Source organism: Pseudocitrobacter sp. CD920760, from assembly GCF_057782505.1.
In genome coordinates, this window is the sequence record NZ_CM173490.1 from 4701010 (window position 1) to 4754676 (window position 53667).

General features: G+C 52.2%; 69 protein-coding genes, 3 tRNA genes and 4 rRNA genes (2 of these 76 cut by a window edge). 16 read left to right on the forward strand and 60 right to left on the reverse strand.

Annotated features, from left to right (window positions below):
• A protein-coding gene (gene envR, locus AC1MKH_RS22085; RefSeq protein WP_276221099.1) for an acrEF/envCD operon transcriptional regulator crosses the window boundary here: on the reverse strand, positions 1–468 show its 5' portion. It extends 189 nt beyond the left edge of the window; the window shows 468 of its 657 coding nt (coding positions 1–468); the start codon lies at positions 466–468; its stop codon lies off the left edge, out of view.
• Positions 469–844: 376 nt separating this feature from the next.
• On the opposite strand from envR, the gene AC1MKH_RS22090 reads away from it, so the two are divergent.
• The 7 genes from AC1MKH_RS22090 to AC1MKH_RS22120 all read left to right on the forward strand — a co-directional run bounded on the left by AC1MKH_RS22090 (position 845) and on the right by AC1MKH_RS22120 (position 10325).
• Entirely contained in the window at positions 845–2002 is a 1158-nt protein-coding gene (locus AC1MKH_RS22090) for an efflux RND transporter periplasmic adaptor subunit (RefSeq protein WP_327621856.1), read from the forward strand.
• A 14-nt stretch (positions 2003–2016) separates the two neighbouring features.
• Positions 2017–5130, forward strand: coding sequence for an efflux RND transporter permease subunit (locus AC1MKH_RS22095; RefSeq protein WP_276221103.1), 3114 nt, complete (start codon positions 2017–2019; stop codon positions 5128–5130).
• 252 nt (positions 5131–5382) lie between these two features.
• Positions 5383–5604, forward strand: coding sequence for a lipoprotein (locus tag AC1MKH_RS22100; protein ID WP_015962767.1), 222 nt, complete (start codon positions 5383–5385; stop codon positions 5602–5604).
• Positions 5605–6175: 571 nt separating this feature from the next.
• Positions 6176–7201 (forward strand): amino acid ABC transporter substrate-binding protein, encoded by a 1026-nt coding sequence (locus AC1MKH_RS22105; RefSeq protein ID WP_276221105.1) that lies wholly within the window; start codon positions 6176–6178, stop codon positions 7199–7201.
• Positions 7202–7264: 63 nt separating this feature from the next.
• Positions 7265–8446 (forward strand): amino acid ABC transporter permease, encoded by a 1182-nt coding sequence (locus AC1MKH_RS22110; protein WP_231826072.1) that lies wholly within the window; start codon positions 7265–7267, stop codon positions 8444–8446.
• Between the two features lie 9 nt (positions 8447–8455).
• Positions 8456–9559: an amino acid ABC transporter permease gene (locus tag AC1MKH_RS22115; protein ID WP_276221124.1), complete on the forward strand. Its 1104-nt coding sequence runs from the start codon at positions 8456–8458 to the stop codon at positions 9557–9559.
• Positions 9560–9566: 7 nt separating this feature from the next.
• The gene (locus tag AC1MKH_RS22120) at positions 9567–10325 is read left to right on the forward strand and encodes an amino acid ABC transporter ATP-binding protein (RefSeq protein WP_276221108.1); all 759 of its coding nucleotides are present in this window, start codon (positions 9567–9569) and stop codon (positions 10323–10325) included.
• Positions 10326–10428: 103 nt separating this feature from the next.
• Here the strand turns inward: AC1MKH_RS22120 and rrf (AC1MKH_RS22125) are convergent.
• The 7 genes from rrf (AC1MKH_RS22125) to AC1MKH_RS22155 form a co-directional block, all read right to left on the reverse strand.
• Positions 10429–10544: ribosomal RNA gene (gene rrf / locus AC1MKH_RS22125) — 5S ribosomal RNA — on the reverse strand.
• A 39-nt stretch (positions 10545–10583) separates the two neighbouring features.
• A tRNA-Thr gene (locus tag AC1MKH_RS22130) sits at positions 10584–10659 on the reverse strand.
• Positions 10660–10673: 14 nt separating this feature from the next.
• Positions 10674–10789, reverse strand: a 5S ribosomal RNA gene (gene rrf / locus AC1MKH_RS22135).
• A 96-nt stretch (positions 10790–10885) separates the two neighbouring features.
• Positions 10886–13792: ribosomal RNA gene (locus AC1MKH_RS22140) — 23S ribosomal RNA — on the reverse strand.
• Positions 13793–13968: 176 nt separating this feature from the next.
• Positions 13969–14044 (reverse strand) — tRNA-Ala (locus AC1MKH_RS22145).
• Between the two features lie 107 nt (positions 14045–14151).
• Positions 14152–14228, reverse strand: a tRNA-Ile gene (locus AC1MKH_RS22150).
• Positions 14229–14298: 70 nt separating this feature from the next.
• Positions 14299–15840: ribosomal RNA gene (locus AC1MKH_RS22155) — 16S ribosomal RNA — on the reverse strand.
• Together the 16S, 23S and 5S rRNA genes with 3 tRNA genes alongside form the textbook arrangement of a ribosomal RNA operon.
• Positions 15841–16309: 469 nt before the next feature.
• Between AC1MKH_RS22155 and AC1MKH_RS22160 the strand changes: the two genes are divergently transcribed.
• The gene (locus tag AC1MKH_RS22160) at positions 16310–16864 is read left to right on the forward strand and encodes a gamma carbonic anhydrase family protein (protein ID WP_149464943.1); all 555 of its coding nucleotides are present in this window, start codon (positions 16310–16312) and stop codon (positions 16862–16864) included.
• On the opposite strand, the gene AC1MKH_RS22165 is transcribed toward AC1MKH_RS22160, so the two are convergent.
• The 6 genes from AC1MKH_RS22165 to dprA are packed head-to-tail and all read right to left on the reverse strand — an operon-like array spanning position 16840 to position 20632.
• On the reverse strand, positions 16840–17097 hold the full coding sequence (locus tag AC1MKH_RS22165) for a DUF1488 family protein (RefSeq protein WP_231826070.1): 258 nt from the start codon (positions 17095–17097) through the stop codon (positions 16840–16842). The genes AC1MKH_RS22160 and AC1MKH_RS22165 overlap by 25 nt on opposite strands.
• Positions 17094–17912: a shikimate dehydrogenase gene (gene aroE, locus AC1MKH_RS22170; protein ID WP_276224745.1), complete on the reverse strand. Its 819-nt coding sequence runs from the start codon at positions 17910–17912 to the stop codon at positions 17094–17096. The genes AC1MKH_RS22165 and aroE overlap by 4 nt, the downstream gene beginning before the upstream one ends.
• 3 nt (positions 17913–17915) lie before the next feature.
• Positions 17916–18488, reverse strand: coding sequence for an L-threonylcarbamoyladenylate synthase type 1 TsaC (gene tsaC / locus AC1MKH_RS22175; RefSeq protein WP_276224744.1), 573 nt, complete (start codon positions 18486–18488; stop codon positions 17916–17918).
• 4 nt (positions 18489–18492) lie between these two features.
• Complete coding sequence (locus tag AC1MKH_RS22180) at positions 18493–19035, reverse strand: DNA topoisomerase family protein (protein ID WP_276224743.1); 543 nt, start codon at positions 19033–19035, stop codon at positions 18493–18495.
• A 27-nt stretch (positions 19036–19062) separates the two neighbouring features.
• Positions 19063–19536, reverse strand: coding sequence for a DUF494 family protein Smg (smg, locus tag AC1MKH_RS22185; protein WP_015962757.1), 474 nt, complete (start codon positions 19534–19536; stop codon positions 19063–19065).
• A complete protein-coding gene (gene dprA, locus AC1MKH_RS22190) occupies positions 19508–20632 on the reverse strand; it encodes a DNA-protecting protein DprA (protein ID WP_276224742.1) in 1125 nt (374 codons plus the stop codon). The genes smg and dprA overlap by 29 nt, the downstream gene beginning before the upstream one ends.
• Before the next feature lie 129 nt (positions 20633–20761).
• On the opposite strand from dprA, the gene def reads away from it, so the two are divergent.
• From def to mscL, 5 genes are all read left to right on the forward strand, one after another.
• A complete protein-coding gene (gene def, locus AC1MKH_RS22195; protein ID WP_015962755.1) occupies positions 20762–21271 on the forward strand; it encodes a peptide deformylase in 510 nt (169 codons plus the stop codon).
• Between the two features lie 14 nt (positions 21272–21285).
• A complete protein-coding gene (fmt, locus tag AC1MKH_RS22200) occupies positions 21286–22233 on the forward strand; it encodes a methionyl-tRNA formyltransferase (protein ID WP_276224741.1) in 948 nt (315 codons plus the stop codon).
• Between the two features lie 54 nt (positions 22234–22287).
• Positions 22288–23577, forward strand: a complete 1290-nt coding sequence (gene rsmB, locus AC1MKH_RS22205) for a 16S rRNA (cytosine(967)-C(5))-methyltransferase RsmB (RefSeq protein WP_276224740.1) — start codon at positions 22288–22290, stop codon at positions 23575–23577.
• A 21-nt stretch (positions 23578–23598) separates the two neighbouring features.
• Positions 23599–24975, forward strand: a complete 1377-nt coding sequence (trkA, locus tag AC1MKH_RS22210) for a Trk system potassium transporter TrkA (protein WP_015962752.1) — start codon at positions 23599–23601, stop codon at positions 24973–24975.
• Positions 24976–25119: 144 nt separating this feature from the next.
• Positions 25120–25530: a large-conductance mechanosensitive channel protein MscL gene (gene mscL, locus AC1MKH_RS22215; RefSeq protein WP_276224739.1), complete on the forward strand. Its 411-nt coding sequence runs from the start codon at positions 25120–25122 to the stop codon at positions 25528–25530.
• Here mscL and AC1MKH_RS22220 read toward each other — a convergent pair whose 3' ends face one another.
• The 31 genes from AC1MKH_RS22220 to rpsJ form a co-directional block, all read right to left on the reverse strand.
• Complete coding sequence (locus AC1MKH_RS22220; RefSeq protein WP_015962750.1) at positions 25531–25746, reverse strand: alternative ribosome-rescue factor A; 216 nt, start codon at positions 25744–25746, stop codon at positions 25531–25533.
• A gap of 57 nt (positions 25747–25803) precedes the next feature.
• Positions 25804–26229, reverse strand: coding sequence for a Zn(2+)-responsive transcriptional regulator (zntR, locus tag AC1MKH_RS22225; RefSeq protein WP_276224738.1), 426 nt, complete (start codon positions 26227–26229; stop codon positions 25804–25806).
• Positions 26230–26235: 6 nt separating this feature from the next.
• Complete coding sequence (locus AC1MKH_RS22230) at positions 26236–26604, reverse strand: DnaJ family domain-containing protein (RefSeq protein WP_276224737.1); 369 nt, start codon at positions 26602–26604, stop codon at positions 26236–26238.
• Positions 26605–26710: 106 nt separating this feature from the next.
• A complete protein-coding gene (rplQ, locus tag AC1MKH_RS22235; protein WP_001216368.1) occupies positions 26711–27094 on the reverse strand; it encodes a 50S ribosomal protein L17 in 384 nt (127 codons plus the stop codon).
• A gap of 40 nt (positions 27095–27134) precedes the next feature.
• Entirely contained in the window at positions 27135–28124 is a 990-nt protein-coding gene (locus AC1MKH_RS22240) for a DNA-directed RNA polymerase subunit alpha (RefSeq protein WP_015962747.1), read from the reverse strand.
• Positions 28125–28149: 25 nt separating this feature from the next.
• Complete coding sequence (gene rpsD / locus AC1MKH_RS22245) at positions 28150–28770, reverse strand: 30S ribosomal protein S4 (protein ID WP_002919224.1); 621 nt, start codon at positions 28768–28770, stop codon at positions 28150–28152.
• Positions 28771–28803: 33 nt separating this feature from the next.
• Positions 28804–29193 carry a 30S ribosomal protein S11 gene (rpsK, locus tag AC1MKH_RS22250; RefSeq protein ID WP_002919257.1) on the reverse strand — a complete coding sequence of 130 codons (390 nt, stop codon included), beginning with the start codon at positions 29191–29193 and terminating at the stop codon, positions 28804–28806.
• A gap of 16 nt (positions 29194–29209) precedes the next feature.
• Entirely contained in the window at positions 29210–29566 is a 357-nt protein-coding gene (gene rpsM, locus AC1MKH_RS22255; protein ID WP_149464956.1) for a 30S ribosomal protein S13, read from the reverse strand.
• A 146-nt stretch (positions 29567–29712) separates the two neighbouring features.
• Positions 29713–29829, reverse strand: coding sequence for a 50S ribosomal protein L36 (gene rpmJ, locus AC1MKH_RS22260; protein WP_000868187.1), 117 nt, complete (start codon positions 29827–29829; stop codon positions 29713–29715).
• A 31-nt stretch (positions 29830–29860) separates the two neighbouring features.
• Positions 29861–31192, reverse strand: coding sequence for a preprotein translocase subunit SecY (secY, locus tag AC1MKH_RS22265; RefSeq protein ID WP_015962746.1), 1332 nt, complete (start codon positions 31190–31192; stop codon positions 29861–29863).
• A gap of 7 nt (positions 31193–31199) precedes the next feature.
• Complete coding sequence (gene rplO / locus AC1MKH_RS22270) at positions 31200–31634, reverse strand: 50S ribosomal protein L15 (RefSeq protein ID WP_015962745.1); 435 nt, start codon at positions 31632–31634, stop codon at positions 31200–31202.
• A gap of 3 nt (positions 31635–31637) precedes the next feature.
• Positions 31638–31817 carry a 50S ribosomal protein L30 gene (rpmD, locus tag AC1MKH_RS22275; protein WP_001140434.1) on the reverse strand — a complete coding sequence of 60 codons (180 nt, stop codon included), beginning with the start codon at positions 31815–31817 and terminating at the stop codon, positions 31638–31640.
• Positions 31818–31820: 3 nt separating this feature from the next.
• Positions 31821–32324 (reverse strand): 30S ribosomal protein S5, encoded by a 504-nt coding sequence (gene rpsE, locus AC1MKH_RS22280; protein ID WP_015962744.1) that lies wholly within the window; start codon positions 32322–32324, stop codon positions 31821–31823.
• A 14-nt stretch (positions 32325–32338) separates the two neighbouring features.
• A complete protein-coding gene (rplR, locus tag AC1MKH_RS22285; RefSeq protein ID WP_000358960.1) occupies positions 32339–32692 on the reverse strand; it encodes a 50S ribosomal protein L18 in 354 nt (117 codons plus the stop codon).
• Between the two features lie 9 nt (positions 32693–32701).
• Positions 32702–33235 carry a 50S ribosomal protein L6 gene (gene rplF, locus AC1MKH_RS22290; protein WP_174895458.1) on the reverse strand — a complete coding sequence of 178 codons (534 nt, stop codon included), beginning with the start codon at positions 33233–33235 and terminating at the stop codon, positions 32702–32704.
• A 12-nt stretch (positions 33236–33247) separates the two neighbouring features.
• The gene (gene rpsH / locus AC1MKH_RS22295) at positions 33248–33640 is read right to left on the reverse strand and encodes a 30S ribosomal protein S8 (protein WP_003031127.1); all 393 of its coding nucleotides are present in this window, start codon (positions 33638–33640) and stop codon (positions 33248–33250) included.
• Between the two features lie 30 nt (positions 33641–33670).
• The gene (rpsN, locus tag AC1MKH_RS22300; protein WP_003863291.1) at positions 33671–33976 is read right to left on the reverse strand and encodes a 30S ribosomal protein S14; all 306 of its coding nucleotides are present in this window, start codon (positions 33974–33976) and stop codon (positions 33671–33673) included.
• A 10-nt stretch (positions 33977–33986) separates the two neighbouring features.
• A complete protein-coding gene (gene rplE / locus AC1MKH_RS22305; protein WP_007702494.1) occupies positions 33987–34526 on the reverse strand; it encodes a 50S ribosomal protein L5 in 540 nt (179 codons plus the stop codon).
• A 14-nt stretch (positions 34527–34540) separates the two neighbouring features.
• Positions 34541–34855, reverse strand: a complete 315-nt coding sequence (gene rplX, locus AC1MKH_RS22310; RefSeq protein ID WP_015962742.1) for a 50S ribosomal protein L24 — start codon at positions 34853–34855, stop codon at positions 34541–34543.
• 10 nt (positions 34856–34865) lie between these two features.
• Positions 34866–35237, reverse strand: coding sequence for a 50S ribosomal protein L14 (rplN, locus tag AC1MKH_RS22315; protein WP_000613954.1), 372 nt, complete (start codon positions 35235–35237; stop codon positions 34866–34868).
• Between the two features lie 166 nt (positions 35238–35403).
• Complete coding sequence (gene rpsQ / locus AC1MKH_RS22320) at positions 35404–35658, reverse strand: 30S ribosomal protein S17 (RefSeq protein ID WP_015962741.1); 255 nt, start codon at positions 35656–35658, stop codon at positions 35404–35406.
• Positions 35658–35849 (reverse strand): 50S ribosomal protein L29, encoded by a 192-nt coding sequence (gene rpmC, locus AC1MKH_RS22325; RefSeq protein WP_015962740.1) that lies wholly within the window; start codon positions 35847–35849, stop codon positions 35658–35660. The genes rpsQ and rpmC overlap by 1 nt, the downstream gene beginning before the upstream one ends.
• Positions 35849–36259 (reverse strand): 50S ribosomal protein L16, encoded by a 411-nt coding sequence (rplP, locus tag AC1MKH_RS22330; RefSeq protein WP_002919759.1) that lies wholly within the window; start codon positions 36257–36259, stop codon positions 35849–35851. The genes rpmC and rplP overlap by 1 nt, the downstream gene beginning before the upstream one ends.
• 12 nt (positions 36260–36271) lie before the next feature.
• The gene (rpsC, locus tag AC1MKH_RS22335) at positions 36272–36970 is read right to left on the reverse strand and encodes a 30S ribosomal protein S3 (RefSeq protein WP_006817277.1); all 699 of its coding nucleotides are present in this window, start codon (positions 36968–36970) and stop codon (positions 36272–36274) included.
• 17 nt (positions 36971–36987) lie between these two features.
• Positions 36988–37320, reverse strand: a complete 333-nt coding sequence (gene rplV, locus AC1MKH_RS22340) for a 50S ribosomal protein L22 (protein WP_002919773.1) — start codon at positions 37318–37320, stop codon at positions 36988–36990.
• Positions 37321–37334: 14 nt separating this feature from the next.
• Entirely contained in the window at positions 37335–37613 is a 279-nt protein-coding gene (gene rpsS / locus AC1MKH_RS22345) for a 30S ribosomal protein S19 (RefSeq protein WP_001138117.1), read from the reverse strand.
• A gap of 16 nt (positions 37614–37629) precedes the next feature.
• Positions 37630–38451, reverse strand: a complete 822-nt coding sequence (gene rplB / locus AC1MKH_RS22350; RefSeq protein WP_015962739.1) for a 50S ribosomal protein L2 — start codon at positions 38449–38451, stop codon at positions 37630–37632.
• Between the two features lie 17 nt (positions 38452–38468).
• On the reverse strand, positions 38469–38771 hold the full coding sequence (gene rplW, locus AC1MKH_RS22355) for a 50S ribosomal protein L23 (RefSeq protein ID WP_000617546.1): 303 nt from the start codon (positions 38769–38771) through the stop codon (positions 38469–38471).
• A complete protein-coding gene (gene rplD / locus AC1MKH_RS22360; protein ID WP_000424395.1) occupies positions 38768–39373 on the reverse strand; it encodes a 50S ribosomal protein L4 in 606 nt (201 codons plus the stop codon). Before rplD ends, rplW begins: the two co-directional genes overlap by 4 nt.
• 10 nt (positions 39374–39383) lie before the next feature.
• On the reverse strand, positions 39384–40013 hold the full coding sequence (gene rplC, locus AC1MKH_RS22365) for a 50S ribosomal protein L3 (protein WP_231826062.1): 630 nt from the start codon (positions 40011–40013) through the stop codon (positions 39384–39386).
• 32 nt (positions 40014–40045) lie between these two features.
• Positions 40046–40357, reverse strand: a complete 312-nt coding sequence (gene rpsJ / locus AC1MKH_RS22370) for a 30S ribosomal protein S10 (protein WP_001181005.1) — start codon at positions 40355–40357, stop codon at positions 40046–40048.
• A 375-nt stretch (positions 40358–40732) separates the two neighbouring features.
• Between rpsJ and AC1MKH_RS22375 the strand changes: the two genes are divergently transcribed.
• Positions 40733–41197, forward strand: a complete 465-nt coding sequence (locus AC1MKH_RS22375) for a prepilin peptidase (protein WP_276224736.1) — start codon at positions 40733–40735, stop codon at positions 41195–41197.
• On the opposite strand, the gene bfr is transcribed toward AC1MKH_RS22375, so the two are convergent.
• From bfr to fkpA, 11 genes are all read right to left on the reverse strand, one after another.
• Complete coding sequence (gene bfr / locus AC1MKH_RS22380; protein ID WP_015962736.1) at positions 41194–41670, reverse strand: bacterioferritin; 477 nt, start codon at positions 41668–41670, stop codon at positions 41194–41196. The genes AC1MKH_RS22375 and bfr overlap by 4 nt on opposite strands.
• 71 nt (positions 41671–41741) lie before the next feature.
• Positions 41742–41936 (reverse strand): bacterioferritin-associated ferredoxin, encoded by a 195-nt coding sequence (gene bfd / locus AC1MKH_RS22385; RefSeq protein WP_015962735.1) that lies wholly within the window; start codon positions 41934–41936, stop codon positions 41742–41744.
• Between the two features lie 177 nt (positions 41937–42113).
• A complete protein-coding gene (gene tuf / locus AC1MKH_RS22390) occupies positions 42114–43298 on the reverse strand; it encodes an elongation factor Tu (RefSeq protein ID WP_003031109.1) in 1185 nt (394 codons plus the stop codon).
• Positions 43299–43368: 70 nt separating this feature from the next.
• On the reverse strand, positions 43369–45483 hold the full coding sequence (fusA, locus tag AC1MKH_RS22395; RefSeq protein WP_276218628.1) for an elongation factor G: 2115 nt from the start codon (positions 45481–45483) through the stop codon (positions 43369–43371).
• A 96-nt stretch (positions 45484–45579) separates the two neighbouring features.
• The gene (rpsG, locus tag AC1MKH_RS22400; protein ID WP_003023657.1) at positions 45580–46050 is read right to left on the reverse strand and encodes a 30S ribosomal protein S7; all 471 of its coding nucleotides are present in this window, start codon (positions 46048–46050) and stop codon (positions 45580–45582) included.
• Between the two features lie 95 nt (positions 46051–46145).
• Positions 46146–46520: a 30S ribosomal protein S12 gene (gene rpsL, locus AC1MKH_RS22405; protein ID WP_000246815.1), complete on the reverse strand. Its 375-nt coding sequence runs from the start codon at positions 46518–46520 to the stop codon at positions 46146–46148.
• Between the two features lie 124 nt (positions 46521–46644).
• The gene (gene tusB / locus AC1MKH_RS22410) at positions 46645–46932 is read right to left on the reverse strand and encodes a sulfurtransferase complex subunit TusB (protein ID WP_276218639.1); all 288 of its coding nucleotides are present in this window, start codon (positions 46930–46932) and stop codon (positions 46645–46647) included.
• Positions 46933–46939: 7 nt separating this feature from the next.
• Complete coding sequence (gene tusC / locus AC1MKH_RS22415; RefSeq protein ID WP_276218641.1) at positions 46940–47299, reverse strand: sulfurtransferase complex subunit TusC; 360 nt, start codon at positions 47297–47299, stop codon at positions 46940–46942.
• Positions 47299–47685 carry a sulfurtransferase complex subunit TusD gene (gene tusD / locus AC1MKH_RS22420; RefSeq protein ID WP_276218643.1) on the reverse strand — a complete coding sequence of 129 codons (387 nt, stop codon included), beginning with the start codon at positions 47683–47685 and terminating at the stop codon, positions 47299–47301. Before tusD ends, tusC begins: the two co-directional genes overlap by 1 nt.
• Entirely contained in the window at positions 47685–48407 is a 723-nt protein-coding gene (locus AC1MKH_RS22425; protein ID WP_015962730.1) for a helix-turn-helix transcriptional regulator, read from the reverse strand. Before AC1MKH_RS22425 ends, tusD begins: the two co-directional genes overlap by 1 nt.
• A gap of 164 nt (positions 48408–48571) precedes the next feature.
• Positions 48572–49390, reverse strand: coding sequence for an FKBP-type peptidyl-prolyl cis-trans isomerase (gene fkpA / locus AC1MKH_RS22430; protein ID WP_276218647.1), 819 nt, complete (start codon positions 49388–49390; stop codon positions 48572–48574).
• 233 nt (positions 49391–49623) lie between these two features.
• Here fkpA and AC1MKH_RS22435 point away from each other — a divergent pair, with 233 nt between their 5' ends.
• Positions 49624–49842: a protein SlyX gene (locus AC1MKH_RS22435; protein WP_276219314.1), complete on the forward strand. Its 219-nt coding sequence runs from the start codon at positions 49624–49626 to the stop codon at positions 49840–49842.
• A 78-nt stretch (positions 49843–49920) separates the two neighbouring features.
• Here the strand turns inward: AC1MKH_RS22435 and slyD are convergent, their stop codons facing one another.
• The 4 genes from slyD to kefG all read right to left on the reverse strand — a co-directional run bounded on the left by slyD (position 49921) and on the right by kefG (position 53167).
• Positions 49921–50505, reverse strand: coding sequence for a peptidylprolyl isomerase (gene slyD, locus AC1MKH_RS22440; RefSeq protein ID WP_015962727.1), 585 nt, complete (start codon positions 50503–50505; stop codon positions 49921–49923).
• A gap of 94 nt (positions 50506–50599) precedes the next feature.
• Positions 50600–50800, reverse strand: coding sequence for a YheV family putative zinc ribbon protein (locus AC1MKH_RS22445; RefSeq protein WP_015962726.1), 201 nt, complete (start codon positions 50798–50800; stop codon positions 50600–50602).
• 10 nt (positions 50801–50810) lie between these two features.
• Entirely contained in the window at positions 50811–52616 is a 1806-nt protein-coding gene (gene kefB / locus AC1MKH_RS22450; RefSeq protein WP_276218651.1) for a glutathione-regulated potassium-efflux system protein KefB, read from the reverse strand.
• Positions 52616–53167 carry a glutathione-regulated potassium-efflux system ancillary protein KefG gene (gene kefG, locus AC1MKH_RS22455; RefSeq protein WP_015962724.1) on the reverse strand — a complete coding sequence of 184 codons (552 nt, stop codon included), beginning with the start codon at positions 53165–53167 and terminating at the stop codon, positions 52616–52618. The genes kefB and kefG overlap by 1 nt, the downstream gene beginning before the upstream one ends.
• A 159-nt stretch (positions 53168–53326) precedes the next feature.
• On the opposite strand from kefG, the gene AC1MKH_RS22460 reads away from it, so the two are divergent.
• A protein-coding gene (locus tag AC1MKH_RS22460; RefSeq protein ID WP_276218653.1) for an ABC transporter ATP-binding protein crosses the window boundary here: on the forward strand, positions 53327–53667 show its 5' end (the start). Its footprint extends 1564 nt past the window's final position; 341 of the gene's 1905 nt are visible here — the first part of the coding sequence; its start codon is at positions 53327–53329; the stop codon falls past the right edge of the window.

Here is a 53667-nt window from a genome sequence, read left to right on the forward strand (position 1 = left end):
ACTGGGCGAGAGCTGCCCTTGCGCGATGGCCTGAATCAATAAGCTACGCATCTGCGGATGGCTGAATCCAATCTTCTCACGAATATATTGTTCCGAAAGCATTTCTTCGTGGAATTCACATTTATGATACAGAATTTGCATTAATGCCCGCTGACGGGGATTAGTCGCAATATATTGCAATCCCAGTATAAGTTTTTCACGCATCAACCTGAGTGGGTTGTTCTGCCACTCTGCGGTAAGGTCAAGGGTGATCAGTTCGCTCAGTGCCGGTTGCTGGAGCCAGATTTCATTGAACAGCTGTACTTTGTTCTCAAAGTGCCAGTAGATGGCGCCACGTGTGACCTGGGCGGCATCGGCGATATCGTTCAGCGTGGTATTGGTCACGCCACGCGCAGCAAACTGCGCGATCGCCGTTTCGAGCAGAAGCTGGCGGGTTTTAAGCGCCTCTGCTTTGGTTTTTTTCGCCATGGCGTAACCCTGCATAGAAGAAAAGATGAATATGACGATAATGACACTATTTTATCTTTAATTCATCCTGAAGAATTAAAAACCGTGGTGACAACAAATATAATCACAATAAATAAATTAATATTATTATATTCATCAATCATATGTAATTACAGCCCACGGCGTTACGTTATATTTAGAAACACTCCGCCAATAAAAAACACACTTATCTTATCTCTCTTTTATGTTTGCGTGCCTTTCGAACGGTGAATAAATAACTATTACTTACATAGCCACCTTATTATTTGTAGGATAGCAAACTATTTATTTTTCGGTCTCTGTTTTCTCTATTACCCCGCAACGGTAAATAGCGAGCTTCAGTTTATAAGGAACTGCAATGACGAAATACGCCAGGTTTTCACTCCTGCCCACCTTCATCATCCTTTCGGCTACGTTACTTGCCGGTTGTAACGATCAGGATGGGAAGCAAGCCCAGCCCCAGCAACCGCAGGTTACCGTTCACATTGTAAAAACGGCGCCGCTGTCGGTGACCACTGAACTGCCGGGCCGTACATCTGCATTCCGCATCGCCCAGGTACGCCCGCAGGTCAGCGGCATCATCCTGCAACGCCACTTCACGGAAGGCAGCGACGTTGAGGCGGGGCAATCGCTGTACCAGATTGACCCGGCAACCTATCAGGCTGATTACGACAGCGCGAAGGCCGAACTGGGGAAAAGTGAAGCTGCCGCGCAGATTGCCCACCTGACGGTGAAACGTTATGTACCGCTGGTGGGAACCAAATACACCAGCCAGCAAGAGTATGACCAGGCCATTGCCGACGCGCGTCAGGCGGATGCGGTGGTCGTTGCCGCCAAAGCATCGGTGGAGAGCGCGCGTATCAATCTGGCTTATACCAAAGTCACGTCACCCATCAGCGGACGTATTGGTAAATCCAATGTGACGGAAGGCGCGCTGGTGACGAACGGGCAAACCACCGAGCTGGCAACCGTACAACAGTTAGACCCTATCTATGTCGACGTAACACAGTCCAGCAGCGACTTTATGCGCCTGAAACAGTCCGTCGAGCAGGGTAATCTGCAAAAAGAGAATACCGCCAGCAATGTGGAGTTGCTGATGGAGAATGGTCAGCCTTATCCGCTGAAAGGCACCCTGCAGTTCTCCGACGTCACCGTCGATGAAAGCACCGGTTCTATTACTCTGCGCGCCGTCTTCCCGAACCCGCAGCACACATTGCTGCCCGGAATGTTTGTGCGGGCCCGCGTCGATGAAGGCGTGCAGCCAGATGCCATGCTGGTGCCGCAACAGGGCGTCACGCGTACGCCGCGCGGTGATGCTACCGTGATGGTGGTGAACAACGACAGCGCCGCCGAAACCCGTAACGTAATCGCCACACAGGCCATTGGCGACCAATGGTTGATTAGCGACGGGCTGAAAACGGGCGACAAGGTGATTGTCAGTGGTTTACAGAAAGTGCATCCCGGCGCGAGGGTCATCGCCGTTAGCGATGAATCAACCCCGCCAGCGGCGCAGTAAGGTATCCCTACGAAATGGCTAACTTTTTTATCAAGCGTCCGATTTTCGCCTGGGTGCTGGCTATCATTCTGATGATGGCCGGCGGGCTGGCGATTTTACAGCTGCCGGTTGCGCAGTATCCCACCATCGCGCCACCGGCAGTCTCCGTTTCCGCTAACTATCCGGGGGCAGATGCGCAAACGGTGCAGGATACGGTGACGCAGGTTATCGAACAGAACATGAACGGCATCGATAACCTGATGTACATGTCATCCACCAGCGACTCCGCAGGAAGCGTGACGATCACCCTGACCTTCCAGTCGGGAACCGACTCGGATATCGCGCAGGTGCAGGTGCAGAACAAGCTCCAGCTCGCCACGCCGTTGCTGCCGCAGGAAGTGCAGCAACAGGGGATCAGCGTTGAGAAGTCGAGCAGCAGCTTCCTCATGGTGGCTGGTTTTGTCTCCGACAACCCCTCCACCACTCAGGATGATATTTCTGACTATGTGGCATCTAACGTTAAGGACACCATCAGCCGCCTTAATGGTGTGGGCGATGTACAGCTGTTCGGTGCACAGTACGCCATGCGCATCTGGCTGGACGCCAACCTGCTGAACAAATATCGCCTTACGCCGGTAGATGTTATTAACCAACTGAAAGTGCAGAACGACCAGATTGCCGCCGGTCAGCTTGGCGGAACGCCTGCGTTACCGGGGCAACAGCTTAACGCCTCTATCATTGCGCAAACGCGTCTGAAAGATCCGGTTGAGTTCGGCAACGTTACGCTGCGCGTTAACACTGACGGCTCCGTGGTACATCTGAAAGATGTCGCACGCATTGAGCTTGGCGGTGAAAACTACAACGTGGTGGCGCGAATTAACGGCAATCCGGCATCAGGTCTCGGTATCAAGCTGGCGACGGGCGCCAATGCACTGGATACAGCGAAAGCCATTAAAGAGAAGCTGGCAGAGCTACAGCCTTTCTTCCCGCAGGGGATGAAAGTGGTTTACCCGTACGACACCACACCGTTTGTCAAAATCTCCATCAATGAGGTGGTGAAAACTCTGTTCGAAGCGATCGTACTGGTCTTCCTCGTGATGTATCTGTTCTTACAGAACATCCGTGCGACACTTATCCCGACGATTGCCGTGCCAGTTGTGCTACTGGGGACGTTCGCCATTCTGTCCGCTTTCGGTTACTCCATTAACACCCTGACAATGTTTGGGATGGTGCTCGCCATCGGCCTGTTGGTCGATGATGCCATCGTGGTGGTGGAGAACGTCGAGCGCGTAATGGCTGAAGAACATCTGCCGCCAAAGGAAGCGACAGAAAAATCGATGTCACAAATTCAGGGTGCGCTGGTCGGGATCGCCATGGTGCTGTCGGCGGTATTTATCCCGATGGCCTTCTTTGGTGGCTCTACCGGGGCGATTTATCGTCAGTTTTCCATCACCATCGTCTCGGCGATGGCGCTGTCGGTGCTGGTTGCATTAATTCTGACCCCGGCGCTATGCGCCACCATCCTGAAACCGATGTCGCCAGAGCAGCATGCCCACAGAGGCGGTTTCTTTGGCTGGTTTAACAATCTGTTCGAACGAAGCGTAGGGCATTATACCGACAGCGTGAGCCGGATTCTGGGTTCAACCGGTCGTTACCTGCTGATCTTTGTTCTGATTGTGGTTGGGATGGTGATACTCGCCTTACGGCTGCCCACCTCTTTCCTGCCCGATGAAGACCAGGGGGTCTTCATGACCATCGTGCAACTTCCCGCGGGAGCGACGCAGGAACGTACGCAAAAAGTGCTCGATCAGGTAACGCATTATTACCTGAACAACGAAAAAGCGGATGTCGAAAGCGTGTTTACCGTGAACGGCTTCAGCTTTAGCGGCCAGGCGCAAAACGCGGGGATGGCATTTGTCAGCCTGAAACCCTGGGAGCAGCGTGAAGGAAAAGAGTCGAAGGTTACCGCCATTTTGAGCCGCGCCAATGCGGCATTCGAACAGATTACCGATGGCTTTGTGCGCGGCTTTAACATGCCGCCCATTCTTGAACTTGGTACGGCGACCGGTTTCGACTTCGAGCTTATCGACCAGGGCGGTCTGGGTCATCAGGCATTAACTGCCGCACGTAACGAACTGCTGGGCAAAACAATGCAACACCCGGATGTTCTGGAAGGCGTACGACCTAACGGCCTGGAAGATACGGTGCAATTTAAGCTCGATGTAGACCAGGAAAAGGCACAGGCGCTGGGCGTCTCGCTTTCGGACATCAACGAGACCATTTCGGCCTCACTGGGTGGCGCTTACGTTAACGATTTTATCGACCGTGGTCGCGTGAAAAAGGTTTATGTGCAGGCCGCTGCGAAGTACCGAATGTTGCCGGAAGATATCAATAACCTGTACGTGCGCAGCGCCAGTGGCGAAATGGTGCCATTCTCCACCTTTAGCTCGGCGCACTGGTCTCACGGTTCCCCACGTCTGGAGCGTTATAACGGGCTGCCTTCAATGGAAATTCTGGGCGAATCGGCTCCAGGTAAAAGTACCGGTGAAGCGATGGCGCTGATGGAGCATTTGGCTTCAACGCTACCTGCGGGTATTGGCTACGACTGGACGGGAATGTCTTATCAGGAACGGCTGTCAGGTAACCAGGCCCCAGCCCTGATCGGGATTTCCTTCGTTATCGTCTTCCTCTGCCTGGCCGCGCTCTACGAGAGCTGGTCGATTCCATTCTCTGTGATGCTGGTTGTACCGCTGGGGATCGTCGGCGTGTTGTTGGCTGCCACGCTCTTTGGCCAGACAAATGACGTCTACTTTATGGTTGGCCTGCTCACCACCATTGGTCTCTCGGCTAAGAACGCCATTCTGATCGTGGAGTTTGCCAAAGATTTGATGGAGAAAGAGGGCAAAGGCATCATCGAAGCAACGTTGATGTCGGTGCGAATGCGTCTGCGTCCCATCCTGATGACATCGCTCGCGTTTATCCTCGGCGTATTGCCGCTGGCAATCAGCAACGGCGCCGGGAGCGGCGCGCAGAATGCGGTAGGTATTGGCGTGATGGGCGGGATGGTTTCCGCGACATTGTTAGCCATCTTCTTCGTCCCCGTCTTCTTTGTGGTGATTCGTCGTCGCTTCAAAGGTAAAGACGAGTAAGGCTGAAACATAAAGGCGTCTTCGGACGCCTTTTTTTATACAGTCCGAAGGCTATAATAATTAATAAGATAGTGATTCGTTCTTTCTTAAAACCAATCTATAAAATTCTTCTCTCTTCATTATTTTTACAATTCACATGAATTGACATTATTCCGCACGATGGTCTTTTTATCGCCAGTGATAAAATAGCCTCGAGCTCGTTAATAAGGGATTTAACTTATTAAACGAAGGCGTGATTATTGAGGTAACACCATGAAAAGATTAATTTCTGTCGCACTGCTTACCGCGCTGCTGGCAGGTTGTGCTCACGATTCTCCCTGCGTACCGGTCTATGATGACCAGGGACGTCTGGTTCATACCAATACCTGCATGAAAGGCACCACTCAGGATAACTGGGAGACTGCCGGCGCCGTCGCTGTGGGGACTGCCGCCGTGGCTGGCCTGACGATGGGGATCATCGCCCTGTCCAAATAATGCTTTCCGCGCGCGGCCCTGGCCGCGCGTTTGCCTTTCTATGGTGCAATTTTTAACGCTCCCGCCGTTATATAAATAAATACATATAGAAGTTAATCACATCCTGCTGTCTTAAATATTGCCGTGTTGCAATTATTCGTGTTGCTTTTCACATATTCAAATCATCCTACAGTTTGCTTATATTCACGGCCAAAACTGTTAGCGAACTGTTGCCATTAAAAAGAAAATATTTTGCGCCAAAATGTGGCTTACGTTGTAATTTCGCACTATTTCGGGGCGCTGACTTTATTTTTTCCTGTCTACACTCAGACATATTGCGCTGTAACTACCCCGCGCAAACCTGGCACTACCTTTGCTTAGTAAAAAGTAGAGCCATCACGACAGACAGGTTCAGGCGTTTCCCAGACGTCACTTAATACTCAAATCATTCGAGTTGCTTCAAGGCGGCAAGAGAGTGAATCCCCAGGAGCGTACATAAGTACGTGACTGGGGTGAGCGAGCGCAGCCAACACAGAAGCAGCTTGAAGGATGAAGAGTATTTAACGATATTTTCCGCCACACAGGATGCATTATGAAAAAGATAATGATAGCCAGCCTCGCCGCTGCCGGCGCGCTGTTTGCGGTTGTGAATCAGGCACATGCAGGTACCACATTTGATGCAGTGAAGAAAAAGGGGTTCGTCCAGTGTGGGATCAGTGACGGCCTGCCCGGTTTCTCTTACGCCGATGGCGATGGCAAATTTAGCGGGATCGACGTAGATGTCTGTCGCGGGGTCGCCGCAGCCGTCTTTGGTGATGCCAGCAAAGTAAAATATACCCCGCTCACCGCCAAAGAACGCTTCACTGCGCTGCAATCGGGTGAAGTGGACCTGCTCTCCCGTAATACCACCTGGACCTCCTCGCGCGATGCTGGCATGGGTATGTCGTTCACCGGCGTAACCTATTACGACGGCATTGGCTTCCTGACCCATAACAAAGCCGACCTGAAAAGCGCGAAAGAGCTGGATGGCGCGACGGTTTGTATTCAGGCAGGTACCGACACCGAACTGAACGTGGCGGACTACTTCAAAGCCAACAACATGAAGTACACACCGGTGACCTTCGACCGCTCTGATGAATCGGCCAAAGCCCTGGAGTCAGGCCGCTGCGATACGCTGGCCTCTGACCAGTCACAACTTTATGCGCTGCGCATCAAGCTGGGTAACCCGGCGGAGTGGATTGTACTGCCTGAGGTTATCTCAAAAGAGCCGCTCGGGCCGGTTGTGCGCCGTGGAGATGACGAATGGTTCTCCGTCGTTCGCTGGACGCTTTTCGCCATGCTGAACGCCGAAGAGATGGGTATTAACTCGAAGAACGTCGACGAGAAAGCGGCCAGCCCTGCTACGCCGGATATGGCGCACCTGTTAGGCAAAGAGGGTGATTACGGTAAGGATCTTAAGCTCGATAACAAATGGGCTTACAACATTGTGAAACAGGTCGGCAACTACGGCGAGATCTTCGAGCGCAATGTCGGATCGGAAAGCCCGCTGAAGATCAAACGCGGGCAAAACAACCTCTGGAACAACGGCGGGATTCAGTACGCTCCGCCAGTACGCTAAGCACGGCAGTAACGGGCGCTGCGCTGCGGCGCCCACATTTTCGTTCTGGTTCTGAGGTTTTTTATGCGCCATCGTCACCCAACCGTAAAGGGAGCCCTCTCCTTTTCTAACCCCACGGTTCGTGCCTGGCTGTTTCAAATTATCGCCGTAGTGACGCTTGTCGCTATTGCCATCTATTTGATACACAACACGATTACCAACCTGAATAACCGCGGTATCACCTCAGGCTTCGCTTTTCTCGATCGCAGCGCCGGGTTTGGTATCGTCCAACATCTCATTGATTATCAGCAGGGTGATACCTATGGCCGGGTGTTTCTGGTCGGGCTGCTGAACACACTGCTGGTTTCAGCCCTCTGTATTGTCTTCGCCTCGATACTCGGTTTTTTCCTCGGGCTGGCGCGTTTGTCGGATAACTGGTTGCTGCGCAAACTCTCTACGATCTACATCGAGACGTTCCGTAATATTCCCCCGCTGCTGCAAATCTTCTTCTGGTACTTTGCCGTACTGCGCAACCTGCCGGGGCCGCGTCAAGCGGTTAACGCCTTTGACCTGCTGTTTCTCAGCAATCGTGGGCTGTATATTCCTGCACCGCAGTTAGGGGAAGGGCTGCTGGCGTTTCTGGCGGCCATTATTGTCGCCATCGCCGTCTCCATCGGGCTGTATCGCTATAACACATTACGTCAGATCAAAACGGGGCAACTCCGCCGTACCTGGCCTGCTTCGCTGGCACTCATTATTGGCTTACCGCTTCTGGCTCACGCGCTGTTTGGCGCGGCATTACACTGGGATGTGCCCGAACTGCGTGGGTTTAACTTCCGCGGTGGCATGGCGCTTATCCCGGAGCTGGCAGCGCTCACCCTGGCGCTCTCTGTGTATACGTCGGCGTTTATCGCGGAAATTATTCGTGCGGGTATTCAGGCAGTGCCCTATGGTCAGCACGAAGCGGCGCGTTCACTGGGTCTGCCGAATCCGGTCACGCTGCGCCAGGTGATCATCCCGCAGGCGCTGCGGGTCATCATTCCGCCGCTCACCAGCCAGTATCTGAATATTGTGAAGAACTCCTCTTTAGCGGCAGCGATTGGTTATCCCGATATGGTGTCTCTGTTTGCCGGAACGGTACTCAACCAGACCGGACAAGCGATTGAAACCATCGCCATTACTATGTCTGTTTACCTGATTATCAGCCTGACGATCTCCCTGCTGATGAACCTCTATAACCGCCGCATCGCCCTGGTCGAGCGTTAAGGAGCCATGATGACAAAAGCACTGTTATCGCATCCGGTCCCGCCCACGCCAGCTTCATCCTGGCGACCGCTGGTCTGGATGCGCAAAAACCTGTTCTCCAGCTGGCTGAATAGCCTGCTTACGCTGTTCTGTCTGTGGTTGATGTGGCAGTTAATTCCGCCGCTGCTGAACTGGGCATTTTTGCAGGCCAACTGGTTCGGCACGACACGCGCCGATTGTACGAAAGCCGGGGCGTGCTGGGTGTTTATCCACCAACGTTTTGGTCAGTTTATGTATGGCCTCTATCCGCACGATCAGCGCTGGCGAATTAATCTGGCGCTGCTGATTGGCCTGTTCTCCATTGCGCTGATGTTCTGGCGCAACCTGCCACAGCGCGGGCGCTACATTGCTGGCTGGGCGGTTATCTACCCGCTGATTGTTTGGGGGCTACTGTACGGCGGGATTTTCGGCCTGGATCGCGTCGAGACGCGCCAGTGGGGCGGGTTGACGCTGACGCTGATTATCGCCTCAGTTGGCATCGCGGGGGCACTGCCGCTCGGGATCCTCCTTGCGTTAGGCCGACGCTCGACGATGCCGGTAGTGCGTATTCTGTCGGTAATTTTTATCGAGTTCTGGCGCGGAGTGCCGCTTATTACGGTTCTGTTTATGTCTTCGGTCATGCTGCCGCTCTTTATGGCGGAAGGCACCAGTATCGATAAGCTGATTCGCGCGTTGGTCGGTGTGATCCTGTTCCAGTCAGCCTACGTCGCGGAAGTGGTACGCGGCGGGCTTCAGGCGCTGCCAAAGGGGCAATATGAAGCGGCGGAGTCGCTGGCGCTGGGTTACTGGAGGATGCAGGGACTGGTCATTCTTCCACAGGCGCTGAAACTGGTGATTCCGGGTCTGGTAAACACCATCATTGCGTTGTTTAAGGATACCAGCCTGGTGATCATCATCGGTCTGTTTGATCTCTTCAGCAGCGTACAACAAGCGACCGTCGATCCCGCCTGGCTGGGGATGTCGACCGAAGGATATGTCTTCGCTGCACTGATCTACTGGATCTTCTGTTTTAGCATGTCGCGCTATAGCCAGTACCTGGAAAAGCGCTTCCACACCGGGCGTACACCGCACTGAGGAATCTATGAGCCAAATTTTGATGCAACCCGCCGACGCGATGATTACGCTTGAAAATGTGAATAAGTGGTACGGGCAATTCCATGTTTTAAAAGACATTAACCTGAACGTGAGGCCAGGTGAGCGTATTGTATTATGCGGTCCTTCGGGCTCCGGGAAATCAACGACCATTCGCTGCATCAACCACCTGGAGGAGCATCAGCAGGGACGGATTATTGTCGATGGGATCGAGCTAAACGACGATCTGCGTAATATCGAGAAAGTACGTCAGGAAGTAGGCATGGTGTTCCAGCACTTTAATTTATTCCCGCATCTGACCGTTCTGCAAAACTGTACGCTGGCGCCCATTTGGGTGCATAAAATGCCAAAGAAAGAGGCAGAAGCGCTGGCGATGCATTACCTTGAACGCGTGAGAATTGCCGAGCATGCACATAAGTTTCCCGGGCAAATTTCCGGCGGGCAGCAGCAGCGTGTCGCGATTGCCCGTTCTCTGTGCATGAAACCCAAGATTATGCTGTTTGATGAACCGACATCGGCGCTCGATCCGGAGATGGTTAAAGAGGTGCTGGATACGATGATTGGACTGGCGCAGTCGGGTATGACGATGCTGTGTGTCACGCATGAGATGGGTTTCGCGCGTACCGTCGCTGATCGGGTGATATTTATGGATCGCGGAGAGATTGTTGAGCAGGCCGCGCCGGATGAGTTTTTTGCACACCCGAAATCCGAGCGTACACGCGCATTTTTATCGCAGGTAATCCATTAATTGGTATTTTTAGGCCGGATAAGGCGCAGCCTCTATCCGGCATGTTTTTTTCGCCACAACGCAAAAAGGCCATCCTTTTGGATGGCCTTTTGCTTAATTTGATGTCTGGCAGTTCCCTACTCTCGCATGGGGAGACCCCACACTACCATCGGCGCTACGGCGTTTCACTTCTGAGTTCGGCATGGGGTCAGGTGGGACCACCGCGCTACTGCCGCCAGACAAATTCTTTTCTAATCTGCCGAACTTTAACCGAAAAAGTGGTGCTGATACCCAGAGTCGAACTGGGGACCTCACCCTTACCAAGGGTGCGCTCTACCAACTGAGCCATATCAGCACGCTAAATTTGATGCCTGGCAGTTCCCTACTCTCGCATGGGGAGACCCCACACTACCATCGGCGCTACGGCGTTTCACTTCTGAGTTCGGCATGGGGTCAGGTGGGACCACCGCGCTAGTGCCGCCAGGCAAATTCTGTTGTATTAACCCGCTTACGCCGGTTAATTTAATCTGTTATCAAGCTTACTTATCGATGTCTCTTCGCCAAAACATCTTCGGCGTTGTAAGGTTAAGCCTCACGGTTCATTAGTACTGGTTAGCTCAATGCATCGCTGCACTTACACACCCAGCCTATCAACGTCGTAGTCTTCAACGTTCCTTCAGGACTCTTAAAGAGTCAGGGAGAACTCATCTCGGGGCAAGTTTCGTGCTTAGATGCTTTCAGCACTTATCTCTTCCGCATGTAGCTACCGGGCAATGCCATTGGCATGACAACCCGAACACCAGTGATGCGTCCACTCCGGTCCTCTCGTACTAGGAGCAGCCCCCCTCAATTCTCCAGCGCCCACGGCAGATAGGGACCGAACTGTCTCACGACGTTCTAAACCCAGCTCGCGTACCACTTTAAATGGCGAACAGCCATACCCTTGGGACCTACTTCAGCCCCAGGATGTGATGAGCCGACATCGAGGTGCCAAACACCGCCGTCGATATGAACTCTTGGGCGGTATCAGCCTGTTATCCCCGGAGTACCTTTTATCCGTTGAGCGATGGCCCTTCCATTCAGAACCACCGGATCACTATGACCTGCTTTCGCACCTGCTCGCGCCGTCACGCTCGCAGTCAAGCTAGCTTATGCCATTGCACTAACCTCCTGATGTCCGACCAGGATTAGCTAACCTTCGTGCTCCTCCGTTACTCTTTGGGAGGAGACCGCCCCAGTCAAACTACCCACCAGACACTGTCCGCAACCCGGATCACGGGTCTACGTTAGAACATCAAACATTAAAGGGTGGTATTTCAAGGTTGGCTCCATGCAGACTGGCGTCCACACTTCAAAGCCTCCCACCTATCCTACACATCAAGGCTCAATGTTCAGTGTCAAGCTATAGTAAAGGTTCACGGGGTCTTTCCGTCTTGCCGCGGGTACACTGCATCTTCACAGCGAGTTCAATTTCACTGAGTCTCGGGTGGAGACAGCCTGGCCATCATTACGCCATTCGTGCAGGTCGGAACTTACCCGACAAGGAATTTCGCTACCTTAGGACCGTTATAGTTACGGCCGCCGTTTACCGGGGCTTCGATCAAGAGCTTCGCGTTGCCGCTAACCCCATCAATTAACCTTCCGGCACCGGGCAGGCGTCACACCGTATACGTCCACTTTCGTGTTTGCACAGTGCTGTGTTTTTAATAAACAGTTGCAGCCAGCTGGTATCTTCGACTGATTTCAGCTCCACGGGTAAACCGCTTCACCTACATATCAGCGTGCCTTCTCCCGAAGTTACGGCACCATTTTGCCTAGTTCCTTCACCCGAGTTCTCTCAAGCGCCTTGGTATTCTCTACCTGACCACCTGTGTCGGTTTGGGGTACGATTCAATGTTACCTGATGCTTAGAGGCTTTTCCTGGAAGCAGGGCATTTGTTACTTCAGCACCGTAGTGCCTCGTCATCACGTCTCAGTGTTAACAGAAGTCCGGATTTACCTAAACTTCCCACCTACACGCTTAAACCGGGACAACCGTCGCCCGGCCAACATAGCCTTCTCCGTCCCCCCTTCGCAGTAACACCAAGTACAGGAATATTAACCTGTTTCCCATCGACTACGCCTTTCGGCCTCGCCTTAGGGGTCGACTCACCCTGCCCCGATTAACGTTGGACAGGAACCCTTGGTCTTCCGGCGAGCGGGCTTTTCACCCGCTTTATCGTTACTTATGTCAGCATTCGCACTTCTGATACCTCCAGCATGCCTCACGACACACCTTCAACGGCTTACAGAACGCTCCCCTACCCAACAACACATAGTGTCGCTGCCGCAGCTTCGGTGCACAGTTTAGCCCCGTTACATCTTCCGCGCAGGCCGACTCGACCAGTGAGCTATTACGCTTTCTTTAAATGATGGCTGCTTCTAAGCCAACATCCTGGCTGTCTGAGCCTTCCCACATCGTTTCCCACTTAACTGTGACTTTGGGACCTTAGCTGGCGGTCTGGGTTGTTTCCCTCTTCACGACGGACGTTAGCACCCGCCGTGTGTCTCCCGTGATAACATTCTTCGGTATTCGTAGTTTGCATCGGGTTGGTAAGTCGGGATGACCCCCTAGCCGAAACAGTGCTCTACCCCCGAAGATGAGTTCACGAGGCGCTACCTAAATAGCTTTCGGGGAGAACCAGCTATCTCCCGGTTTGATTGGCCTTTCACCCCCAGCCACAAGTCATCCGCTAATTTTTCAACATTAGTCGGTTCGGTCCTCCAGTTAGTGTTACCCAACCTTCAACCTGCCCATGGCTAGATCACCGGGTTTCGGGTCTATACCCTGCAACTTAACGCCCAGTTAAGACTCGGTTTCCCTTCGGCTCCCCTATTCGGTTAACCTTGCTACAGAATATAAGTCGCTGACCCATTATACAAAAGGTACGCAGTCACCCCATAAAGAGGCTCCCACTGCTTGTACGTACACGGTTTCAGGTTCTTTTTCACTCCCCTCGCCGGGGTTCTTTTCGCCTTTCCCTCACGGTACTGGTTCACTATCGGTCAGTCAGGAGTATTTAGCCTTGGAGGATGGTCCCCCCATATTCAGACAGGATACCACGTGTCCCGCCCTACTCTTCGAGTTCACAACATATGCATTTTGGTGTACGGGACTTTCACCCTGTATCGTGCGACTTTCCAGACGCTTCCACTAACACACATGCTGATTCAGACTCTGGGCTGCTCCCCGTTCGCTCGCCGCTACTGGGGGAATCTCGGTTGATTTCTTTTCCTCGGGGTACTTAGATGTTTCAGTTCCCCCGGTTCGCTTCGTTAAGCTATGTATTCACTTAACGATAGTGCAACGAATTGCACTGGGTTTCCCCATTCGGAAATCGCCGGTTATAACGGTTCATATCACCTTACCGACGCTTATCGCAGATTAGCACGTCCTTCATCGCCTCTGACTGCCAGGGCATCCACCGTGTACGCTTAGTCGCTTAACCTCACAACCCGAAGATGTTTCGTAAAACACCATCGTGTTGCGAAAATTTGAGAGACTCGAACACACTTAAAAGTGTGTCGTTTCAATTTTCAGCTTGATCCAGATTTTTAAAGAGCAAAACTTCGCAGCACACTTATTCAGTGTACTCTGAAGTTTTCTTGTTTTTTGCAGTAAAGATGGTGGAGCTATGCGGGATCGAACCGCAGACCTCCTGCGTGCAAAGCAGGCGCTCTCCCAGCTGAGCTATAGCCCCATCGTAGGTCAATCTCTGTAACCGTAATTCGTTTTGAGACAAGGCGTGGGATGGCGAAGCATACTGAAGTATGCGAGTCATTCCGCAACGCAGTATCAGAACGGATTTGGTAGGCCTGAGTGGACTTGAACCACCGACCTCACCCTTATCAGGGGTGCGCTCTAACCACCTGAGCTACAAGCCTGCAGAGATTTTTTACTGCTAATTTTCATCAGACAATCTGTGTGGACACTTCAAGGAACGGTTCTTTAAGGTAAGGAGGTGATCCAACCGCAGGTTCCCCTACGGTTACCTTGTTACGACTTCACCCCAGTCATGAATCACAAAGTGGTAAGCGCCCTCCCGAAGGTTAAGCTACCTACTTCTTTTGCAACCCACTCCCATGGTGTGACGGGCGGTGTGTACAAGGCCCGGGAACGTATTCACCGTAGCATTCTGATCTACGATTACTAGCGATTCCGACTTCATGGAGTCGAGTTGCAGACTCCAATCCGGACTACGACATACTTTATGAGGTCCGCTTGCTCTCGCGAGGTCGCTTCTCTTTGTATATGCCATTGTAGCACGTGTGTAGCCCTACTCGTAAGGGCCATGATGACTTGACGTCATCCCCACCTTCCTCCAGTTTATCACTGGCAGTCTCCTTTGAGTTCCCGGCCGAACCGCTGGCAACAAAGGATAAGGGTTGCGCTCGTTGCGGGACTTAACCCAACATTTCACAACACGAGCTGACGACAGCCATGCAGCACCTGTCTCACGGTTCCCGAAGGCACCAATTCATCTCTGAAAAGTTCCGTGGATGTCAAGAGTAGGTAAGGTTCTTCGCGTTGCATCGAATTAAACCACATGCTCCACCGCTTGTGCGGGCCCCCGTCAATTCATTTGAGTTTTAACCTTGCGGCCGTACTCCCCAGGCGGTCGACTTAACGCGTTAGCTCCGGAAGCCACGCCTCAAGGGCACAACCTCCAAGTCGACATCGTTTACAGCGTGGACTACCAGGGTATCTAATCCTGTTTGCTCCCCACGCTTTCGCACCTGAGCGTCAGTCTTCGTCCAGGGGGCCGCCTTCGCCACCGGTATTCCTCCAGATCTCTACGCATTTCACCGCTACACCTGGAATTCTACCCCCCTCTACGAGACTCAAGCTTGCCAGTTTCAAATGCAGTTCCCAGGTTGAGCCCGGGGATTTCACATCTGACTTAACAAACCGCCTGCGTGCGCTTTACGCCCAGTAATTCCGATTAACGCTTGCACCCTCCGTATTACCGCGGCTGCTGGCACGGAGTTAGCCGGTGCTTCTTCTGCGAGTAACGTCAATTGCTAAGGTTATTAACCTCAACACCTTCCTCCTCGCTGAAAGTACTTTACAACCCGAAGGCCTTCTTCATACACGCGGCATGGCTGCATCAGGCTTGCGCCCATTGTGCAATATTCCCCACTGCTGCCTCCCGTAGGAGTCTGGACCGTGTCTCAGTTCCAGTGTGGCTGGTCATCCTCTCAGACCAGCTAGGGATCGTCGCCTAGGTGAGCCGTTACCCCACCTACTAGCTAATCCCATCTGGGCACATCCGATGGCAAGAGGCCCGAAGGTCCCCCTCTTTGGTCTTGCGACGTTATGCGGTATTAGCTACCGTTTCCAGTAGTTATCCCCCTCCATCAGGCAGTTTCCCAGACATTACTCACCCGTCCGCCACTCGTCAGCGAATCAGCAAGCTGATTCCTGTTACCGTTCGACTTGCATGTGTTAGGCCTGCCGCCAGCGTTCAATCTGAGCCATGATCAAACTCTTCAATTTAAGTTTGATGCTCGTGAATTAAACTTCGTAATGAATTACGTGTTCACTCAGAGACTTGGTATTCATTTATCGTCTTGCGACGTTAAGAATCCGTATCATTGAGTGCCCACACAGATTGTCTGATAAATTGTTAAAGAGCAGTTGCAACGCGGCTTTACGCTCACCGTTGCGAGGTCCCGTATAATACGTTTTCCTCTTTCAGAGTCAACCCCATTTTCAAGGATTTTTCTCTTCAACCGAACCGGCTGTTTGTGTGAAGTGATTCACATCCGCCGTGTCGATGGAGGCGCATTATAGGGAGTTTGCTTCTTAGCACAAGGCCTTTTTAGATCTTTTTTTCTGACTGCTGTTTTTTCAAACTCTTTGCCTTCTAACTGCGCAATTTGCTTAAATTTTGAGGTGAGAAACCGTGAAATCGGGGCAATAATGATCGTCTGTTCCCTAAAACGATCGTTTTAAAGAGGTAATCATGGCCGCAGACTTACGCCACTATAAAGATCTTTTCCCAACCATTGGCGCTCGCGTGCTGATTGATCCCACAAGCGTAGTGATTGGCGACGTTCGTATTGGCGATGATGTCAGTATCTGGCCGCTGGTCGCCATTCGTGGCGATGTTAATTATGTCCAGATTGGCGCGCGCAGCAATATCCAGGACGGTAGCGTTCTCCACGTGACCCATAAATCGACTCATAACCCGGACGGTAATCCGCTCATCATTGGCGACGACGTCACGGTTGGGCACAAAGTGATGCTACACGGCTGCACCGTGGGCAATCGGGTTCTGGTCGGGATGGGGTCTATCTTGCTGGATGGCGTAGTGGTTGAGGATGACGTCATGATTGGCGCGGGTAGTCTGGTGCCGCAGCATAAGCGCCTGGAAAGTGGCTATCTTTATCTGGGCAGCCCGGTTAAACAGATCCGCCCATTAAAAGCGTCTGAACTGGAAGGGTTGAAATACTCGGCCAACAACTACGTGAAATGGAAAGATGATTATCTGAATCAGGATAACCAGACCCAGCCCTGATTATCTTCCTGCTGGTCGCGGATAAGATCGCTGGCTTCCTCTTCCAGGTCCCAGCGATTTTCCTGAAACAGCGCTAACCATGCCTGAGGCGTTTCGCCGCCAAAACGGGCGATCATCGTTTCGCGGCGGATGGCACACATTAGTTGCATACCCTGCACCAGCGCCGGAAAACAGACGGCACACTGGTTGTCATCCCAGTGCTCGCGGTCGGGAAACTGAATGGCCTGATTCATTCGCGCAACGCCTGCTTCATCTGTTCAATCACCGGTTCGATTTCCGGCAGCACGCCATGCCAGAGCAATACCGCATGCGCCGCCTGCCCCACCAGCATACCTAATCCATCGGCACACTGTTTTGCTCCATGCTGTCGACACCAGGCGAGGAACGGTGTATCCCCTTTCTGATAAAACATGTCGTAGCAATAAAGAGAAGGATGAATCAGCGATGCCGGGATCGCCGGGATCTCGCCATTAATGCCGCTCGAAGTCGCATTGATAATTAAATCAAATTCATGCCCTTCCAGCGCATCCAGCCCCAGCGCCTTGACACTGCCCGTATGCGCAAAAAGCTGCGCCAGTTCTTGCGCACGGGATGCGGTACGGTTGGCAATGGTGACGGCGCAATCCATCGAGAGCAGCGGCAGCAGGACACCGCGCGTCGCGCCGCCCGCCCCCAGCAGCAGAATTCGTAGCCCCGGTCGGATAAAGGAGAGACGCTCAAGGTCGCTCAGCAAACCGATGCCATCAGTGTTATCCCCCAACAAACGCCCGTCTTCCAGTCGCTTGAGCGTATTTACCGCCCCTGCCAGCGCAGCGCGCTCGGTCAGCTCATCTGCCCGGGCGAACGCTTCTTCTTTAAAAGGTACGGTGACGTTCGCCCCCTTCCCCCCTTGTGCAAAGAAGGCGTTGAGCGTGTTAACAAAATCATCAAGCGGCGCCAGCACGCGCCCATAAGGATGAGTAATGTTCAGCTGCTGCGCAAACTGTTGATGAATAAAAGGCGATTTGCTGTGCGCAATCGGGTTACCAAAGACAGCATAGGTTTCCATGAGTTACCCCTGGCGGAAAAGTTCGCCCGTCAGGGCATCACGGATTTCAGATGGATTGAGTCGACCACCGGTCAGCGCATCCACCACCGGGAACGCATCGCCAAACTGCTGGCGAACTTCTTCTGTTGTGCGGCACGGCGGCTGGCCGGTAAGGTTCGCACTGGTCGAGACCAACGGTTTACCGTACGCATTGCAAAGTTCGATGACCACCGGATGATCGGTGACGCGCACCGCGAGGGAGTCAAAGCGCCCCGTCAGCCAGCCGGGGGTTGTGGCTTTAGCCGGGAACACAAACGTGACCGGTCCAGGCCAGCAGGCAAATACGGCATCACGCTGTGCGGCAGTTAACGCGGCATCATCAATATACGGTTTCAGTTGTTCGAAGCTTGCCGCAATCAGAATCAGCCCTTTTTCAACCGGGCGTTGTTTGAGTTCCAGCAGACGATGAACGGCGATTTCACTGTCAGGGTCGCAACCGACGCCAAACACAGCTTCGGTTGGGTAAGCGATGACTTCTTTATTCTTCAGAGCGACAACCGCACGCTGTACGGTTTCTGATGGCAGGTTATTATTCACTGATTTATTCCGCCGGGATCGGCTTTCCACATTGTTTACTGGCACAGTAGCGTTTCAGGCCATGCGCCGTTTTCTTTTCGATGAGTAGCGGGTAATGACACTCTGTACACTCGCCCGCAACAGGGGTGAAGTTAAGCACAAACTGACACTCCGGATAGCGATCGCAGGAGTGAAACGTTTTGCCATAGCGTGAACGCCGCTGAACCAGATGCCCTTGCTGGCACTGTGGGCAGGCGATAGCCGTTTCATCAGGTTTGTCGATAAGTTCGGTATGCTCGCAGGCCGGATACTGGCTGCAACCAATAAACATCCCAAAACGCCCCTGACGGAGCGCCAGCTCGGCGCCACATTCCGGGCACAACTGCCCCTCCAGAATTTTGACGATATGTCCATCCGCCTGACTCTTCAGGGGACGGACATAGTCACACTCTGGATAATGGGAACAACCAAGAAACGGCCCATGCTTGCCGGACCGTATTACCAATTCAGCCCCGCACTGCGGGCAGGGCTCATTTTTACGCACTGTAAAGAGTGCTGATTTGGCCATAACAACTCTTACTGCTGCATCATCGAATTAGTGCAGCATACCTTCATTCACGTCGAAGAGTAATTCTTCCATTTGTTGATACGCGTTTTCACACCCCGGAAGATTGAACAGAACCATCAGAATCACCCATTTGAGATCTTCCAGTTCGAACTCTGCGGTATCCAGAGCCATCACGCGTTCAATCACCATTTCTCGCGTTTCGAGGTTTAGCACCTGAATCTGTTCCAGGAATAACAAGAATCCCCGACAACTGGCATCCAGTCTCTGGCTCTCTTCCGCCGTAAAGATGCGAACAGAAAGCGGATCGGAAGCCAACTGCATCGGTTCGACAAGCCCTTCCTGATAATCAGCGAGCTTCTCCAGCCACATCAACGCGTTGAAAATGTCCTCACGTTCAAAACCTGCCTCGGTGAGATCCCGTGTCAGTTTATCCTGATCCACGCGCATTTCAGCTTCGTTATGGATGTAAGTTTCAAACAAGTACAGTAGTACGTCGAACATGGCATGCCCTCCTTAATCGGACATAGCCGCCGGGTACAGCTGCGATCCATCCTGCTAACTCCAGTTCGAGTAGCTGAGCCACGGTCACTGGCACAGGTTGGCCGGCACGTTCAGCGACGACGTCAACAGGTGTTACCTCATCTCCTACGTTAGCCAGGAGCTCAGGAAATGGCAATGCTACAGAATCCTGATCTGGTGAATATTTTGACGTATCCTGCGCATTTGCGGACTGAAAAAGCGCAATTTGCCGTGTTTCAAGAATATCTTCAGGCGTTGTGACTAATATCGCGCCCTGTTGAATCAACCAGTGCGGCCCCTCACTGCCCGGGTTACCCAGAGGCCCAGGAATCGCATACACTTCCCGCCCCTGATCCGCTGCGCAACGCGCCGTCACCAGCGAACCACTTTTCAACGCCGCTTCAACCACCAGCACGCCACGGCTGAGGCCGCTGATAATACGATTACGCCGAGGAAAATTATGCGGCAACGGCGTCATCGCGAGGGGAAACTCCGAGACCAGCGCGCCGCCAGACGCCACAATGTCATCCGCCAGCTGGCGATGCCGATGTGGATAGATGTGACTCAGACCATTACCCAATACGGCGATGGTTTTGCCCGCCATGCGCAATGCGCTGCGGTGAGCAACCGCATCAATGCCCAGCGCAAGTCCGCTGGTGATGGTCACGCCCTGCTGCGCAAAGGCTTCGCAAAACACGCGCCCCCAGCGTTCGCCGTACCATGAGAAGCTCCGGCTACCGACCACCGCCAGTTGATCAGAACTCAGCAGCAACAGGTTTCCGCGAACGAAAAGCGCGGCCGGGTAATCACTGATGGCCCGCAGCGCTGTGGGGTAGAGAGGCGAACTGGCCAGCAGCAGGTGATTATCAGGCTGCGAGAGCCAGTGCTCACTTTCGCTAACCTCTTGCGTTGTCATCGAAAAAAAACGCGCCGCCTGCTTCGCGGTTAACCCAACGTCGCGCAGGTTTTTCAACGTCACTGTCGCTTCACAAATCAGGGTATCGGCGATGTTTTGCATCCTGTCGCCGTATAGATCGTTTACCTTTATCAGGCGAAACCATATCTCTGTAGGTGACATCCTTTTCCCCTTGCCACAAGCGGCATCAGCAATCTTTGCGATTGGTCACTGATGCTGTCAATTAGAGGGGGTTTTGTCTAGAATAGAGATAATATTCTTTCCAACTCCTGAACAGAACTCTGGAGATTTATGGCAGTTTTGCAAGTGTTACACATTCCGGACGAGCGTCTTCGCAAAGTCGCTAAACCGGTTGAAGAAGTGAATGCAGAAATTCAGCGTATCGTCGATGATATGTTCGAAACTATGTACGCTGAAGAAGGTATTGGCCTGGCGGCAACACAGGTGGACATCCATCAGCGCATTATCGTGATTGATGTTTCTGAAAATCGCGATGAGCAACTGGTGCTGATCAACCCGGAGCTGCTGGAGAAACACGGCGACACCGGTATTGAAGAAGGTTGTCTGTCGATTCCGGAACAGCGTGCGCTGGTGCCGCGTGCCGAGCAGGTGAAAATCCGCGCGCTCGACCGTAACGGTAAAGCGTTCGAGCTGGAAGCAGACGGCCTGCTGGCTATCTGTATCCAACACGAAATGGACCATTTAGTCGGTAAATTGTTTATCGATTATCTGTCCCCGCTGAAACAACAGCGTATTCGTCAGAAAGTCGAGAAACTGGATCGCCTGAACGCGCGTGCCTAAGGATAAGGATCAACGTGTCTGATTCACTACGTATCATCTTTGCGGGTACCCCCGATTTTGCAGCGCGTCATCTTGACGCGCTGTTGTCGTCTGAACACCAGGTAGTGGGCGTATTTACTCAGCCCGATCGCCCGGCGGGACGCGGCAAAAAAATGATGCCGAGCCCGGTAAAAGTGCTGGCCGAAGAGAAAGGCGTGCCGGTATTCCAGCCGGGTTCGCTGCGCCCTCAGGAAAATCAACAGCTGGTTGCCGATTTACAGGCCGACATCATGGTCGTGGTGGCTTATGGGTTAATCCTGCCAAAAGCCGTGCTGGATATGCCGCGACTGGGCTGCATTAACGTGCACGGTTCCCTGCTGCCGCGCTGGCGTGGTGCGGCACCTATTCAGCGTTCGCTGTGGGCAGGCGATGCCCAAACCGGCGTGACCATCATGCAGATGGACGTTGGCCTTGATACGGGCGATATGCTGCATAAGCTCTCCTGCCCAATCACTGCCGACGATACCAGCGGCAGCCTGTACGATAAGCTGGCCGACCTGGGCCCACAAGGGCTGCTGCATACGCTCGCTCAACTCGCCGCTGGCACCGCTAAACCGGAAGTTCAGGATGAAGCGCTGGTCACTTATGCTGAGAAACTCAGTAAAGAAGAAGCGCGCGTTGACTGGTCGCTCAGCGCGGCACAACTTGAGCGCTGCATCCGCGCCTTTAATCCGTGGCCGATGAGCTACATCGTGATTGATGAACAGCCTGTGAAAATCTGGCAGGCGTCAGTCATCAATACCCCAACGAGCGCGGCACCAGGTACCATTCTGGAAGCCAATCGCCAGGGTATTCAGGTGGCAACCGGCGAGGGCATTCTTAATCTGCTCTCTCTGCAGCCGGCAGGTAAAAAAGCCATGGGCGTGCAGGATCTCCTGAATTCGCGCCGGGAGTGGTTTATTCCCGGAAACTGTCTTGCCTGACGGTCACTCTCTTTTTTAAGCCCGGTGTCGCCGGGCATTTTTATTTTTGCGGTTATGAAAAAAAACATCAATTTACGCAGTCTGGCGGCGCAAACCGTCGAGCAAGTTGTCGAGCAGGGTCAATCGTTAAGTAACGTCCTGCCCGCCATGCAGCAAAAAGTGTCCGATAAAGACAAAGCCTTGCTCCAGGAGCTGTGCTTTGGCGTGTTGCGCACGCTTTCTCAGCTGGAATGGTTCATTCACAAGCTGATGTCGCGCCCGATGACGGGTAAGCAGCGTACCCTCCACTACCTGATTATGGTCGGTCTCTACCAACTGTTGTATACGCGCATTCCACCTCACGCTGCGCTGGCGGAAACGGTAGAAGGTGCAGTGGCCATTAAGCGTCCGCAGTTGAAGGGGTTGATCAATGGCGTACTGCGTCAGTTTCAGCGTCAACAGGATGAGCTACAGGCCGAATTTGCGCAGACAGAGGTCCGCTACCTGCACCCTTCCTGGCTGGTAAAACGCATCAAAAAAGCCTACCCGCAACAGTGGGAAGCCATTCTTGAGGCCAACAACCAGCGCCCGCCGATGTGGCTACGCGTGAACCGTAATCATCACACACGCGACGCATGGCTGACGCTGCTGGCAGAAGCTGGGTTAACCGGCTTCCCGCACGCGGACTACCCGGATGCCGTACGCCTCGAAACACCGGCGCCGGTGCATGCGCTACCGGGCTTTGATGAAGGTTGGGTAACCGTTCAGGATGCCTCCGCCCAGGGTTGCATGACGTATCTACAACCCGAAAATGGCGAGCAGATCCTCGACCTCTGCGCCGCGCCCGGCGGCAAAACGACCCACATTCTGGAAGTGGCGCCTGAGGCCAATGTTATGGCCGTCGATGTGGATGAAAAACGCCTGTCGCGCGTCTATGACAACCTGAAGCGCCTGGGCATGAAAGCGACGGTGAAACAGGGTGATGGCCGCTTCCCTGAGCAATGGTGTGGTGAACAGCAATTTGATCGCATTCTTCTTGATGCGCCATGTTCGGCAACGGGTGTCGTACGCCGTCATCCGGATATTAAGTGGCTACGCCGCGATCGCGATATTCCGGAACTGGCCCAGTTACAGGCTGAGATCCTCACTGCGACCTGGGCGCACCTCAAACCTGGCGGCACGCTGGTCTACGCGACCTGCTCCATTCTACCGGAAGAGAATAGCGAGCAAATTGCAGCCTTCCTGCAACGCACACCGGATGCCGTGTTGAGTGAAACCGGCACGCCAGAACAGCCCGGCAAACAGAATTTACCTGGCGCAGAAGAAGGCGATGGCTTCTTTTACGCTAAGCTAATCAAAAAATGATGAGATAACGGGTCGTGACTGATGAAAATTATCATTCTGGGCGCAGGGCAAGTAGGCGGTACGCTGGCTGAAAACCTGGTCGGAGAGAATAACGACATCACTATTGTGGATACCAATAGCGAACGTCTGCGTGGTTTGCAGGACAAATTTGACCTGCGCGTCGTCCAGGGCCATGGTTCTCATCCACGTGTGCTGCGTGAGGCCGGTGCCGACGACGCCGATATGCTGGTTGCCGTAACCAGCTCGGACGAAACCAATATGGTGGCCTGCCAGGTCGCCTATTCCCTCTTTAACACACCAAACCGTATCGCCCGCATTCGCTCACCCGACTACGTCCGTGACGCGGAGAAACTGTTCAATACTGACGCGGTGCCTATCGATCACCTGATTGCGCCTGAGCAACTGGTTATTGATAGCATCTATCGCCTGATCGAATACCCAGGCGCGCTGCAGGTGGTGAACTTCGCAGAAGGGAAAGTGAGCCTCGCCGTGGTGAAAGCCTATTACGGCGGGCCGCTGGTGGGTAATGCGCTCTCTACCATGCGCGACCATATGCCACATATCGATACGCGTGTTGCGGCCATTTTCCGCCATGACACGCCGATCCGTCCACAGGGTTCAACCATTGTGGAGGCTGGGGATGAAGTGTTCTTTATCGCGGCATCCCAGCATATTCGTGCCGTCATGAGCGAATTACAGCGTCTGGAAAAACCGTACAAGCGCATCATGCTGGTCGGTGGCGGTAACATCGGCGCGGGTCTGGCGCGTCGGCTGGAAAAAGACTATAGCGTGAAGTTGATCGAGCGCGATCAACAGCGTGCTGCTGAACTGGCAGAGAAGCTGCAAAATACGATCGTCTTCTTTGGCGATGCATCGGATCAAGAGTTGCTGGCAGAAGAACATATCGATCAGGTTGATCTGTTCATTGCCGTCACCAACGACGATGAAGCGAACATTATGTCCGCGATGCTGGCCAAGCGGATGGGCGCGAAAAAAGTGATGGTGTTGATCCAACGCCGCGCTTACGTAGACCTTGTGCAGGGGAGCGTGATTGATATCGCGATTTCGCCGCAGCAGGCCACTATTTCCGCCCTGCTGAGCCACGTGCGTAAAGCCGATATTGTCGGCGTTTCTTCCCTGCGTCGCGGGGTCGCTGAAGCGATCGAAGCCGTTGCGCATGGTGATGAAAGCACATCGCGCGTTGTCGGCAGAGTTATTGATGAGATAAAACTCCCACCGGGTACCATCATCGGCGCGATCGTGCGCGGTAATGATGTCATGATCGCCAATGATAATTTACGCATTGAGCAAGGGGACCATGTAATTATGTTCCTGACGGACAAAAAATTTATTACCGATGTCGAACGATTGTTCCAGCCAAGTCCCTTCTTCCTTTAATTACAAAAGGCGTTCTACGGAACGCTTTTTTATTAACCCTTTATTATTTAAGGCTAAATCTGTACGGCTGAATTATTGTTAATAATGGAAATTACATAAACATTTGTTAAACTTATAAACGTCAGCTGGCACAAGGAGAATAACATGAGCATTATTAAAGAGTTTCGCGAATTCGCGATGCGTGGAAACGTTGTTGATTTGGCGGTGGGTGTCATTATTGGTGCGGCGTTCGGTAAGATTGTATCGTCATTAGTTGCCGATATTATTATGCCACCGTTGGGCTTATTAATTGGCGGGATCGACTTTAAACAATTTGCGCTGACGTTACGCGACGCGCAGGGAGATGTTCCGGCTGTAGTGATGCACTACGGCGTGTTCATTCAAAATGTCTTTGATTTTGTGATCGTCGCTTTCGCTATCTTTATGGCGATCAAACTGATCAACAAACTGAATCGTAAGAAAGAAGAACCGGCTGCGGATCCAACTCCGACGAAAGAAGAAGTACTGCTTTCTGAAATCCGCGACCTGCTGAAAGAACAGAATAACCGTTCTTAATCACGCCGCTAAAAGCAGAAGGCCAGTGGTAAAGAAGCGATTCGCTTGTTTGCCACTGGCCTCCCAGTTACCCCGTTTTGCATGTTTGGTTTTGCGCAGATAACTTCCTTTCCCTTTTTTATTCTTCTCAACGCGCTGTCTGAACAGCGGGTCATGCAGCAGTGCCTCAATGGCGTTATCATTAATTTGCCCTTTGGTGTGTTGATAGCGGCTCATCATTTTCTCCTGATGGGTAATTATACGGCGCGAGTGTAGATCCGAACGGTGATAAATTCAACAGCCTTTAATATTGTTGTCAGCCCCCTGCTCCAGCGTCTCAAGGATAGAGCAATAAACGCTGCTATGTGCGGTTCCGCAGCAGGCATCATTCAGTTTCTTAAGCGACCGTTGCATTGATTGTAGCTCTTCAATGCGTGACTCAACTTCGCTGAGGCGCGCCTGGACAATACTCTTGGACTCCTGGCAGGTGTGATGTTCAGGGTCAACACGAATAGAAAGCAGTTCGCGGATCGCCTCAAGGGTAAAACCCAGTTGGCGAGCATAGCGAATAAACTTCAGGCGCTGAAGATCGGTTCCGGTATACAGGCGAAATCCGCCTTCGGTACGAACTTCATGATCCATCATCTGCTGCTTTTCATAGTAGCGGATGGTATCGGGGGTCACGCCTGCAAGCTTTGCCAGTTCACCAATGCGATACATGGATGGTTACTCCTCATTAAACCGATTCATCAATTTTTCAGCGTACTCTCCACGCAGAAAATCGGTACTTATGCCAGCCTGGCGCAATTTCAGTTCCATCAACGCGAGTCGACGACTTAATTCGTGATAGCGTTCGTCTTCTTTGTGAATGCCTTTCAGCAGATCAGCCAACGCCATTGCTTCTTTACGCTGCTCAAGCTCTGGTGGCAAACAGCCCGCGTTCTTCAACAAGCGATAACCTGAGCGTAGCTCTTCAGGGACAGCCGAATCGTCGTCCAGCGTCAAAGGCTCGCCCTGCCCGGGTAAATTATCGAACTCACCGTTACGCTGGGCATTAGCGATGTGACGCTCTGCCCACAGGTCGACTAACCACATGACAGCACTCCGGAATGAGCAGAAGGAATACAACTATTGTAGAGAGATGGGGGAAGGGGAGATATAAAAAAACCCGCCGAGGCGGGTTTTTTTACGTTACTACAGATTACTCTGCAGCAGCTTCTGCTTTCTCTGAACGATCAACCAGCTCGATGTAAGCCATCGGCGCGTTGTCGCCTGCACGGAAGCCACACTTCAGAATACGAGTGTAACCACCGGCACGGCTCGCGAAACGCGGGCCCAGTTCGTTAAACAGTTTTGCCACGATCTCGTTATCACGAGTACGGGCGAATGCCAGACGACGATTAGCAACGCTATCAGTCTTGGCAAGAGTAATCAGCGGCTCAACTACGCGACGCAGTTCTTTCGCTTTAGGCAGGGTCGTCTTGATGATTTCATGACGAACCAGTGAACCTGCCATGTTGCGGAACATAGCCTGGCGATGGCTGCTGTTGCGGTTCAGTTGACGACCACTCTTACGATGGCGCATGACCTTATCCTTCTCAGTAAAACCTTAACCTGTGATCCGGTTACTCGTCAGCAATGCTTGCCGGTGGCCAGTTTTCCAGGCGCATGCCCAGAGACAGTCCACGGGAGGCCAGCACGTCTTTAATCTCGGTAAGAGATTTTTTACCCAGGTTAGGCGTCTTAAGAAGCTCAACCTCGGTACGCTGTACCAGATCACCGATATAGTGGATAGCTTCTGCCTTAAGGCAGTTAGCAGAGCGGACAGTCAATTCCAGATCGTCAACAGGGCGCAGCAGGATCGGATCGAATTCTGGTTTCTCTTCTTTAACTTCTGGCTGACGTACATCACGTAAGTCAACAAAAGCTTCCAGTTGTTCAGCCAGGATGGTTGCCGCACGACGAATCGCCTCTTCAGGATCGATTGTGCCGTTGGTTTCCATTTCGATGACCAGCTTGTCCAGGTCGGTACGCTGTTCTACACGCGCTGCTTCAACATTGTAGGCAATACGCTCTACAGGGCTGTAGCAGGCGTCGACCAACAGACGGCCGATCGGGCGCTCATCTTCTTCCGAATGAATTCGGGAAGAAGCCGGCACATAACCGCGACCGCGCTGAACTTTGATACGCATGCTGATAGCTGCGTTTTCATCGGTCAGGTGGCAGATCACGTGCTGCGGCTTGACGATTTCGACATCACCGTCGTGGGTGATATCGGCTGCGGTCACAGGGCCAATGCCAGATTTATTCAAGGTAAGAATAACTTCATCTTTACCCTGAACTCTCACCGCCAGCCCTTTCAGGTTGAGCAGGATTTCCAGGATATCTTCCTGAACGCCTTCTTTGGTGCTGTACTCATGAAGTACACCATCAATCTCAACCTCGGTCACCGCGCAACCCGGCATCGATGAGAGCAGAATACGGCGCAGTGCGTTACCCAGAGTATGGCCAAAGCCACGCTCTAAAGGCTCAAGGGTCACCTTGGCGTGCGTCGAACTCACTTGCTCGATATCTACCAGGCGCGGTTTTAGAAACTCTGTCACAGAACCCTGCATTGTGTCCTCTCTTTGGTACTAAGCTTTACTTGGAGTAAAGCTCGACGATCAGGTGTTCGTTAATGTCCGCAGACAGATCAGAACGCTCAGGCTGACGCTTGAACGTGCCTTCCATCTTGCCAGCATCAACTTCCAGCCAGGTTGGCTTTTCACGCTGTTCAGCCAGCTCAAGAGCGGCTTTCACGCGAGATTGCTTTTTCGCTTTCTCACGGATGCTAACAACGTCATTCGCTTTAACCTGATAAGAAGCGATGTTAACAACACGACCGTTTACCATGATTGCTTTATGGCTAACCAGCTGGCGTGCTTCAGCACGAGTGGCGCCAAAGCCCATACGGTATACAACGTTGTCCAGACGACCTTCCAGCAGAGCCAACAGGTTTTCACCGGTGTTGCCTTTCAGACGTGCTGCTTCTTTGTAGTAGTTACGGAATTGACGCTCCAGCACACCGTACATACGGCGAACTTTTTGCTTCTCACGCAACTGCACACCATAGTCAGACAGACGCGGTTTACGCGCACCGTGCTGGCCAGGAGCTTGTTCAATTTTACACTTGGTATCGATCGCGCGAACGCCAGACTTAAGGAATAAGTCGGTGCCCTCACGACGGCTCAGCTTGAGCTTAGGACCCAAATATCTTGCCATTTTCTTTCTCCAACTAACCTGGAAAACGTAGCGTTATACGCGACGTTTTTTCGGCGGACGACAACCGTTATGAGGGATCGGAGTCACATCAGTAATATTAGTGATGCGGAAACCAGCGGCGTTCAGAGCACGAATAGTAGATTCGCGACCCGGACCCGGACCTTTGACCATAACTTCCAGATTCTTGATGCCGTATTCTTTTACGGCTTCTGCGCAACGCTCTGCTGCAACCTGAGCTGCGAACGGAGTGGATTTGCGAGAACCACGGAAACCGGAACCACCGGCTGTTGCCCAACCCAGCGCATTACCCTGACGATCGGTAATAGTCACGATGGTGTTGTTGAAAGAAGCATGGATATGAGCCACGCCGTCAGAGACTTGTTTTCTTACACGTTTACGTGCACGAATTGGTGCCTTTGCCATTATTCAATCACCCCGATTATTTCTTGATCGGTTTGCGCGGACCCTTACGGGTACGTGCGTTGGTCTTGGTACGCTGACCGCGAACCGGGAGACCACGACGATGACGCAAACCGCGATAGCAACCAAGATCCATCAGGCGCTTGATGCTCATGCTGATTTCACGGCGCAGATCACCTTCAACGACAAATTTGGCAACTTCGTCACGCAGCGTGTCGATTTGTTCTTCAGACAGCTCACTGATCTTAACATTTTCAGCGATGCCCGCCGCAGCTAAAATAGCCTTGGAACGGGTTTTGCCGACACCGAAGATCGAAGTTAATGCGATCACGGCGTGTTTTTGATCAGGAATGTTAATGCCTGCTATACGGGCCACTATGCACTCCTACTATTTAATATGTACGCACCATGCTGAAAAGCCCGTTTTCAGGATACTCAAATGGAAACGTACAGACATACAAAAGATTGGCTGGCTAATCTAGCCAGCTCAACCCAACTTTGCAAGAAAAATATGCGAATAAATCAGCCTTGGCGCTGTTTATGCTTCGGCTCGGCACTGCAAATCACACGGATGACACCATCACGCTTAACGATTTTGCAGTTACGGCATAATTTCTTGACGGAAGCACGAACTTTCATTTTTACTCTCCGTAACTTCTCGGGCGACCAATTATCGGCCGTAGCCTTTCAGGTTCGCCTTCTTCAATGCAGACTCGTACTGACTTGACATCATCAGAGTTTGCACTTGAGCCATAAAGTCCATAATCACGACAACAACGATAAGCAGTGAGGTCCCACCGAAGTAGAACGGTACTTTCATTGCATCACGCATGAACTCCGGGATCAGGCAGATAAAGGTAATATACAACGCACCAACCAGGGTCAGGCGGGTCATTACTTTATCGATATACTTCGCCGTTTGCTCTCCCGGACGAATTCCTGGTACAAATGCACCGGACTTCTTCAGGTTATCTGCTGTTTCACGCGGGTTGAAGACCAACGCCGTGTAGAAGAAACAGAAGAAGATGATCGCAGACGCATAGAGTAACACATAAAGCGGTTGCCCAGGCTGCAAATACAGCGAAATTGTTGTCAGCCAGTTCCAACCAGTCCCGCCCCCGAACCATGACGCGATGGTTGCCGGGAACAGAATAATACTGGAAGCGAAGATTGCCGGGATTACCCCTGCCATATTCACTTTCAGCGGTAAATGTGTGCTCTGTGCAGCATAGACACGACGACCTTGCTGACGTTTCGCGTAGTTTACCACAATGCGGCGTTGACCACGCTCAACAAATACAACAAAGAACGTCACTGCAAATACTAATACTGCAACCAACAGCAACAGGAGGAAGTGCAGGTCGCCTTGACGCGCTTGCTCGATAGTATGGGCAATGGCTGGCGGGAGTCCCGCAACGATACCAGCGAAGATAATGATTGAGATACCGTTACCGATACCGCGCTCAGTAATCTGTTCGCCGAGCCACATCAGGAACATGGTCCCTGTAACCAGACTTACAACAGCGGTGAAATAGAATGCAAAGCCTGGGTTAATAACCAGGCCCTGCATACCAGGCATATTCGGCAGACCGGTAGCAATACCGATCGACTGGAATATTGCCAGCACCAGAGTACCGTAGCGGGTGTACTGGCTGATCTTACGACGACCAGACTCCCCTTCTTTCTTAATTTCTGCCAGCGTTGGATGAACCACCGTCAGCAGCTGGATGATGATCGACGCCGAAATATACGGCATGATCCCCAGAGCAAAGATAGAAGCACGGCTGAGAGCACCACCAGAGAACATGTTAAACATCTCAATGATGGTGCCTCGCTGTTGCTCAAGCAGTTTGGCAAGTACAGCGGCATCAATACCAGGGATCGGAATGAAAGAGCCAATACGGAACACAATAAGCGCACCGATTACAAACAGCAGTCTGCGTTTCAGCTCGCCTAAGCCACCTTTGGCACTTTGAAAATCTAATCCCGGTTGTTTAGCCATCTGCTACTTATTCCTCGATTTTACCGCCAGCAGCTTCGATAGCAGCACGAGCGCCTTTAGTAACACGCAGGCCACGAACAGTTACCGGAGTAGTGACTTCACCAGCCAGGATCACTTTCGCGAACTCGATCTGGATACCGATAATGTTAGCTGCTTTCAGCGTGTTCAGGTCTACAACACCGCCTTCCACTTTCGCCAGGTCAGACAGACGGATTTCCGCTGTAATCGCTGCTTTGCGAGAAGTGAAGCCGAATTTCGGCAGACGACGGTACAGAGGCATCTGACCACCCTCGAAACCACGACGTACGCCACCGCCAGAACGAGACTTCTGACCTTTGTGACCACGACCGCCGGTTTTACCGAGGCCAGAACCGATACCACGACCCAGACGGCGACCCGCCTTTTTAGAGCCTTCGGCCGGAGACAGAGTATTTAAACGCATCTCTTACTCCTCAACTTTAACCATGAAGGAAACCGCGTTGACCATACCACGAACAGCAGGAGTATCCTCGCGTTCTACGGTGTGACCAATACGACGCAGACCCAGGCCAAGCAGCGTTGCCTTGTGTTTCGGCAGACGACCGATTGCACTGCGGGTTTGAGTAATTTTAATAGTCTTTGCCATGGTTTATTTCCCCAGAATTTCTTCAACGGATTTACCACGCTTGGCAGCGACCATTTCCGGAGATTTCATATTTTCCAGACCATCGATAGTTGCACGAACCACGTTAATCGGGTTGGTGGAACCATACGCTTTAGCCAGAACGTTACGAACTCCAGCGACTTCCAGAACGGCGCGCATTGCACCACCGGCGATGATACCGGTACCTTCGGAAGCCGGCTGCATGAATACACGAGAACCCGTGTGAGTACCCTTAACTGGGTGCTGCAGGGTGCCGGTATTCAGCGCGACGTTAATCATATTGCGACGGGCTTTTTCCATCGCTTTCTGGATCGCTGCTGGAACTTCACGCGCTTTACCGTAACCAAAACCTACGCGACCGTTACCATCGCCTACTACAGTCAGAGCTGTGAAGGAGAAAATACGACCACCTTTAACGGTTTTAGATACGCGGTTTACCGCGATCAGCTTTTCCTGCAGTTCGCCAGCTTGTTTTTCGATGTGAGCCATCTTACACCTCTACCTTAGAACTGAAGGCCAGCTTCACGGGCAGCATCTGCCAGTGCCTGGACACGACCATGATATTGGAACCCGGAACGGTCAAAGGATACATCTTTGATGCCTTTTTCCAGAGCGCGTTCAGCAACAGCTTTACCCACAGCTGCAGCCGCGTCTTTGTTACCGGTGTACTTCAGTTGTTCAGCGATAGCTTTTTCTACAGTAGAAGCAGCTACCAGAACTTCGGAACCGTTCGGTGCAATTACCTGTGCGTAAATATGACGCGGGGTACGATGTACCACCAGGCGAGTTGCGCCCAGCTCCTGGAGCTTGCGGCGTGCGCGGGTCGCACGACGGATACGAGCAGATTTCTTATCCATAGTGTTACCTTACTTCTTCTTAGCCTCTTTGGTACGCACGACTTCGTCGGCGTAACGAACACCCTTGCCTTTATAAGGCTCAGGACGACGGTAGGCGCGCAGATCCGCTGCAACCTGACCGATCACCTGCTTATCAGCGCCTTTCAGCACGATTTCAGTTTGAGTCGGACATTCAGCAGTGATACCCGCAGGCAGCTGATGGTCAACCGGGTGAGAGAAACCTAAAGACAGGTTTACTACATTCCCTTTAACCGCTGCACGATAACCTACACCAACCAGCTGTAGCTTCTTAGTGAAGCCTTCGGTAACACCGACAACCATTGAGTTCAGCAGGGCACGCGCGGTACCAGCCTGAGCCCATCCATCTGCGTAACCATCACGCGGACCGAAGGTCAGTGCATTATCTGCATGTTTAACTTCAACAGCATCGTTGAGAGTACGAGTCAGCTCGCCGTTTTTACCTTTGATCGTAATAACCTGACCGTTGATTTTTACATCAACGCCGGCAGGAACAACGACCGGTGCTTTAGCAACACGAGACATTTTTTCCTCCGATTAGGCTACGTAGCAGATAATTTCGCCACCAAGACCAGCTTGGCGCGCTGCACGATCAGTCATAACACCTTTAGAGGTAGAAACAACTGCGATACCCATGCCGGCCATAACTTTCGGCAGCTCATCTTTACGTTTGTAGATGCGCAGACCTGGGCGGCTGACACGCTGAATGCTTTCTACAACAGCTTTACCCTGGAAATACTTGAGAGTAAGTTCCAGTTCCGGCTTGGTGTCGCCTTCAACTTTAAAATCTTCAATAAAACCTTCTTCCTTCAGCACGTTGGCAATTGCCACTTTCAGCTTGGAGGAAGGCATGGTGACCGCAGCTTTGTTCGCGGCCTGACCGTTACGGATACGGGTCAGCATATCCGCGATCGGATCTTGCATGCTCATCTGTCTTTACTCCCGTGATTCAATTGGTAATTACCAGCTAGCCTTTTTCAAGCCTGGTACTTCACCGCGCATAGCGGCTTCACGAAGCTTAATACGGCTCAACCCGAACTTGCCCACATAACCATGCGGACGACCTGTTTGACGGCAGCGGTTACGCTGACGAGACGGGCTGGAATCACGCGGCAGACTCTGCAGCTTCAGAACAGCGTTCCAACGATCTTCATCGGAAGCGTTCACATCAGAGATGATAGCTTTCAGTTCAGCGCGTTTAGCGAAGAATTTATCAGCTAAAGCTACGCGTTTTACTTCGCGTGCTTTCATTGATTGCTTAGCCATTCAGTAACCCTTACTTGCGGAACGGGAAGTCAAAGGCAGCCAGCAGAGCACGGCCTTCTTCGTCAGATTTCGCAGTAGTGGTAATGGTAATATCCAAACCACGCACGCGGTCGACTTTATCGTAGTCGATTTCTGGGAAGATGATCTGCTCACGGACACCCATGCTGTAGTTACCACGGCCATCGAATGACTTAGCGGACAGGCCACGGAAGTCACGGATACGCGGTACAGCAATAGTGATCAGGCGCTCAAAGAACTCCCACATGCGTTCGCCACGCAGAGTTACTTTACAGCCGATCGGATAGCCCTGACGGATTTTGAAGCCTGCAACTGATTTGCGTGCTTTGGTGATCAGCGGTTTTTGACCGGAGATTGCTGCCAGGTCAGCTGCTGCGTTATCCAGCAGTTTCTTGTCAGCGATCGCTTCACCAACACCCATGTTCAGGGTGATCTTCTCGACCCGAGGGACTTGCATGACAGAATTGTAGTTAAACTCAGTCATGAGCTTGTTAACTACTTCGTCTTTGTAGTAATCATGCAGTTTCGCCATCGTACTACTCCAAATTACTTGATAGTTTCGCTGTTAGACTTGAAGAAACGGACTTTTTTGCCGTCTTCGAATCTAAAGCCTACACGGTCGGCCTTGCCGGTTGCCGCATTGAAGATTGCAATGTTAGAGATCTGAATAGCTGCTTCTTTCTCAACAATGCCGCCTGGTTGGTTCAGGGCCGGAACCGGCTTCTGATGTTTTTTAACCAGGTTGATACCTTCAACAATGACCTTGCCGGAAGACAGGACATTTTTTACTTTACCGCGTTTACCTTTATCTTTACCGGTTAACACGATAACTTCGTCATCACGACGGATCTTCGCTGCCATGATTCGCTCCTTAGAGTACTTCTGGTGCCAGAGAGATAATTTTCATGAACTTCTCGTTACGAAGTTCACGAGTTACCGGCCCAAAAATACGCGTACCGATAGGCTGCTCACTGTTATTGTTTAAAATAACGCATGCATTACCATCGAAGCGAATGACAGAACCGTCCGGGCGACGAACACCCTTCTTGGTGCGCACCACTACCGCCTTCAGCACATCACCTTTTTTGACCTTACCACGCGGAATTGCTTCCTTGATGGTGATCTTGATGATGTCGCCTACGCCTGCGTAGCGACGGTGCGAGCCACCCAGAACCTTGATACACATTACGCGACGTGCACCGGAGTTGTCGGCGACGTTCAGCATAGTCTGTTCTTGGATCATTTTAGTGCTCCGCTAATGTCAACTACTACTGAGACCCGAAAATCAGGCCATTAAAAAGCCCCATATATCGAGGGCGCGGCATTATAACACCACTCTCAAGATATGGGTAGAAAAAATAAACGGCTCATCGCTGAGCCGTTTATTCGTATCGAGAACGAGTACTGTATTACAGAACCGCTTTCTCTACAACGCGAACCAGCGTCCAGGACTTAGTCTTGGACAGCGGACGGCATTCGCGGATTTCAACCACGTCACCGGTACCGCATTCGTTGTTCTCGTCATGTACGTGCAGTTTGGTCGTACGTTTGATGAATTTACCGTAGATCGGGTGTTTCACAAAACGTTCGATAGCAACAACAATGGATTTCTCCATTTTCGCGCTAACGACGCGACCTTGCAGAGTACGGATTTTATCGGTCATTACGCACCCGCCTTCTGAGTCAGTAAAGTCTTAACACGTGCAACATCACGACGCACTTGCTTCAGCAGATGAGTCTGTTGCAGCTGGCCACTTGCAGCCTGCATGCGCAGGTTGAACTGCTCACGCAGCAAGTTCAGCAGCTCAGCGTTCAGATCTTCAACGCTTTTTTCACGCAGCTCTTTTGCTTTCATTACATCACCGTCTTAGTTACAAAGGTGGTTTTGATCGGCAGTTTCGCGGCTGCGAGGCCGAATGCTTCACGGGCCAGCTCTTCCGGTACACCGTCCATTTCATACAGGACTTTGCCCGGCTGAATCAAGGCAACCCAATACTCCACGTTACCTTTACCTTTACCCATACGAACTTCAAGAGGCTTCTCGGTAATCGGTTTGTCCGGGAATACACGGATCCAGATTTTACCTTGACGCTTCACTGCACGGGTCATAGCACGACGTGCTGCTTCGATCTGACGTGCAGTCAGACGACCACGGCCAACAGCTTTCAGACCGAAAGTGCCGAAGCTAACATCCGTACCCTGCGCCAGACCGCGGTTACGGCCTTTGTGCACTTTACGGAATTTTGTACGCTTTGGTTGTAACATCAGCGACGCTCCTTATTTACGGCCTTTACGCTGCTGCTTTTTAGGTTGAGCAGCCGGTTCCGGTTGTTCAACAGCAGCCATACCACCCAGGATCTCACCTTTGAAGATCCATACCTTAACGCCGATTACACCGTAAGTGGTGTGCGCTTCAGAGGTGTTGTAGTCGATGTCAGCACGCAGAGTGTGCAGCGGTACGCGACCTTCGCGGTACCATTCGGTACGTGCGATTTCCGCGCCGCCCAGACGGCCGCTAACTTCAACTTTGATACCTTTAGCGCCCAGACGCATTGCGTTCTGTACAGCACGCTTCATAGCACGACGGAACATAACGCGACGTTCCAGCTGAGAAGTGATGCTGTCAGCAACCAATTTAGCGTCCAGTTCAGGCTTACGAACTTCGGCGATATTGATCTGAGCAGGAACGCCAGCGATATCCGCTACGACCTTGCGCAGTTTTTCTACGTCTTCGCCTTTCTTACCGATAACGATACCCGGGCGAGCAGTGTGAATAGTCACACGGATGCTCTTAGCCGGACGCTCGATAACGATACGAGATACGGACGCTTTTGCCAGTTCCTTCGTCAGGTACTGACGTACTTTAAAATCGCTGTCCAGGTTGTCAGCGAATTCTTTGGTGTTCGCGAACCAGGTAGAGTTCCATGGTTTGACAATACCCAGGCGAATACCATTAGGATGTACTTTCTGACCCATTGCTAGTCTCCAGAGTCTCAGCGATCGGACACAACCACAGTAATGTGGCTGGTGCGCTTCAGGATGCGATCTGCACGACCTTTTGCACGCGGCATAATGCGCTTCATGCTCGGGCCTTCGTCTACGAAAATTTTCGCAACTTTCAGATCGTCAATGTCAGCGCCATCGTTGTGTTCAGCGTTAGCAATGGCAGATTCCAGTACTTTCTTGACCAGTACAGCCGCTTTCTTATTGGTGTAGGTCAGAATATCCAGGGCCTGCGACACTTTCTTACCGCGAATCAGGTCAGCAACAAGGCGAACCTTCTGAGCAGAAGAACGAGCATGGCGATGTTGAGCTAAAGTTTCCATCTCTTCCTCCTACCTTATTTCTTCTTCGCTTTTTTATCAGCAGCATGGCCGCGATAAGTACGAGTCGGTGCGAATTCACCCAGTTTGTGACCAACCATTTCGTCGGTAACAAAGACTGGAACGTGCTGACGACCATTATGGACAGCGATGGTCAAACCGATCATGTTAGGAAAGATCGTTGAACGACGGGACCAAGTGCGCAGGGGCTTCTTGTCTCCGCTTTCCACCGCTTTCTCTACCTTCTTCAGCAAGTGCAGGTCAATAAAAGGACCTTTCTTGAGAGAACGTGGCATGGCTTATCCTCTAAAATTATTTGCTACGGCGACGTACGATGAATTTATCAGTACGCTTGTTGCTGCGGGTCTTCTTACCTTTGGTCTGCAGGCCCCACGGGGATACCGGGTGCTTACCAAAGTTACGACCTTCACCACCACCATGTGGGTGATCGACTGGGTTCATCGCAGTACCGCGAACGGTAGGACGAACACCACGCCAGCGTGCAGCACCTGCTTTACCCAGAACGCGCAGCATATGCTCAGCATTGCCAACTTCGCCCAGAGTTGCACGGCAGTCTGCTTCGACTTTACGCATTTCACCAGAACGCAGACGCAGGGTGACATAAGCACCATCGCGAGCAACGATCTGAACGTAAGTACCAGCGGAACGTGCCAGCTGACCGCCTTTACCTGGTTTCATTTCTACGTTATGAACGGTAGAACCAACCGGGATATTGCGCATCGGCAGGGTGTTACCTGCTTTGATTGCAGCATCAACGCCAGACTGAATCTGGTCGCCAGCTTTCAGGCCTTTAGGGGCCAGGATGTAACGGCGTTCGCCATCTTTGTACAGAACCAGCGCGATGTTCGCGGAGCGGTTCGGATCGTACTCAAGACGTTCAACTGTTGCCGGGATACCGTCTTTGTTGCGTTTGAAGTCAACAATACGATAAGCCTGCTTATGGCCACCACCGATGTGACGAGTGGTGATACGGCCATTGTTGTTACGACCACCGGATTTGCTGTTTTTTTCCAGCAACGGAGCAAAAGGTTTGCCCTTGTGCAGCTCAGGGTTAACCACTTTAACTACGTGGCGACGACCCGGAGATGTCGGTTTACATTTAACAACTGCCATTGTATTACTCCTCCGACTTACTCAGCGCCGCCAACGAAGTCCAGATTCTGGCCTTCTTTCAGGGTGACGTAAGCTTTTTTCCAGTCGCTACGACGACCGATACGCTGTCCGTGACGTTTAACTTTCCCTTTAACTACCAGGGTGTTAACGACTTCGACTTCGACTTCAAACAGTTTCTGCACAGCAGCTTTGATTTCTGCTTTGGTCGCGTCTTTAGCAACTTTGAGAACGATGGTGTTAGTTTTTTCCATCGCAGTAGACGCTTTTTCAGAAACGTGCGGTGCGCGCAGCACCTTCAGCAGACGTTCTTCACGAATCATGCCAGCATCTCCTCAACTTGCTTAACAGCATCAGCAGTCATTACGACTTTGTCGAAGGCGATCAGGCTAACCGGGTCGATACCCGTTGCATCGCGAACGTCAACCTTGTGCAGGTTACGTGCTGCGAGGAACAGATTTTCGTCCAGCTCACCGGTGATGATCAGCACATCTTCCAGAGCCATGTCTTTCAGTTTCTGTGCCAGCAGCTTAGTTTTAGGCGCTTCTACAGAGAACTTCTCGACAACGATCAGACGATCCTGACGTACCAGTTCGGACAGAATGCTTTTCAGCGCGCCGCGGTACATCTTTTTGTTAACTTTTTGACTGTGGTCCTGCGGACGAGCAGCGAAGGTCACGCCACCGGAACGCCAGATCGGGCTCTTGATAGAACCTGAACGCGCACGGCCGGTACCTTTCTGGCGCCATGGTTTTTTACCAGAACCAGTTACTTCAGCACGAGTCTTCTGAGCACGAGTACCCTGACGAGCACCAGCTGCATAAGCAACAACAACCTGGTGAACCAGCGCTTCGTTGAAATCACGACCGAAGGTAGTTTCGGAAACAGTCAGCGCGCTCTGCGCGTCTTTCAATACTAATTCCATTGCTATCCCCTTACGCCTTCACAGCTGGTTTAACGATCAGGTCGCTACCGGTTGCACCCGGGACCGCACCTTTCACCAGCAGCAGGTTGCGCTCAGCGTCAACACGTACTACGTCCAGGCTCTGAACGGTGACACGTTCGTTACCCAGCTGACCTGCCATTTTCTTGCCTTTGAACACTTTGCCCGGAGTCTGGTTCTGACCGATAGAACCCGGAACGCGGTGAGACAAGGAGTTACCGTGAGTAGCGTCCTGGGTACGGAAGTTCCAGCGCTTAACGGTACCAGCAAAACCTTTACCTTTAGAGGTACCGGTTACGTCAACTTTTTTAACTTCAGCAAACAGTTCGACGCTGATGTTCTGACCAACGGTGAATTCTTCACCCTCTGCCAGACGGAATTCCCACAGGCCGCGGCCAGCTTCTACGCCAGCTTTAGCGAAATGGCCAGCTTCCGGCTTGGTTACACGGTTTGCTTTTTTAGCACCGGTGGTAACCTGAACAGCACGATAGCCGTCGTTAGCCAGGTCTTTAACCTGAGTAACACGGTTTGCTTCAACTTCGATTACGGTTACTGGGATAGAAACGCCATCTTCAGTGAAGATGCGGGTCATACCCACTTTTTTACCGACTAAACCAATCATTGTATCAACCTCTCAATCGCTCGATGACCTGATTAACCCAGGCTGATCTGCACGTCTACACCGGCAGCCAGGTCCAGACGCATCAGAGCATCAACGGTTTTCTCGGTTGGCTCAACGATGTCAACCAGACGCTTGTGAGTGCGAATTTCGTACTGATCACGCGCGTCTTTGTTAACGTGCGGAGAGATCAGAACGGTAAAGCGCTCTTTGCGGGTCGGCAGCGGGATCGGACCGCGAACCTGCGCACCAGTGCGCTTGGCAGTCTCGACGATTTCCGCGGTTGATTGATCGATCAGACGATGATCAAACGCTTTAAGGCGGATACGGATTCTTTGGTTCTGCATGAGACCAGAGCTCCAATTATTTTATAGACGAAATGATTACTCCTCATACCCATTACGATTGATGGGAGAGTGTAACCGTTCTTACGTAGTTCCCCGATTGGGAACATTGTTGATGACCAAAGAGCGCCATCGGGTTCATATCGAACCGCTGTCAATATTAGACAAGCCCGCGCATTATACGCAAATACCAGCGTGAAGCAAGGGGTGTTTAGAAATTAGTCATGACGATTTGCGTTGCTGCCCGCATCCCGCACTGTAAAAGATGTCATCACGTGAGAAATACCGGAAAGCGACTCGTAGCACTGTGTTTTGCCTTTTGCGCCCAGAGCGAGCCTTCGCCACACTCGTGGCCTGGACAACTTACCGGAGGCGAGTATGGCTTATGCTCCCCTGCCCTTCTTCATTTTCTACACGCTATTAACACTGGCGCTTAGCTGGCATGACTGGCGTACCGGTCTGCTGCCGGACAGACTGACCTGTCCGCTCTTGTGGGGCGGCGTGCTGTATCACCTGTGCCTTTACCCTGCGCAGTTATCTTTATCGCTGTGGGGAGCCATCGGAGGATACGTCGCCTTTGCGCTGATTTACTGGGGATATCGGGGCGTTCGCCATCGGGAAGGGTTAGGCTATGGCGATGTGAAATTACTTGCCGCGCTGGGTGCATGGCATGGCTGGCAGGTGCTTCCTGAGCTGATACTCTCTGCCGCGTTGTTGGCCCTGCTCTTTATCAGCCTGTCAGCGTTCTACCAGTGCAAGTGGCAGGCAATAAAAAACCCGCTGCCATTTGGCCCATTTCTGGCCACAGCGGGTTTCATCCTATTCGGGCTTAGGGTGTTTTAGTCTTCGACTTTGATTTGCGACTGTAGATAATTTTGCAGGCCAATCTTGCCGATCAGGTCAAGTTCGGTTTCCAGCCAGTCGATATGATGCTCTTCTTCACTGAGGATGTTGATAAGCATATCGCGGCTCACATAGTCATGAACGCTGTCGGCGTAGGCAATGGCTTCACGAAGGTCTTTCGCGCCTTCCAGCTCAAGACGAAGATCCGATTGCAGCATCTCTTCCACATCTTCGCCAATTTGCAGTTTGCCCAGATCCTGGAGATTCGGTATCCCTTCGAGAAATAAAATACGCTCGATATATTTATCTGCGTGCTTCATCTCATCAATTGATTCGTGATACTCGATATCGTTGAGGCGCATCAGGCCCCAGTTTTTGAACATTCTCGCATGGAGAAAGTATTGGTTGATTGCGACAAGCTCATTTCCCAATAATTTATTGAGATAATTTATAACCTTAACATCACCTTTCATTATGTAGTCCCTCCGCTTCCACTTATTGAAGCGTAGATCGGGCTACAGGGATGTCAAAAAAAGAATCAGGCTCAGGCGATTTCCTGATATTCCGGCATCTGCGTTAATTCGTCTTCCATCACTTCGCGGGCCGCACGTACGCACTTACCGCATTGATTTCCCACGGGTATAAATTTGCGTAATTGCTGGAAAGATTGAGGATGAAACTGGCGAACTACCTGGCGAATTTTTTTATCGCTTACACCGTTACACAAACAAACGTACATAATGACTCCCGCTTAATTTATGAACAGAGTGTAAATGAGAATAGTTATGATTACAATAGTAGATGACAAATGACGCAGCGGGTGCGCATTTTTAAATAAAAAATGAATGCTGGAATAATAGACAGCAAAAAGGGCGCCGAAGCGCCCTTTTTAAGCTCAAAACTAATTAATTAATAATTAGCTCATTACTTTAGCAACAACGCCCGCGCCAACGGTACGGCCGCCTTCACGGATTGCGAAACGCAGACCGTCGTCCATCGCGATCGGGTGGATCAGGGTAACAACCATTTTGATGTTGTCGCCCGGCATTACCATCTCTACGCCTTCCGGCAGTTCGATGGTACCAGTCACGTCAGTAGTACGGAAGTAGAACTGCGGACGGTAGCCTTTGAAGAACGGAGTATGACGGCCGCCTTCATCTTTGGACAGGATATAAACTTCAGATTCGAATTTGGTGTGCGGCTTGATAGAACCCGGCTTAGCCAGTACCTGACCACGTTCGATTTCTTCACGTTTGATACCACGCAGCAGAACACCAACGTTCTCACCAGCACGGCCTTCGTCCAGCAGTTTGCGGAACATTTCAACGCCAGTACAGGTAGACTTAGCAGTCTCTTTGATACCAACGATTTCAACTTCTTCACCAACTTTGATGATACCGCGTTCTACACGACCGGTAACAACGGTACCACGACCGGAGATGGAGAATACGTCTTCGATCGGCAGCAGGAACGGCTTGTCGATAGCACGTTCTGGTTCCGGGATGTAAGAATCCAGGAAGCCAGCCAGTTCGATGATTTTCGCTTCCCACTCTGCTTCGCCTTCCAGCGCTTTCAGAGCAGAACCACGAACGATCGGAGTGTCGTCGCCCGGGAAGTCGTACTGAGACAGAAGTTCACGAACTTCCATTTCTACCAGTTCCAGCAGCTCTTCGTCATCAACCATGTCGCATTTGTTCAGGAACACGATGATGTACGGAACGCCTACCTGACGACCCAGCAGGATGTGCTCACGAGTCTGCGGCATCGGGCCGTCAGTCGCAGCAACAACCAGGATCGCGCCGTCCATCTGCGCAGCACCGGTGATCATGTTTTTAACATAGTCGGCGTGGCCTGGGCAGTCTACGTGCGCGTAGTGGCGAGTCGGGGTGTCATATTCAACGTGGGAAGTGTTGATGGTGATACCACGAGCTTTTTCTTCCGGTGCGTTATCGATCTGGTCGAAAGCACGAGCAGCACCGCCGTAGGTTTTAGCCAGTACGGTGGTGATTGCAGCGGTCAGAGTAGTTTTACCGTGGTCGACGTGGCCGATAGTACCAACGTTGACGTGCGGTTTTGTACGTTCAAATTTTTCTTTAGACACGGCTATATTCCTTACTATAGTGCTCTCCCCTTCAGGAGAGAGCACGGGACTTAGGTTTTAACCCCGGGGATTATTTACCACGGGCTTCGATTACGGCCTGAGCAACGTTGTTCGGCGCATCATCATACTTCAGGAATTCCATAGTGTATGATGCACGACCTTTGGTCAGAGAACGCAGCTGAGTTGCATATCCGAACATTTCAGACAGCGGAACTTCAGCGTGGATCTTAACGCCAGTTACTTCAGATTCCTGACCGCGCAGCATACCGCGACGACGGCTCAAGTCACCGATAACATCACCAGTGTTCTCTTCCGGAGTTTCTACTTCAACCTTCATGATCGGCTCAAGCAGAACAGGTTTTGCTTTCTTAAAGCCTTCTTTAAAGGCGATAGAAGCAGCCAGTTTAAACGCCAGTTCAGAGGAGTCAACGTCGTGGTAAGAACCGAAGTGCAGACGAACACCCATGTCTACAACCGGGTAACCAGCCAGCGGACCAGATTTCAGCTGTTCCTGGATGCCTTTATCAACGGCCGGGATGTATTCGCCAGGAATTACACCACCTTTAATGTCGTTGATGAACTCGTAACCTTTCGGGTTAGAGCCCGGCTCCAGCGGGTACATGTCGATAACGACGTGACCATACTGACCGCGACCACCAGACTGTTTAGCGTGTTTACCTTCAACATCGGTAACTTTCTGACGAATCGCTTCGCGGTAAGCAACCTGCGGTTTACCGACGTTCGCTTCAACGTTGAATTCACGTTTCATACGGTCAACGATGATGTCGAGGTGCAGCTCACCCATACCAGCGATGATGGTCTGGTTAGATTCTTCGTCAGTCCATACGCGGAATGACGGGTCTTCTTTAGCCAGACGGCCCAGAGCCAGACCCATTTTTTCCTGGTCAGCTTTGGTTTTCGGTTCTACTGCGATGGAGATTACCGGCTCAGGGAATTCCATACGTTCCAGAATGATCGGCGCATCTTGATCACACAGAGTGTCACCAGTGGTTACGTCTTTCAGACCGATTGCAGCAGCGATATCGCCCGCGCGAACTTCTTTGATCTCTTCACGTTTGTTAGCGTGCATCTGAACGATACGACCGAAACGCTCACGTGCAGCTTTCACGGAGTTCAGTACGGTATCACCAGAGTTAACCACACCGGAGTACACGCGGAAGAAGGTCAGGTTACCTACGAACGGGTCGGTAGCGATTTTGAACGCCAGAGCAGCGAACGGCTCGTCATCACTTGCGTGACGCTCAGCCGGCGTGTCTTTACCGTCGTCCAGGATACCGTTGATCGCCGGAACGTCTACTGGGGATGGCAGGTAATCAATTACCGCATCCAGCATCGCCTGAACACCTTTGTTCTTGAACGCAGAACCACAGGTTACCAGGATGATTTCGTTGTTCAGAACGCGCTGACGCAGAGCACCTTTGATTTCTGCTTCAGTCAGTTCTTCACCACCCAGGTATTTCTCCATCAGCTCTTCAGAAGCTTCCGCAGCGGATTCCAGCAGGTTCTGGTGCCATTCGTCAGCCAGTTCCTGCATATCTGCCGGGATATCTTCGTAGGTGAAGGTTACACCTGCGTCTTCTTCGTTCCAGTTGATGGCTTTCATTTTCACCAGGTCAACAACACCGGTGAAATGTTCTTCAGCACCAATTGCCAGCTGCAGCGGAACCGGGTTCGCGCCCAGACGGGTTTTGATCTGACCAACAACTTTCAGGAAGTTTGCACCCATGCGGTCCATTTTGTTAACGAACGCAATGCGTGGAACTTTATATTTGTTAGCCTGACGCCATACGGTTTCAGACTGTGGCTGAACACCACCAACTGCGCAGTAAACCATTACCGCACCATCGAGAACACGCATGGAACGTTCTACTTCGATTGTGAAGTCAACGTGCCCCGGGGTGTCGATGATGTTTACGCGGTGCGGTTCATACTGCTTAGCCATACCAGACCAGAATGCAGTAGTCGCTGCGGAAGTGATGGTAATACCACGTTCCTGCTCCTGCTCCATCCAGTCCATGGTAGCCGCGCCGTCGTGAACTTCACCGATTTTGTGGTTTACACCGGTGTAGAACAGAATACGTTCGGTAGTAGTGGTTTTACCGGCGTCGATGTGCGCACTGATACCGATGTTACGGTAGCGTGCGATGGGTGTTGTACGAGCCATTTGATTCCTCGTTTATCTTTTTAGGCGTTCAGTTAAGTAACCCAAAGCGGGCTGCTTCGCTGAAGCGCCCGCCTGGTGACTAATACTCCGAAGGGATTACCAACGGTAGTGTGCGAACGCCTTGTTGGCTTCTGCCATACGGTGAACGTCTTCACGTTTCTTAACTGCAGTACCTTTGTTTTCTGCAGCATCAGAAAGTTCGTTCGCCAGGCGCAGAGCCATGGATTTATCACCGCGTTTACGAGCAGCTTCAACGATCCAACGCATTGCCAGAGCATTACGACGGACCGGACGGACTTCAACTGGTACCTGATAAGTAGAACCACCAACGCGGCGAGACTTAACTTCGACAGTCGGGCGCACGTTTTCGAGAGCTACTTCGAAAGCTTCCAGTTCATTTTTACCAGAGCGCTGAGCCAGGGTCTCCAGCGCGCTGTATACGATAGTTTCTGCAGTAGATTTTTTACCATCTACCATCAGGATGTTGACAAATTTAGCCAGCAGTTCTGATCCGAACTTAGGATCCGGCAGGATTTTACGCTGACCAATGACGCGACGACGTGGCATGGAAATACTCCGTTGTTAATTCAGGATTGTCCAAAACTCAAAGAGTTTAGTTTGACATTAATTTAAAACGTTTGGCCTTACTTAACGGAGAACCATTAAGCCTTAGGACGCTTCACGCCATACTTGGAGCGAGCTTGCTTACGGTCTTTAACGCCGGAGCAGTCAAGCGCACCACGAACGGTGTGGTAACGAACACCCGGAAGGTCTTTTACACGACCGCCACGGATCAGGATCACGGAGTGCTCCTGCAGGTTATGACCTTCACCACCAATGTAGGAGGTCACTTCAAAACCGTTAGTCAGACGAACACGGCAAACTTTACGCAGTGCGGAGTTCGGTTTTTTAGGAGTGGTAGTATATACACGAGTACATACGCCACGTTTCTGCGGGCAGGCTTCCAGTGCAGGCACGTTGCTTTTTGCAACTTTGCGAGCACGTGGTTTGCGAACCAGCTGGTTAACTGTTGCCATTAAATAGCTCCTGGTTTTAGCTTTTGCTTCGTAAACACGTAATAAATCGCCTCATATAATATGAGGACGCAGAATTTTAGGGCGGTGTCGAAAAGGTGTCAAGAAATATACAACAACCTGGCATCTACCAGGCCATCTGAGACGCATGTTTTACCGCCAGCCTGACGAAGTCAGTATAGCCAACCCTGACGACACTGTTCGAAATTTGACCGCATAGCCCACGCGCTTCAACATCTTCATTCAGCACGAACAGGGATATGGGGGCGGAACGGAGAATATCAAGAAAGCGGCTGCCTTCAATTGCGGCCACAACGCCATCAGAGCGAAGCAGCAGGTCATCCCCCTCTTTCACCATGCGCAGCAGCGCGGTGATGTCCGTATGCCAGGGAGAAGTACTTAGGGTATGCAGCATAGAGGCCTCAGAAGCGGAGAATCACATCATAGCCATCAAGCTGCTGACGAAGCGCATCGGGCTCCAGCAACTCAACGTCTGTGACAAAGGCCGCGGCCGCACTTAAGCCGCGCTCACGCAGCGACGCCGCGCACAGCCAGACGTTCTCAATATCGTAGAGCGACATCAGCTTAAAGGTAGCGATGTAGTCGCGCGCCAGCACCGCTGACGGCTTTTGATCGCTCAACAGCTGAAACACCCCGTCGCCGATGAAAAATACGCCGAGCTCTTCGCTTAATGCGGATGCGGCCAGCAGGGCATCGAGCCCTTCACGCCCGGAGGCGCTCCCGTGCGGCGCCGTCGAAAAAACAAAAGCGACACGTTTCATCAGAACTGCACCATGCGATCGCAGGTCAACGCGGCTTGCGCCAGCGCACCCAACCCGCTCAGGGAAAACCCCGGCTGAAGATTAAAAGCTGGCAGTGACAGATTTTTCGCTTCAGTCTCGTCCGTCACACCACGACGTAGCGCCGCCGCCACGCAAATATGCAGCTCGACGCCCTGTTCATCATGCAGCCGCTGCCAGCCACGCACCACGTCGAACTCATCGCTGGCAGGCGCAGTAAGCTGATTGGCGTTATAGACGCCCTCGCGATAAAAGAACACGCAGGCAAGCTCGTGACCTTCACTCAGCACCGTCTGCGCAAACTGCAGCGCGCTGCTGGCGTGTTGCGTCCCGTAGGCCGGGCCGGTCACCATGATGGCAAAACGCATTACTTATCTTGCCCCACAAAGTCGCCGCTTTTGAACTGGCGAATGTAGAGATACACCGTGTGTTTGGAGATGTTCAGGCGGTCGGCCACCTGATTAATCGCATCCTTGATATCGAAGATTCCTTTCTCGTAAAGATTAAGCACGATCTGGCGGTTTTTAGCGTTATTGGAAACGTTGCGATCGGCATTCACCTCTTCGATCGTGAACTCCAGCGTCTGGGTCACCAGGTCTTCAACCGAAGAGGCAAAGTTAACCTGCGAGTTCACTTCCGGCGTTTCCGGCGGAATAAAGGTGTTCATGATTTGTGAGAAAGGCACATCAAGGTTCATGTTGATGCACAGCAGCCCAATGACGCGTTGTTCGCGATTGCGGATCGCGATGGTCACGGACTTCATCAGCACGCCACTTTTGGCACGAGTAAAATAGCATTTGGAAACACTGCTATCTGCGCCGGTCATATCGTGCAGCATGCGCAGGGCCAGGTCGGTAATCGGCGAGCCGATTTTCCGTCCGGTATGTTCACCGTTAGCGATTCGAATAGCCGAGCACTTCAGGTCCTGCAAAGAATGCAGCACAATTTCACAATGGGAACCAATGAGCATCGCTAACCCGTCCACGACCGCTTCGTAGGACTTCAGGATCTCGAAATCGGTTTTATCGAAAGGACGTTGATCCAGTAAATCAAGTTCACTGGTTTCGTTGGTTAAAAGCGACCTGGACATGTAAAAAAGCACTCCTTTTCAGGAGCCTGTCGTTATGTTGTCAGGGCAGGCTCATCACTAATAGGGGGATCTAAAGTAATACGCGCACCTGGCGCTTTCCAGCATTAATTATATCAGGCAGGTAATAAAAAGCCGCCGCCCAATGGGCGGCGGCTATCAGACTCTTATTTTTTGTCTACGGTTGCAGCTTTCTCAGCTGGCGCAGCGTCAGCTTTCGCGTCCGCTTTTGGTGCTGGCTTAACGTCTAACAGTTCAACGTCGAAGACCAGGGTGGAGTTAGCCGGGATACCCGGAACGCCGGTTTTACCGTAAGCCAGATCCGGTGGGATAACCAGCTTGATTTTGCCGCCTTTTTTGATGTTTTTCAGGCCTTCAGTCCAGCCTGGGATCACGCCATCAAGACGGAAGGAGAGCGGCTCGCCACGAGTGTAAGAGTTATCGAACTCTTTACCGTCGATCAGCGTACCTTTGTAGTTTACTACCACAGTGTCGCTATCGGTCGGCGCGCTACCGGTACCCGCTTTCTCTACTTTGTACAGCAGGCCAGTTGAAGAGGTTTTCACATCTTTCTCTTTGGCGAATTTCGCGCGGTACTCTTTACCTTTCGCTTCGTTATCCGCGGCGTCTTTCTCCATCTTCGCCTGAGCGGAAGACTTCACGCGCGCTTCGAAAGCCTGCAGGGTTTGCTCGATTTCCTGATCGGACAGTTTGCTCTTATCAGCAAACGCGTCCTGAACACCGGCGATCAGCTGATCTTTATCCAGTTTGATGCCCAGTTTTTCCTGTTCTTTCAGGGAGTTTTCCATGTAACGACCCAGCGATGCACCCAGTGCATAGGCGGATTTCTGGTCGTCGTTTTTGAAAGCGGATTTGCTTTCTGCGGCTGCTGCGGTTTTCGCAGAGTCAGCGGCAAACGCCAGCGGCGCATTCAGTGCAACGGCCATCGTGGTTGCCAGAAGCGTTACTTTAAACAGTGATTTCATCCATCTCTCCAGGGCCGGGGCCTCTCGCCCCAAGATTTACTAAGTGAGAAGCGTACTATATAGCCTTGCAGAACAAATCTACATACGAACGCTCCTGATTCTCGACACTTTTCAGACTATTTTTGTTTAAATTAGTTTCCCCATTGACGAAGGAATGCTGCGTGGGGGCCGAAAGTTAAGTAGAATCCGCGGCACCGGGAAGCACGCCGGAACTCACAGCTAAGAGGTTAATGATGCAAGAAATGAGTATTGAAGCGCGGATGGAAGAACTTGAAAGCCGCCTGGCGTTTCAGGAGATCACCATTGAAGATCTTAACCAAACGGTCACCGCACATGAGTTAGAAATGGCCAAACTGCGTGATCATCTCCGTCTGCTGACGGAAAAACTGAAAGCCAGTCAACCGTCTAATGTCGCGTCCCAGTCAGAAGAGACGCCACCGCCTCATTATTGAGACGTAAAAAAAGCGGGATTATTCCCGCTTTTTTGTTGCCGGATAGCGGCGCAAGCCCCTTGTCCGGCGAAGGCTAAATTAATGGCAACCGCAACCGCCGTTACCACAACCGCCTTTACCGTGTTCGTGACCATGGTCGTGACCGTGGCCGCCGCAGCAACCATCGTGGTCATGATCGTGATCGTGGTCGTGACCGTTCGCACCGTGAACGTGGCCATGAGCCAGTTCTTCTTCGGTTGCTTCACGGATAGCCACAACTTCCACGTTAAATTTCAGATTCTGACCCGCCAGCATGTGGTTACCATCAACCACAACGTGATCGTCTTCGACTTCGGTGATTTCAACCGGAACCGGGCCCTGGTCAGTTTCTGCCAGGAAGCGCATGCCAACCTGCAGTTCGTCAACGCCCATGAACACGTCTTTAGGAACGCGCTGCACCAGGTTTTCGTCATACTGACCGTAAGCGTCGTTCGCGCCCACAGCCACATCGAATTTATCGCCAACTTCGTGACCATCCAGCGCTGTTTCCAGGCCAGAGATCAGGGAACCGTGACCATGCAGGTAGTCCAGCGGCGCACTTACCGGAGACTCATCAACCAACACACCGTCTTCTGTACGTACCTGATAGGCCAGGCTGACCACCAGGTCTTTTGCTACTTTCATGATATCTCCTGAGCAAGGGAAGAATAGTGGCGCAGATTGTAGCGGAATTCTGCACTCGTGTACCCCTTAGCTTAAAAAAAGGCGAGCGATAACGCTAGTCGGGATGAAAAATGCCAATCACTTGCTCATCTTTGCGAACGTGATCGCGGGCTTCTTTATCCGCTTCCCGCATCTGATGACCACACTTAACGCATTCAACAATATCAACATTATTTTCGCGCCACATGGCCATGGAATCCTGCGCCTGACACGCCGGGCATTTCGCGCCCGCGATAAACCGTTTACGTACCGCCATACTTCACCTTTTATTCAAATTCATCCCAGCCATCCAGCTGACGTCGCTCCTGTTGCATCTCGCGCTGGAAGATCTCTTCCAGCTCGCGCCGCGCTTCCCGCACGCGCGAAATCTGTTGGGTATCACTGTGCACAGGCATCAGCTCGCGCAGCATCCGCATATCGAGACGACGGAAGTGCAGTTGCGCCCGCTGTGCCTGATGAGGATGCATTCCCGTAGAAATAAGCGCCTTACGCCCCAGTTCCAGCGCGCTGGAAAAGGTCTCACGGGAAAACTGTAACACGCCTGCCTGCAGCAGTTCGTGCGCTTCCACACGTCCCCGGGCACGCGCCATAATATTGAGGTGCGGAAAGTGCTGTTGGCAGATTTCCACCAGCTTCATGGTGTCTTCCGGATCGTTACAGGTGATGACAATCGACTGCGCCTGCTCCGCCCCGGCGGAACGCAGCAACTCAACCTGCGTCGCATCGCCGTAGTAAACCTTATAACCATATTTACGCATCAGGTTTACCGCGCTGATATCCCGCTCCAGCACGGTAATACGCAGCTTGTTCGCCATCAGCAAGCGGCCAATCACCTGACCAAAACGGCCAAAACCAACCACAATCACCTGCGGCTTATCGTCTTCCACCCACGGTGCTTCCTCTTCCTCTTCCGGGCCGTTAAAGCGGCGCGACAGCACGCGGTCGATTGCTTTCATCAGCAGCGGCGTGGTCATCATCGACAGGGTTACGGTCACCAGCAGCAGCGCCATCTGGTCGCCTTTAAAGAGCTTCACGCTCGATGCGGCGGAAAAGAGTACAAACGCAAACTCACCGCCCTGGCTGAGCACGCCAGCGAACTGCATCCGCTCGGAACTACGCAGGCCATGCATCCGCGCCAGCACGTACAGCACCAGCGTTTTCACCGCCACCAGCACCACCACGCTGCCCACCACCCACAGAATATGGGTGTAGAGCACGCCAAGATTCAGCGCCATGCCGACGGAAATAAAGAACAGCCCCAGCAACAGCCCCTTAAAGGGCTCGATAGCCGTTTCCAGTTCGTGACGGTATTCACTTTCCGCCAGCAGCACCCCGGCGATAAATGTCCCGAGCGCCATTGAAAGCCCCAGCGCATCCATAAACAGCGCGGAACCCAACACCAGCAGCAGCGTCGCCGCCGTAAACACCTCGCGCACGCCGGAGGCAGCGATAAAACGGAACACCGGACGCAGCAGGTAGCGCCCGCCAATCAACACGCCACCAAATACCAGCACCTTCATGCCGACAGCCATCCAGTCAACGTGATCGTCGCCAGACCCCGCCAGCAGCGGCACCAGCGCTAACGCGGGGATGACAGCTAAATCCTGAAACAGTAGTACCGAAAAGCCAAGCTGCCCCGATTCGCTGCGGTTCATGCCCTTCTCGCGCATTAATTGCAGCGCCATCGCCGTCGATGACATCGCCAGGCCAATCCCGCCAATTACCGCCGTCTGCCAGGAAAAATCGGTCAGCATCAGCAGGCCGCCGAGAATAAGCGCGCTGAAAATAACCTGTGCCGCGCCGATACCGAAAATAGGTCGCCGCAGTTGCCAGAGTTTGGCCGGATTCAGTTCAAGCCCAATGATGAACATCAGAAAGACGACGCCCAGCTCAGAAAAATGAAGTATCTCATCAACGTCGCTGATAAATCCCAGCCCCCACGGGCCGATAGCAATCCCCGCCAGCAGGTAACCCAGCACCGCGCCAATGCCTAAACGAGCGGCAAGCGGCACCGCCACTACGGCGGCAAACAGAAACAGCACGCCGGCCAGTAACAAATCGGAACCTTCCATCAGCGGCCTCCCGGCGCAATCGGCGAGGCCAGCCACTCACCGTACGCTTTCGCGTGGCTCGCCAGCTCTTCCGGCGATTGACGGCGCGCCCAGTAGATAATCATCGGGTTCATCCAGTGCATGCGGCACATCGCCGCCGTCAGCTCAAAGGGACGTAAAATATCGCTCATGGGATAGCGGTTCAGCGCGTCATAACGGTAAGCACTTTCTGGCTCGCCAGTGGTAATGACGCTACGCCAGTACTTTCCCGCCAGTTGGTTGCCCCCCACCCCGCTGGCAAAACCACGGCTTAACACGCGATCCAGCCACTCTTTCAGCAATGCCGGGCAACTGTAGGTATAAAGCGGATGTTGAAACACAATCACCTCGTGCTCGCGCAGCAGCGCCTGTTCACGCGGGATATCAATAAAAAAATCAGGATAGTTTGCGTACAAGTCATGCACGGTCACGTTGCTCAGCTGCGTGGCAGGCTTGAGCAAAACCCGGTTCGCCACCGAGTCCTGTGATTCCGGATGGGCATACAGCAGCAATACTTTCGGCGTCTGCGACATCATTCCCCTCCGTTTATCATTTCCGGGCGCACGCGCAGCAGGAATGATTTTGTGTATCGTCATCATTTTGGGCTACCATTGCGGCCCGGTGTGGCGATTCGCTCACCACATTACATTATCACAATGACAATTTAACATACCCAGAACATACGGCGCCTTATGATTGTTTTCTCCTCGTTACAAATTCGACGCGGCGTGCGCGTCCTGCTGGACAACGCAACAGCCACCATTAACCCAGGGCAGAAAGTCGGCCTGGTGGGGAAAAACGGCTGCGGCAAATCCACGCTGCTGGCGTTATTGAAGAACGAGTTAAGCGCCGATGGCGGTAGCTTTACCTTCCCCGGCAACTGGCAACTGGCCTGGGTGAATCAGGAAACGCCAGCCCTGGCGGAGCCTGCGCTGGAGTATGTTATCGACGGCGATCGCGAATATCGCCAGCTTGAAGCGCAACTGAACGCAGCCAACGAACGCAATGACGGCCACGCCATCGCCACCGTTCA

Bases quoted from the DNA above. Each gene is read 5' to 3' on its own strand.
- rplE (WP_007702494.1), bottom strand. From the start codon at position 34,526: ATGGCGAAACTGCATGATTACTACAAAGACGAAGTAGTTAACAAGCTC.
- slyD (WP_015962727.1), bottom strand. From the start codon at position 50,505: ATGAAAGTAGCAAAAGACCTGGTGGTCAGCCTGGCCTATCAGGTACGT.
- AC1MKH_RS22165 (WP_231826070.1), bottom strand. From the start codon at position 17,097: ATGAATCAGGCCATTCAGTTTCCCGACCGCGAGCACTGGGATGACAAC.
- rpmC (WP_015962740.1), bottom strand. From the start codon at position 35,849: ATGAAAGCAAAAGAGCTGCGTGAAAAAAGCGTTGAAGATCTGAACGCT.
- AC1MKH_RS22220 (WP_015962750.1), bottom strand. From the start codon at position 25,746: ATGAGCCGCTATCAACACACCAAAGGGCAAATTAATGATAACGCCATT.
- rplX (WP_015962742.1), bottom strand. From the start codon at position 34,855: ATGGCAGCGAAGATCCGTCGTGATGACGAAGTTATCGTGTTAACCGGT.
- def (WP_015962755.1), top strand. From the start codon at position 20,762: ATGGCAGTTTTGCAAGTGTTACACATTCCGGACGAGCGTCTTCGCAAA.
- rpsL (WP_000246815.1), bottom strand. From the start codon at position 46,520: ATGGCAACAGTTAACCAGCTGGTTCGCAAACCACGTGCTCGCAAAGTT.
- dprA (WP_276224742.1), bottom strand. From the start codon at position 20,632: ATGTCACCTACAGAGATATGGTTTCGCCTGATAAAGGTAAACGATCTA.
- AC1MKH_RS22230 (WP_276224737.1), bottom strand. From the start codon at position 26,604: ATGTGGTTAGTCGACCTGTGGGCAGAGCGTCACATCGCTAATGCCCAG.
- rpsH (WP_003031127.1), bottom strand. From the start codon at position 33,640: ATGAGCATGCAAGATCCGATCGCGGATATGCTGACCCGTATCCGTAAC.
- rplF (WP_174895458.1), bottom strand. From the start codon at position 33,235: ATGTCTCGTGTTGCTAAAGCACCGGTCGTTGTTCCTGCCGGCGTTGAT.
- rplR (WP_000358960.1), bottom strand. From the start codon at position 32,692: ATGGATAAGAAATCTGCTCGTATCCGTCGTGCGACCCGCGCACGCCGC.
- fusA (WP_276218628.1), bottom strand. From the start codon at position 45,483: ATGGCTCGTACAACACCCATCGCACGCTACCGTAACATCGGTATCAGT.
- AC1MKH_RS22445 (WP_015962726.1), bottom strand. From the start codon at position 50,800: ATGGCGGTACGTAAACGGTTTATCGCGGGCGCGAAATGCCCGGCGTGT.
- AC1MKH_RS22105 (WP_276221105.1), top strand. From the start codon at position 6,176: ATGAAAAAGATAATGATAGCCAGCCTCGCCGCTGCCGGCGCGCTGTTT.
- mscL (WP_276224739.1), top strand. From the start codon at position 25,120: ATGAGCATTATTAAAGAGTTTCGCGAATTCGCGATGCGTGGAAACGTT.
- fkpA (WP_276218647.1), bottom strand. From the start codon at position 49,390: ATGAAATCACTGTTTAAAGTAACGCTTCTGGCAACCACGATGGCCGTT.
- rpsD (WP_002919224.1), bottom strand. From the start codon at position 28,770: ATGGCAAGATATTTGGGTCCTAAGCTCAAGCTGAGCCGTCGTGAGGGC.
- rplB (WP_015962739.1), bottom strand. From the start codon at position 38,451: ATGGCAGTTGTTAAATGTAAACCGACATCTCCGGGTCGTCGCCACGTA.
- rplQ (WP_001216368.1), bottom strand. From the start codon at position 27,094: ATGCGCCATCGTAAGAGTGGTCGTCAACTGAACCGCAACAGCAGCCAT.
- kefB (WP_276218651.1), bottom strand. From the start codon at position 52,616: ATGGAAGGTTCCGATTTGTTACTGGCCGGCGTGCTGTTTCTGTTTGCC.
- AC1MKH_RS22095 (WP_276221103.1), top strand. From the start codon at position 2,017: ATGGCTAACTTTTTTATCAAGCGTCCGATTTTCGCCTGGGTGCTGGCT.
- rpsG (WP_003023657.1), bottom strand. From the start codon at position 46,050: ATGCCACGTCGTCGCGTCATTGGTCAGCGTAAAATCCTGCCGGATCCT.
- AC1MKH_RS22180 (WP_276224743.1), bottom strand. From the start codon at position 19,035: ATGGCCAAATCAGCACTCTTTACAGTGCGTAAAAATGAGCCCTGCCCG.
- AC1MKH_RS22115 (WP_276221124.1), top strand. From the start codon at position 8,456: ATGACAAAAGCACTGTTATCGCATCCGGTCCCGCCCACGCCAGCTTCA.
- rpmD (WP_001140434.1), bottom strand. From the start codon at position 31,817: ATGGCAAAGACTATTAAAATTACTCAAACCCGCAGTGCAATCGGTCGT.
- rpsN (WP_003863291.1), bottom strand. From the start codon at position 33,976: ATGGCTAAGCAATCAATGAAAGCACGCGAAGTAAAACGCGTAGCTTTA.
- AC1MKH_RS22100 (WP_015962767.1), top strand. From the start codon at position 5,383: ATGAAAAGATTAATTTCTGTCGCACTGCTTACCGCGCTGCTGGCAGGT.
- rplW (WP_000617546.1), bottom strand. From the start codon at position 38,771: ATGATTCGTGAAGAACGTCTGCTGAAGGTGCTGCGCGCACCGCACGTT.
- rpmJ (WP_000868187.1), bottom strand. From the start codon at position 29,829: ATGAAAGTTCGTGCTTCCGTCAAGAAATTATGCCGTAACTGCAAAATC.
- tusB (WP_276218639.1), bottom strand. From the start codon at position 46,932: ATGCTGCATACCCTAAGTACTTCTCCCTGGCATACGGACATCACCGCG.
- rpsC (WP_006817277.1), bottom strand. From the start codon at position 36,970: ATGGGTCAGAAAGTACATCCTAATGGTATTCGCCTGGGTATTGTCAAA.
- bfd (WP_015962735.1), bottom strand. From the start codon at position 41,936: ATGTACGTTTGTTTGTGTAACGGTGTAAGCGATAAAAAAATTCGCCAG.
- rpsJ (WP_001181005.1), bottom strand. From the start codon at position 40,357: ATGCAGAACCAAAGAATCCGTATCCGCCTTAAAGCGTTTGATCATCGT.
- rplP (WP_002919759.1), bottom strand. From the start codon at position 36,259: ATGTTACAACCAAAGCGTACAAAATTCCGTAAAGTGCACAAAGGCCGT.
- rplN (WP_000613954.1), bottom strand. From the start codon at position 35,237: ATGATCCAAGAACAGACTATGCTGAACGTCGCCGACAACTCCGGTGCA.
- AC1MKH_RS22375 (WP_276224736.1), top strand. From the start codon at position 40,733: ATGGCTTATGCTCCCCTGCCCTTCTTCATTTTCTACACGCTATTAACA.
- AC1MKH_RS22120 (WP_276221108.1), top strand. From the start codon at position 9,567: ATGAGCCAAATTTTGATGCAACCCGCCGACGCGATGATTACGCTTGAA.
- secY (WP_015962746.1), bottom strand. From the start codon at position 31,192: ATGGCTAAACAACCGGGATTAGATTTTCAAAGTGCCAAAGGTGGCTTA.
- AC1MKH_RS22425 (WP_015962730.1), bottom strand. From the start codon at position 48,407: ATGTCCAGGTCGCTTTTAACCAACGAAACCAGTGAACTTGATTTACTG.
- tusD (WP_276218643.1), bottom strand. From the start codon at position 47,685: ATGCGTTTTGCCATCATGGTGACCGGCCCGGCCTACGGGACGCAACAC.
- rplD (WP_000424395.1), bottom strand. From the start codon at position 39,373: ATGGAATTAGTATTGAAAGACGCGCAGAGCGCGCTGACTGTTTCCGAA.
- AC1MKH_RS22110 (WP_231826072.1), top strand. From the start codon at position 7,265: ATGCGCCATCGTCACCCAACCGTAAAGGGAGCCCTCTCCTTTTCTAAC.
- smg (WP_015962757.1), bottom strand. From the start codon at position 19,536: ATGTTCGACGTACTACTGTACTTGTTTGAAACTTACATCCATAACGAA.
- bfr (WP_015962736.1), bottom strand. From the start codon at position 41,670: ATGAAAGGTGATGTTAAGGTTATAAATTATCTCAATAAATTATTGGGA.
- AC1MKH_RS22160 (WP_149464943.1), top strand. From the start codon at position 16,310: ATGGCCGCAGACTTACGCCACTATAAAGATCTTTTCCCAACCATTGGC.
- rplC (WP_231826062.1), bottom strand. From the start codon at position 40,013: ATGATTGGTTTAGTCGGTAAAAAAGTGGGTATGACCCGCATCTTCACT.
- rplV (WP_002919773.1), bottom strand. From the start codon at position 37,320: ATGGAAACTTTAGCTCAACATCGCCATGCTCGTTCTTCTGCTCAGAAG.
- tusC (WP_276218641.1), bottom strand. From the start codon at position 47,299: ATGAAACGTGTCGCTTTTGTTTTTTCGACGGCGCCGCACGGGAGCGCC.
- AC1MKH_RS22435 (WP_276219314.1), top strand. From the start codon at position 49,624: ATGCAAGAAATGAGTATTGAAGCGCGGATGGAAGAACTTGAAAGCCGC.
- zntR (WP_276224738.1), bottom strand. From the start codon at position 26,229: ATGTATCGCATTGGTGAACTGGCAAAGCTTGCAGGCGTGACCCCCGAT.
- rpsK (WP_002919257.1), bottom strand. From the start codon at position 29,193: ATGGCAAAGGCACCAATTCGTGCACGTAAACGTGTAAGAAAACAAGTC.
- kefG (WP_015962724.1), bottom strand. From the start codon at position 53,167: ATGTCGCAGACGCCGAAAGTATTGCTGCTGTATGCCCATCCGGAATCA.
- AC1MKH_RS22240 (WP_015962747.1), bottom strand. From the start codon at position 28,124: ATGCAGGGTTCTGTGACAGAGTTTCTAAAACCGCGCCTGGTAGATATC.
- rpsE (WP_015962744.1), bottom strand. From the start codon at position 32,324: ATGGCTCACATCGAAAAACAAGCTGGCGAACTGCAGGAAAAGCTGATC.
- rpsQ (WP_015962741.1), bottom strand. From the start codon at position 35,658: ATGACCGATAAAATCCGTACTCTGCAAGGTCGCGTCGTTAGCGCGAAA.
- rpsS (WP_001138117.1), bottom strand. From the start codon at position 37,613: ATGCCACGTTCTCTCAAGAAAGGTCCTTTTATTGACCTGCACTTGCTG.
- AC1MKH_RS22090 (WP_327621856.1), top strand. From the start codon at position 845: ATGACGAAATACGCCAGGTTTTCACTCCTGCCCACCTTCATCATCCTT.
- rsmB (WP_276224740.1), top strand. From the start codon at position 22,288: ATGAAAAAAAACATCAATTTACGCAGTCTGGCGGCGCAAACCGTCGAG.
- aroE (WP_276224745.1), bottom strand. From the start codon at position 17,912: ATGGAAACCTATGCTGTCTTTGGTAACCCGATTGCGCACAGCAAATCG.
- trkA (WP_015962752.1), top strand. From the start codon at position 23,599: ATGAAAATTATCATTCTGGGCGCAGGGCAAGTAGGCGGTACGCTGGCT.
- rplO (WP_015962745.1), bottom strand. From the start codon at position 31,634: ATGCGTTTAAATACTCTGTCTCCGGCCGAAGGCTCTAAAAAGGCGGGT.